Source organism: Microbacterium sp. CJ77, from assembly GCF_002911615.1.
Classification (GTDB): Bacteria; Actinomycetota; Actinomycetes; order Actinomycetales; family Microbacteriaceae; genus Microbacterium.
The window spans coordinates 1,030,386-1,087,694 of the sequence record NZ_PQBR01000006.1 but is presented as its reverse complement, the minus strand read 5'-3'; the positions used below and the strand labels follow the sequence as shown (position 1 = coordinate 1,087,694).

Annotated in this window: 51 protein-coding genes and 3 tRNA genes (2 of these 54 running past the window's edge); 15 read left to right on the top strand and 39 right to left on the bottom strand. The window is 68.5% G+C overall.

The window, feature by feature from the left end; genetic code table 11:
• Window positions 1–658: the 3' portion of a DUF805 domain-containing protein gene (locus C2868_RS17670; protein WP_100810948.1), read on the top strand. Its footprint begins 5 nt before the window's first position; 658 of the gene's 663 nt are visible here — the last part of the coding sequence; its start codon lies off the left edge, out of view; it ends in the stop codon at window positions 656–658.
• 27 nt (window positions 659–685) lie between these two features.
• Here the strand turns inward: C2868_RS17670 and C2868_RS05825 are convergent, their stop codons facing one another.
• Genes C2868_RS05825 through C2868_RS05815 form a run of 3 tightly spaced genes read right to left on the bottom strand, consistent with a single transcriptional unit; the run spans window position 686 to window position 3,859 of the window.
• Window positions 686–1,768, bottom strand: coding sequence for a putative zinc-binding metallopeptidase (locus tag C2868_RS05825; protein ID WP_100810949.1), 1,083 nt, complete (start codon window positions 1,766–1,768; stop codon window positions 686–688).
• A gap of 43 nt (window positions 1,769–1,811) precedes the next feature.
• Window positions 1,812–3,341 carry a polysaccharide deacetylase family protein gene (locus C2868_RS05820; protein ID WP_100810950.1) on the bottom strand — a complete coding sequence of 510 codons (1,530 nt, stop codon included), beginning with the start codon at window positions 3,339–3,341 and terminating at the stop codon, window positions 1,812–1,814.
• The gene (locus C2868_RS05815) at window positions 3,341–3,859 is read right to left on the bottom strand and encodes a hypothetical protein (protein ID WP_146048008.1); all 519 of its coding nucleotides are present in this window, start codon (window positions 3,857–3,859) and stop codon (window positions 3,341–3,343) included. Before C2868_RS05815 ends, C2868_RS05820 begins: the two co-directional genes overlap by 1 nt.
• A 180-nt stretch (window positions 3,860–4,039) precedes the next feature.
• Here C2868_RS05815 and C2868_RS05810 point away from each other — a divergent pair, with 180 nt between their 5' ends.
• Window positions 4,040–4,378, top strand: coding sequence for a hypothetical protein (locus C2868_RS05810; RefSeq protein ID WP_100810952.1), 339 nt, complete (start codon window positions 4,040–4,042; stop codon window positions 4,376–4,378).
• Window positions 4,375–5,319, top strand: a complete 945-nt coding sequence (locus C2868_RS05805) for a hypothetical protein (protein ID WP_103663036.1) — start codon at window positions 4,375–4,377, stop codon at window positions 5,317–5,319. The genes C2868_RS05810 and C2868_RS05805 overlap by 4 nt, the downstream gene beginning before the upstream one ends.
• Window positions 5,320–5,428: 109 nt before the next feature.
• On the opposite strand, the gene C2868_RS05800 is transcribed toward C2868_RS05805, so the two are convergent.
• The 4 genes from C2868_RS05800 to C2868_RS05785 form a co-directional block, all read right to left on the bottom strand.
• Entirely contained in the window at window positions 5,429–7,126 is a 1,698-nt protein-coding gene (locus tag C2868_RS05800; protein ID WP_100810954.1) for a glycoside hydrolase family 13 protein, read from the bottom strand.
• A gap of 64 nt (window positions 7,127–7,190) precedes the next feature.
• Window positions 7,191–8,108 carry a carbohydrate ABC transporter permease gene (locus tag C2868_RS05795; protein ID WP_181003353.1) on the bottom strand — a complete coding sequence of 306 codons (918 nt, stop codon included), beginning with the start codon at window positions 8,106–8,108 and terminating at the stop codon, window positions 7,191–7,193.
• Window positions 8,108–9,040: a carbohydrate ABC transporter permease gene (locus C2868_RS05790; protein WP_100810955.1), complete on the bottom strand. Its 933-nt coding sequence runs from the start codon at window positions 9,038–9,040 to the stop codon at window positions 8,108–8,110. The genes C2868_RS05795 and C2868_RS05790 overlap by 1 nt, the downstream gene beginning before the upstream one ends.
• A gap of 45 nt (window positions 9,041–9,085) precedes the next feature.
• Window positions 9,086–10,348 carry an ABC transporter substrate-binding protein gene (locus tag C2868_RS05785; protein WP_232711186.1) on the bottom strand — a complete coding sequence of 421 codons (1,263 nt, stop codon included), beginning with the start codon at window positions 10,346–10,348 and terminating at the stop codon, window positions 9,086–9,088.
• A gap of 133 nt (window positions 10,349–10,481) precedes the next feature.
• Between C2868_RS05785 and C2868_RS05780 the strand changes: the two genes are divergently transcribed.
• Window positions 10,482–11,696, top strand: a complete 1,215-nt coding sequence (locus tag C2868_RS05780) for an ROK family protein (protein WP_232711187.1) — start codon at window positions 10,482–10,484, stop codon at window positions 11,694–11,696.
• A 132-nt stretch (window positions 11,697–11,828) separates the two neighbouring features.
• Here the strand turns inward: C2868_RS05780 and budA are convergent, their stop codons facing one another.
• The 12 genes from budA to rplU form a co-directional block, all read right to left on the bottom strand.
• On the bottom strand, window positions 11,829–12,554 hold the full coding sequence (budA, locus tag C2868_RS05775; protein ID WP_100810956.1) for an acetolactate decarboxylase: 726 nt from the start codon (window positions 12,552–12,554) through the stop codon (window positions 11,829–11,831).
• Window positions 12,555–12,654: 100 nt separating this feature from the next.
• Window positions 12,655–14,607 carry an alkyl/aryl-sulfatase gene (locus C2868_RS05770; protein ID WP_100811360.1) on the bottom strand — a complete coding sequence of 651 codons (1,953 nt, stop codon included), beginning with the start codon at window positions 14,605–14,607 and terminating at the stop codon, window positions 12,655–12,657.
• A gap of 246 nt (window positions 14,608–14,853) precedes the next feature.
• Window positions 14,854–14,926, bottom strand: a tRNA-Ala gene (locus C2868_RS05765).
• A gap of 94 nt (window positions 14,927–15,020) precedes the next feature.
• A complete protein-coding gene (rsfS, locus tag C2868_RS05760) occupies window positions 15,021–15,413 on the bottom strand; it encodes a ribosome silencing factor (RefSeq protein ID WP_100810957.1) in 393 nt (130 codons plus the stop codon).
• Window positions 15,413–16,489 carry a hypothetical protein gene (locus tag C2868_RS05755; protein ID WP_100810958.1) on the bottom strand — a complete coding sequence of 359 codons (1,077 nt, stop codon included), beginning with the start codon at window positions 16,487–16,489 and terminating at the stop codon, window positions 15,413–15,415. The genes rsfS and C2868_RS05755 overlap by 1 nt, the downstream gene beginning before the upstream one ends.
• Complete coding sequence (gene nadD / locus C2868_RS05750; protein WP_100810959.1) at window positions 16,486–17,088, bottom strand: nicotinate-nucleotide adenylyltransferase; 603 nt, start codon at window positions 17,086–17,088, stop codon at window positions 16,486–16,488. The genes C2868_RS05755 and nadD overlap by 4 nt, the downstream gene beginning before the upstream one ends.
• A gap of 7 nt (window positions 17,089–17,095) precedes the next feature.
• Window positions 17,096–17,335, bottom strand: coding sequence for a hypothetical protein (locus C2868_RS05745; protein ID WP_100810960.1), 240 nt, complete (start codon window positions 17,333–17,335; stop codon window positions 17,096–17,098).
• Between the two features lie 46 nt (window positions 17,336–17,381).
• On the bottom strand, window positions 17,382–18,698 hold the full coding sequence (locus C2868_RS05740) for a glutamate-5-semialdehyde dehydrogenase (protein WP_100810961.1): 1,317 nt from the start codon (window positions 18,696–18,698) through the stop codon (window positions 17,382–17,384).
• A complete protein-coding gene (gene proB / locus C2868_RS05735) occupies window positions 18,698–19,594 on the bottom strand; it encodes a glutamate 5-kinase (protein ID WP_100810962.1) in 897 nt (298 codons plus the stop codon). Before proB ends, C2868_RS05740 begins: the two co-directional genes overlap by 1 nt.
• Window positions 19,591–21,105, bottom strand: coding sequence for a GTPase ObgE (gene obgE, locus C2868_RS05730; RefSeq protein ID WP_100810963.1), 1,515 nt, complete (start codon window positions 21,103–21,105; stop codon window positions 19,591–19,593). Before obgE ends, proB begins: the two co-directional genes overlap by 4 nt.
• 81 nt (window positions 21,106–21,186) lie before the next feature.
• A complete protein-coding gene (gene rpmA, locus C2868_RS05725; protein WP_100810964.1) occupies window positions 21,187–21,444 on the bottom strand; it encodes a 50S ribosomal protein L27 in 258 nt (85 codons plus the stop codon).
• Window positions 21,445–21,460: 16 nt separating this feature from the next.
• The gene (gene rplU, locus C2868_RS05720) at window positions 21,461–21,769 is read right to left on the bottom strand and encodes a 50S ribosomal protein L21 (RefSeq protein ID WP_181003352.1); all 309 of its coding nucleotides are present in this window, start codon (window positions 21,767–21,769) and stop codon (window positions 21,461–21,463) included.
• Window positions 21,770–22,151: 382 nt separating this feature from the next.
• On the opposite strand from rplU, the gene C2868_RS05715 reads away from it, so the two are divergent.
• Window positions 22,152–22,424, top strand: coding sequence for a DUF4031 domain-containing protein (locus C2868_RS05715; RefSeq protein ID WP_100810965.1), 273 nt, complete (start codon window positions 22,152–22,154; stop codon window positions 22,422–22,424).
• An 80-nt stretch (window positions 22,425–22,504) separates the two neighbouring features.
• Here C2868_RS05715 and C2868_RS05710 read toward each other — a convergent pair whose 3' ends face one another.
• Window positions 22,505–25,177: an Rne/Rng family ribonuclease gene (locus C2868_RS05710; protein ID WP_181003351.1), complete on the bottom strand. Its 2,673-nt coding sequence runs from the start codon at window positions 25,175–25,177 to the stop codon at window positions 22,505–22,507.
• Between the two features lie 317 nt (window positions 25,178–25,494).
• Between C2868_RS05710 and C2868_RS05705 the strand changes: the two genes are divergently transcribed.
• Entirely contained in the window at window positions 25,495–26,100 is a 606-nt protein-coding gene (locus tag C2868_RS05705; protein ID WP_100810966.1) for a vitamin K epoxide reductase family protein, read from the top strand.
• A 127-nt stretch (window positions 26,101–26,227) separates the two neighbouring features.
• Here C2868_RS05705 and ndk read toward each other — a convergent pair whose 3' ends face one another.
• The 5 genes from ndk to C2868_RS05680 all read right to left on the bottom strand — a co-directional run bounded on the left by ndk (window position 26,228) and on the right by C2868_RS05680 (window position 33,306).
• Window positions 26,228–26,644: a nucleoside-diphosphate kinase gene (ndk, locus tag C2868_RS05700; protein WP_100810967.1), complete on the bottom strand. Its 417-nt coding sequence runs from the start codon at window positions 26,642–26,644 to the stop codon at window positions 26,228–26,230.
• Entirely contained in the window at window positions 26,641–27,039 is a 399-nt protein-coding gene (locus C2868_RS05695) for a DUF4233 domain-containing protein (protein WP_100810968.1), read from the bottom strand. The genes ndk and C2868_RS05695 overlap by 4 nt, the downstream gene beginning before the upstream one ends.
• Complete coding sequence (locus tag C2868_RS05690) at window positions 27,036–28,433, bottom strand: folylpolyglutamate synthase/dihydrofolate synthase family protein (protein WP_100810969.1); 1,398 nt, start codon at window positions 28,431–28,433, stop codon at window positions 27,036–27,038. Before C2868_RS05690 ends, C2868_RS05695 begins: the two co-directional genes overlap by 4 nt.
• A complete protein-coding gene (gene ileS / locus C2868_RS05685; protein WP_100810970.1) occupies window positions 28,430–31,891 on the bottom strand; it encodes an isoleucine--tRNA ligase in 3,462 nt (1,153 codons plus the stop codon). The genes C2868_RS05690 and ileS overlap by 4 nt, the downstream gene beginning before the upstream one ends.
• 593 nt (window positions 31,892–32,484) lie before the next feature.
• The gene (locus C2868_RS05680; protein ID WP_232711188.1) at window positions 32,485–33,306 is read right to left on the bottom strand and encodes a DUF559 domain-containing protein; all 822 of its coding nucleotides are present in this window, start codon (window positions 33,304–33,306) and stop codon (window positions 32,485–32,487) included.
• A 320-nt stretch (window positions 33,307–33,626) separates the two neighbouring features.
• Between C2868_RS05680 and valS the strand changes: the two genes are divergently transcribed.
• Genes valS through C2868_RS05665 form a run of 3 tightly spaced genes read left to right on the top strand, consistent with a single transcriptional unit; the run spans window position 33,627 to window position 38,546 of the window.
• Entirely contained in the window at window positions 33,627–36,194 is a 2,568-nt protein-coding gene (valS, locus tag C2868_RS05675; RefSeq protein WP_100810971.1) for a valine--tRNA ligase, read from the top strand.
• A 1-nt stretch (window position 36,195) separates the two neighbouring features.
• Window positions 36,196–36,444, top strand: coding sequence for a hypothetical protein (locus C2868_RS05670; RefSeq protein ID WP_100810972.1), 249 nt, complete (start codon window positions 36,196–36,198; stop codon window positions 36,442–36,444).
• A 44-nt stretch (window positions 36,445–36,488) separates the two neighbouring features.
• Window positions 36,489–38,546: a M3 family metallopeptidase gene (locus tag C2868_RS05665; RefSeq protein ID WP_100810973.1), complete on the top strand. Its 2,058-nt coding sequence runs from the start codon at window positions 36,489–36,491 to the stop codon at window positions 38,544–38,546.
• Window positions 38,547–38,565: 19 nt separating this feature from the next.
• Here the strand turns inward: C2868_RS05665 and C2868_RS05660 are convergent, their stop codons facing one another.
• Both C2868_RS05660 and C2868_RS05655 read right to left on the bottom strand, forming a co-directional pair.
• Window positions 38,566–39,198, bottom strand: coding sequence for a response regulator transcription factor (locus C2868_RS05660; protein ID WP_198519534.1), 633 nt, complete (start codon window positions 39,196–39,198; stop codon window positions 38,566–38,568).
• Complete coding sequence (locus tag C2868_RS05655; protein WP_100810974.1) at window positions 39,195–40,379, bottom strand: sensor histidine kinase; 1,185 nt, start codon at window positions 40,377–40,379, stop codon at window positions 39,195–39,197. The genes C2868_RS05660 and C2868_RS05655 overlap by 4 nt, the downstream gene beginning before the upstream one ends.
• A gap of 154 nt (window positions 40,380–40,533) precedes the next feature.
• On the opposite strand from C2868_RS05655, the gene C2868_RS05650 reads away from it, so the two are divergent.
• Together C2868_RS05650 and C2868_RS05645 are read left to right on the top strand one after the other, a co-directional pair.
• A complete protein-coding gene (locus C2868_RS05650; protein WP_103663034.1) occupies window positions 40,534–41,598 on the top strand; it encodes an ABC transporter permease in 1,065 nt (354 codons plus the stop codon).
• Window positions 41,595–42,302 carry an ABC transporter ATP-binding protein gene (locus tag C2868_RS05645; RefSeq protein WP_100810976.1) on the top strand — a complete coding sequence of 236 codons (708 nt, stop codon included), beginning with the start codon at window positions 41,595–41,597 and terminating at the stop codon, window positions 42,300–42,302. The genes C2868_RS05650 and C2868_RS05645 overlap by 4 nt, the downstream gene beginning before the upstream one ends.
• Before the next feature lie 57 nt (window positions 42,303–42,359).
• Here the strand turns inward: C2868_RS05645 and clpX are convergent, their stop codons facing one another.
• The 5 genes from clpX to C2868_RS05620 form a co-directional block, all read right to left on the bottom strand.
• Window positions 42,360–43,628, bottom strand: a complete 1,269-nt coding sequence (gene clpX / locus C2868_RS05640) for an ATP-dependent Clp protease ATP-binding subunit ClpX (RefSeq protein WP_103663033.1) — start codon at window positions 43,626–43,628, stop codon at window positions 42,360–42,362.
• A 113-nt stretch (window positions 43,629–43,741) separates the two neighbouring features.
• Window positions 43,742–44,428 (bottom strand): ATP-dependent Clp protease proteolytic subunit, encoded by a 687-nt coding sequence (locus C2868_RS05635; protein ID WP_100810978.1) that lies wholly within the window; start codon window positions 44,426–44,428, stop codon window positions 43,742–43,744.
• Between the two features lie 32 nt (window positions 44,429–44,460).
• Window positions 44,461–45,045, bottom strand: coding sequence for an ATP-dependent Clp protease proteolytic subunit (locus tag C2868_RS05630; protein WP_100810979.1), 585 nt, complete (start codon window positions 45,043–45,045; stop codon window positions 44,461–44,463).
• 421 nt (window positions 45,046–45,466) lie between these two features.
• Window positions 45,467–46,927, bottom strand: coding sequence for a trigger factor (gene tig / locus C2868_RS05625; RefSeq protein WP_100810980.1), 1,461 nt, complete (start codon window positions 46,925–46,927; stop codon window positions 45,467–45,469).
• A gap of 71 nt (window positions 46,928–46,998) precedes the next feature.
• Window positions 46,999–47,072 (bottom strand) — tRNA-Pro (locus C2868_RS05620).
• A 318-nt stretch (window positions 47,073–47,390) separates the two neighbouring features.
• On the opposite strand from C2868_RS05620, the gene C2868_RS05615 reads away from it, so the two are divergent.
• A tRNA-Gly gene (locus C2868_RS05615) sits at window positions 47,391–47,464 on the top strand.
• A gap of 205 nt (window positions 47,465–47,669) precedes the next feature.
• Here C2868_RS05615 and C2868_RS05610 read toward each other — a convergent pair.
• Window positions 47,670–48,206, bottom strand: a complete 537-nt coding sequence (locus C2868_RS05610; RefSeq protein WP_100810981.1) for a gamma carbonic anhydrase family protein — start codon at window positions 48,204–48,206, stop codon at window positions 47,670–47,672.
• Window positions 48,207–48,253: 47 nt separating this feature from the next.
• On the bottom strand, window positions 48,254–50,404 hold the full coding sequence (locus C2868_RS05605) for an acyltransferase family protein (RefSeq protein WP_100810982.1): 2,151 nt from the start codon (window positions 50,402–50,404) through the stop codon (window positions 48,254–48,256).
• Window positions 50,405–50,565: 161 nt separating this feature from the next.
• Between C2868_RS05605 and C2868_RS05600 the strand changes: the two genes are divergently transcribed.
• Entirely contained in the window at window positions 50,566–51,051 is a 486-nt protein-coding gene (locus C2868_RS05600) for a Dps family protein (RefSeq protein WP_100810983.1), read from the top strand.
• 192 nt (window positions 51,052–51,243) lie between these two features.
• Here the strand turns inward: C2868_RS05600 and C2868_RS05595 are convergent, their stop codons facing one another.
• The 5 genes from C2868_RS05595 to C2868_RS05575 all read right to left on the bottom strand — a co-directional run bounded on the left by C2868_RS05595 (window position 51,244) and on the right by C2868_RS05575 (window position 56,327).
• On the bottom strand, window positions 51,244–52,695 hold the full coding sequence (locus C2868_RS05595; protein ID WP_100811364.1) for an amidohydrolase: 1,452 nt from the start codon (window positions 52,693–52,695) through the stop codon (window positions 51,244–51,246).
• A gap of 53 nt (window positions 52,696–52,748) precedes the next feature.
• On the bottom strand, window positions 52,749–53,438 hold the full coding sequence (locus C2868_RS05590; RefSeq protein ID WP_181003350.1) for an FMN-binding negative transcriptional regulator: 690 nt from the start codon (window positions 53,436–53,438) through the stop codon (window positions 52,749–52,751).
• A 34-nt stretch (window positions 53,439–53,472) separates the two neighbouring features.
• Window positions 53,473–54,486: an Fpg/Nei family DNA glycosylase gene (locus C2868_RS05585; RefSeq protein WP_100810985.1), complete on the bottom strand. Its 1,014-nt coding sequence runs from the start codon at window positions 54,484–54,486 to the stop codon at window positions 53,473–53,475.
• Complete coding sequence (locus C2868_RS05580; RefSeq protein WP_100810986.1) at window positions 54,486–55,043, bottom strand: ribose-5-phosphate isomerase; 558 nt, start codon at window positions 55,041–55,043, stop codon at window positions 54,486–54,488. Before C2868_RS05580 ends, C2868_RS05585 begins: the two co-directional genes overlap by 1 nt.
• An 81-nt stretch (window positions 55,044–55,124) precedes the next feature.
• Window positions 55,125–56,327 carry a ferrochelatase gene (locus C2868_RS05575; protein WP_100810987.1) on the bottom strand — a complete coding sequence of 401 codons (1,203 nt, stop codon included), beginning with the start codon at window positions 56,325–56,327 and terminating at the stop codon, window positions 55,125–55,127.
• A 98-nt stretch (window positions 56,328–56,425) separates the two neighbouring features.
• Here C2868_RS05575 and C2868_RS05570 point away from each other — a divergent pair, with 98 nt between their 5' ends.
• Together C2868_RS05570 and C2868_RS05565 are read left to right on the top strand one after the other, a co-directional pair.
• A complete protein-coding gene (locus C2868_RS05570; RefSeq protein ID WP_100810988.1) occupies window positions 56,426–57,277 on the top strand; it encodes a Sir2 family NAD-dependent protein deacetylase in 852 nt (283 codons plus the stop codon).
• A 23-nt stretch (window positions 57,278–57,300) separates the two neighbouring features.
• A protein-coding gene (locus C2868_RS05565; RefSeq protein WP_157813917.1) for a histidine phosphatase family protein crosses the window boundary here: on the top strand, window positions 57,301–57,309 show its 5' end (the start). 621 nt of this gene lie beyond the right edge of the window; 9 of the gene's 630 nt are visible here — the first part of the coding sequence; it begins with the start codon at window positions 57,301–57,303; the stop codon falls past the right edge of the window.

Below are 57,309 nucleotides of genomic sequence, written 5' to 3'. Positions count from 1 at the left end.
CGTTTCACCCCCGCCGCCCGCAGGCTGGTATCCCGACCCCTCCAACGCTCGCCAGCGACGCTGGTGGGATGGGGTCTCATGGTCGAACCAGACCTCACCCTCACCCGCCGCCCCCGGCGCGCAACCGCTCGCGCTGCTGCACGCGGAGTCCTCGCCGTCCTCCGCTCCGGTCGTCGCAGCGCCATACGCACTGGCTCGGACAGCACCCGCATCGCCCCCGCCCGCATACCGCCCACTCGTGCCCGGCACGGGCGGCCAGCTCGGCTCCGGCTACACGCCCCCGCCCGTCGGTGTGTGGCGATCGCCGGTCGACACCCGGCCGCTCGTGCGTGGCATGGGCGACGCCATCCGCGCCGTCTTCTCGCGCTACGCGATGTTCGAGGGACGCGCCACGCGCGCCGAGTTCTGGTACTTCACGCTGTTCTCTGCGCTCGTGACGATCGGGCTCGTGTTCCTGAGCATCGTCCCGATCCTGGGCTATCTCGCGGGGCTCGGGTTCTTCGTCTGGGGCCTCGGCATCCTGCTGCCGACCCTGGCGCTCTCGGTACGACGCCTGCGCGACGCGGGGTTGCACTGGGCCTGGATCTTCCTGGCGCTGCTGCCCTTCGGCGGGATCGCGCTGATCGTGCTGTGGTGTCAGCCGCCGAAATATCCCTGATCGACGACGAATCCGACCGGACCTGGATCAGGTGCGCTCGGTGCCGCGGGGCAGGGCCAGTGCGATCTGCTCGGGGAGCGTCAGCGGCGTCTTCGTGACGATGTCGTGCACGAACGCCAGCTTGTGGCGCACGGGACCGACCAGCTCGAACGGGTAGAGGTCGGCCGAACCCATCGACCGGTTGATCCGGTTGAACGCTTGACTCATCCAGTCCCAGTCGGTCAGCAGGCGCTGGATCGGCTCATCCCGATAGCTCTCGAGCGGCACGACATCGGTGTCGCGGTTGGTGACGTCCGCATCCAGATGGATGCCGATCGCCGCGGCCGTCTGCAGAGTTCCGGTGATGTGCAGGTAATGCGCGAAGGTCTCGGCGAAGTCCTCCCACGGATGCATCGTGGCGTACTCCGAGATGAACGACGCGCTCCACCCCTCGGGCGCCCCGCGCGAGTAGTGGCGTGCGATCGCGTCCTGATAGCTTGCGCGCTCATCGCCGAACAGGGCCCGGCAACGGTCCCAGGCTTCGTCGCTCTGCAGAAGCACGTTCTGGAAGTAGTGCCCGACCTCGTGCCGCAAGTGCCCGAGCATCGTGCGATACGGCTCGCCCAGCCGCACCCGCAGCGCCTCGCGGCGGTCGTCGAGACTCTCGGCCAGATCGATCGTGATGATGCCATTGGCATGGCCGATCACGACGCGCTCCCCCGTCGACAGGCTCGAGACGAGGTCGAAGCCGAGTCCGCCCGGACGCAGATCCCACGGCACGATCGGCAGACCGAGCTCGCCGAGTTGCAGGATCAGCCGCCGCTTCGCCTCCTCGGTCTTGCCGAGCTTCTCGAGGGCGATCGTGTCGTTGCTGTCGGGTTGGCGGCGGGTGAGTCGACACGAGAAGCACTTTCCCGCCGGCGCATCCTCGCGCACCAACCAGTTGCAACCCCACCCCCGGTTCGAGCAGGTGTACCAGGTCACGCCCTCGATCACGGTGCGACCCTGACGGATGCCGTAGAACGAGCGGTCGAGCAGGTTGAAACCCAGCTCGCCCTCGCAGTTGGGACACACGAGCGTGCCGAGAAAGACGAAGTGGCGACAGTGCGGACAACGCGGGGCAGAACTCACGTGTTCACCGTAGCGCCCGGAACCCGCCTCCTGAGCCACGGGATCAGGGGGCGTAGCGGACGATTCCGCCGGGAATCTGGCCGTCGAACAGCTTCGACAGGGTCACGAGGCTGAAACCGCGATCGAGCAGACCGTCCAGGAGCTGCGGCATGATGCGTGACGTGCCCTCCTGAATGTCGTGCATGAGCATGATCGTGCCGATCCGCGGCGCGCTCACCGAGTACGCGAGCAGGTCGGCATCGGACGGGCCCGCCCAGTCACGCGTGTCGACGCTCCACAGGATCGCGGGCATGCCTGCGACGCCGAGCACACGTTCGTTCAGCGCACCATACGGCGGACGGAAGGTCGAGACGGCCTGACCCGACAGCGAACGCAGCAGATCCGCCGTCGACCGCAGCTCGGATGCGATCCGCTCGTCCGAGAGCGTCGTCAGGTCGGGGTGGTTCCAGGTGTGGTTGCCGATCTGGTGGCCCTCGGCCGAAACCCGTCGCACGGTGTCGGGCCGATTCTGCGCGTTGCGACCGAGCATGAAGAAGGTGGCCGCCGAGTGCCGGTCCCGAAGCGCGTCGAGGATGCCATCGGTCAGTCCGCTCGGTCCGTCATCCATCGTCAGGGCCATGCACGGCACGAGATCGCACGATGTCCGGTCGAATGCTGCTCCGGCGGTCGTCGGGCCCGCGAAGGCACCCTGCGCATCGGCGATGACACGCCCGAACTCCGTGAGCGCGGGATCGTAGGACGTTCGGGGCAGCGAGACCCACACCGGATGCTCGGGGTCGGGCGTCTGCCAACCCGCGAGCCCCTCGAGCTCGGGCGCCGTGAACCCGACCGGCAGCGGAACGACCAGCTCGCCGTCGACGAACGACGCATCTTGGAGCGCCCTGCTCAGAGCCGCTCGCTGCTCGTCCGACGGCGGAGAAACCTGGCTCAGGCTGAGGCCGCCCGCGGCACGGCGCGCGACCGACACGACGTCCTCCCAGAGCAGGTCGTTCTGGCCGATCAACGAAGCACCGTCGCCGACCGCGCCGGTCGCGACATCCGCATAGAGGGTGACGATCTGGTCGGACTCGACCGCCGCGGCGGAACCGCGAACGACACGCAGGCGCTCTCCGAACGTCGATCCCGCGGCGTGCACGATCTCACAGACGACGACGGTGTGCGAGTCGGTCGCCGCCCCGAGCAGGTCTGCGGCGGGCAGTGCAGTAACCCCCGCTACACACCCACGCTCACGCAGCGCCGCCTCGACACCGAAGACCTGTGGTTCGTAGCCGACCCCGGACGCGGTGGATTGTTCGCCGATCGCGGCACGCACCGTCGCCTCGACCGCATCGTTCAGCGGCTGCGACCCGGGCAGGTACGCCCAGCGCGCTTCCACGCGGACGGAGTCGTTCCGGATTCGCTGCGGTGCCAGGGCGATACCGGCGGGGTCGACCGGCGGTGGTGGTGCCGTCAGCATCCGTCCCACGACCGGCCACTGCGCCGGCGTCCACGACGGATCGGTATCGGGCGCGCATGCCGACAATCCGACGACCCCCACGGCGACGAGCACCGCCGCCAGAACCCTGCGCGCCATCAGGACGTCACGTCGATCTGTGCGAGAAGTTCGGCGAGCTCGGCGTCGTAGCCCGCGCGCGGGCCCGACACGAAGGTCAGCAGCGCATTTCCGGAGACGACCACCCCCACAACGAGTTCACCGTCCTGTGTGTTCGCGTGCACCAGTTCCTGACCCGCGACCGTCGTTTCGCGGCTGAGCGCATCGAGCGGGCGCGGCGCGATGTCGCCCAGCGCGACCACCGGGTCGCCCCCGTCGCGCAGCGTCAGATCGACCTGCATCAGCCCGTCCGGACTCGTGAGCGTCACGCGTGACTCGTCGGCGAATGTGGGCCGCATCGCCCATCCCGCGGGCACGGGAACGGATGCTTCGGCCTGCTCGGCACGGATCGTCGTCGTCGTGTCGTCTTCCGCGACGAGCGTCGTCGCCGCTACCCAGATCGGGGGTAACAAAGCCACGACGGCGACACCCAGCATCGCGGTCACGACAGCCGTCAATACGACGACGCCGAGCGCACGTTGAACGGAACTTCTCGCCACCTCGAAATCCTCGCGGAACGCCCCGCGGTTGACGCGGAAGCGCGCCGAATATACGTCACGAGTGCACCGCCGCGCCTCCGCGATTCGCACGAGGGTCCGACCTAGACTCCCGACCGGGGAGCTTTGACCGGCGCAATCCGGTGAATCAGGGGCAGGCAGAGATCACGAAAAAGGGGAATCGTGTTCCAACAGACGAAGGACATGCGCGAAGCGCAGCCGTCCGTGTCGACACGCCCGCACGATCGCGAACGTCGGCGCGCACGGGGGCGTCGACTCGTCGCCCTCCTGACGGCCGTCGCCGTCGTCTGCACGCTTGCGGCGTTCGGGGTCGGTGTCACCGCGCAGACGCGCGCCGAGGCACGGGTCGTCGAACTCGATGGGCGGATCACCCTGCTCCAGTTGCGCCTGCAGAACCACCTCGACCAGGTCGACGAGCTCACCACACGCGCGGCAGAACGCCAGGCCAAGAACGACGACGCCCGCGCCGCACTGGACTCGACGGAAGGTTTTCTTCAGTGAGGGCCTCGTCATGGACCCTGATCGTCGTTTCGGGAATCGCGGTCTTCACCATCACGATGGGGACGATCAAGGTCGCGGAACTCAACACCGTGGCCGATGCCCGCGAGTCACGGGTGCTCGCGCTCGAGACGAAGATCGACGATGCCGAATCGTCCTTGACCGACCTGCGCACCACGATCGACGGCGAGAACGCCGAGGCATCCGTCCTCGCCGAAGCGGGCACGGCGCGAGTCGCCTTCGTCGAGGCGGTCGGCGCCCTGCGGACGGCGCTGGACAAGGCCGCGAACAAGGTCGACGTGGGCTCGCAGCGCCAGGCCGCGCTCGATGCGCAGGCCACGGTCGCCGCGGCCCCCGCTGAGCCCGAAACCTACGTCGAACCGACCGCGGCCGTGCAGCGCGCGACGAGCGAGGTGGACGCGAAGGTCAACGCGTACGAGGCCGAACAGCGTCGCAAGGCGGCCGCGGCCGCGGCGCGCTCATACTCCGCGCCCATCGCCCGAGGATCGGGCTCTGCCCCGTCGACCGGGGGCGGTGGCGGTGGCGGGGGCGGCGGCGGCTGGTTCGCCGAGATGCGCGCCATCCTGAACAACGTCGGCGGTGGCGGTTACGCCCTGGTCGAGTACGACGGCAACTGCGGCGGCGTGACGGCCCCGGCCTGCGCGAGCAGCGGCGGGACCATCATGGTGTCGTCGGCGGTGGCGAACTGGCCGTACGTGACCAAGGTCTGGGGCATGACGCACGAGCTGGCGCACCAGTACCAGTTCCGGGTGTGGAAGCAGATGACCGCATCGCCGTCGTACCAGACGCTGTTCAACAAGAACCCCGAACTGCTCGCGAATTGCATGGCCGCCACGCGCGGTGCGACGCAGGCGGCCGGCGGATGCGGCCCGGCTCAGCTCGGCTGGGCGGCGGGCATCTGGCAGGGCATCGTCGCCGGCTGACCCGCGCGCCCTCCCCTCCGGGCGCGAGACGTCGCGACACGCCGTTCCACATGTTGCTGGAACGGCGTGTCGCGACCGTTCGGCGCGCGACGCCGGGCCCAACGTGGTGCTACGGCGCCAACCACACGGTGGATGCGGGCGGGACCACACCCGGCGCCGCGCCCGGATCGCTCGAAAGGACGACCGACGACCCGGCCGCGTCCAGCGCGTGGGGTGCATCCCCGAAGTTCGTCACGACCTGCCACCCGTTCGGCCGCGCGAACCGGAGTACATCGGGCCGCCCGGTCTCGATCCACTCGAGGCCCTCGTCCGCCTGAACACGTGCGCGCACGGCGAGGGCCCGACGGTACAGAGCGAGTGTCGAGTCGGGATCATCGTCCTGGCGCTCGACCGCGTACTCCCCCATCCACGCCGGCTGCGGCAGGTGCGCTTCGCCCGCGCCGAAACCGAATGACGGACCGGATGCCTCCCAGGGCAGCGGCACCCGGCATCCGTCCCGTCCGAGGTCGGCACCGGGGCTCCGGAAGAATGTCGGGTCCTGGCGCTGCCCGTCCTCGATCTCGGCGACCTCGTGCAGGCCGAGCTCTTCGCCCTGGTACAGGTATGCGGATCCCGGAAGACCGAGGACGAACAGCGTCGCCGCCCGCGCGCGTCTCTCCCCGCGTTCACGGTCGAGCTTCGGGTCGGTGCCCCCGGAGAGAAGCCACTCCTGGCCGTGCTTGCGCGCGGGACGGCCATCGGCGCCTCGCTCGGCGTCGGGGAGACCGTATCGGGTTGCGTGGCGCACGACGTCGTGGTTCGACAGCACCCAGGTGCTGGACGACCCCGACGACTGCGCCAGCTCGAGGTTCGCGGTCACGATCTCGCGAAACTGCGACGCGTCGAAGTCGGCCTCGAGCAGGTCGAAGTTGAATGCCTGTCCCAGGCTCTCCGAGCTGGCGTAGAGCGGCACGCGCGATCGGTCGACCCACGCTTCCGCGACGGCCGTACGCGGAGGGTCGTACGAATCGAACACGGCCCGCCACTCGGCATACACCTCGTGCACGTCGTCGCGGTCGATCGTGGGGTGCTGTCCATCACGGGGCATGGCGTCGAGCTCGGCCTGCGTGGGCAGCACGTCCGCGAGGTCCTTCGTGAGCATGTGCGCAACGTCGATACGGAATCCGTCGACACCGCGGTCGGACCAGAATCGCAGGGTCCGCACGAAGTCGGCGCGCACCTCGGGGTTCGCCCAGTTCAGATCAGGCTGCTCGACCGCGAAATGGTGCAGGTACCACTGACCGTCGGGTACTCGTTCCCAGGCGGATCCGCCGAAGGCCGAGACCCAATCGCTTGGCGGGAGCGAGCCATCCGGTCCCGTCCCCTCACGGAAGATGTAGCGATCTCGGGCGGGCGACCCGGGCTCCGCGAGCAGCGCTTCCTGGAACCACTCGTGCAGATCGGACGTGTGGTTCGGCACGATGTCCACGACGACCCGGATGCCCCGCTCGTGCAACGCCGCCACCATGTGGTCGAAGTCCTCGAGAGTCCCGAGTTTGGGATCCACGTCCCGGTAGTCCGCGACGTCGTACCCGCCGTCCGCCAGCGCCGACGGATAGAACGGGCTCAACCACACGGCATCGATCCCGAGTTCGTCGAGGTAGTCGACGCGGGAGGTGATCCCCGCGATGTCACCGAGCCCATTCCCATCCAGATCCGCGAAGCTCCGTGGGTACACCTGGTACACGACCGCCTGGCGCCACCAGGGCGCGGCCTCGGCTGACGCCGTTCGACGGATTTCGGGGGCCGGGGAGACTGCGTGACTCATCAGAGAGCGAGTCCTTTCTTCGGGGGCGGTCATGCGGTTGTGCAGTATGCGCGCGACACGGGCCTCAGCCCTTGACGGCGCCCTGGGTCACACCCTCCATCACCCATCGCTGGGTGAAGAGGTATACGACGATCGCGGGTGCCATGGCCATCAGGTACGACGCGAACGACACGTTGTAGTTGTTGCTGAACTGGGTCTGGAAGATGCTCTGCACGACCGGGAGAGTCTGCAACCCGGGATCCGAGATGATCAGCGACGGCATCATGAAGTCGTTCCACGAGGCCAGGAACGCGAAGATGCCGACCGTAGCGCTCATCGGCGCGAGCAGCGGAAAGATCAGCCGCCAGAACGTCTGCCACGTCGAGGCGCCGTCGATCCGTGCACTCTCTTCCAGCTCGGCCGGAATCGAGCGCAGGAATGCCGTGAAGAGCAGGATGCTGAAGCTCAGCTGGAACATGATGTGCAGGATCGCAACGCCGGCCGGGTTGTCTAGGCCGAGCAGTCCCGTCAGCTGGATCTGCGGTAGCGCCACGACCGGGAACGGCAGGAACATCGCGGCGAGCAGGTAGTAGAACGAGTAGCGGAACAGCTTGCGATCCCAGTTCCGAGAGATGGCGAACGATGCCCATGCGGCCAACACGATGGTGCCGACGACGGTTCCCGCCGTGATGAGCACCGAGACGGTGAAGGCCAGCGGGAAGTTGGTCAGGTTCCAGGCCGTGACGAACCCTTCGATGCTGAAGGGACTCGGCAGCGAGAAGGCGTTGCCATCCACGGCCTGCGACTGCGTCTTGAACGCCATCGACAGGGTGACGTACAGCGGGATGAGCACCGTGACGGTGCACAGCAGAAGGATGATCGTGGTCGACCAGTTGACGCGCTCCATCGCGGATCGGCCCCGGCCGGTCTTGCGCGGAGCGTCGCCCGCGAGCGTCCGTTCGGCGTCGATGTCCTCGGCGATGAGGGCTGGTTGGACTGTCATCAGAACACGTTCCTTCCGCGCGTCAGCCGCAGCTGGATGAGCGAGATCACGACGACGATGACGAAGAAGATCGTCGCGTTCGCCATCTGGTAGGCATAGTCGCCGCCGGTGAAGCCCGTCACGATCGTCATGGCGATGCTGCGGGTGGAGGTGCCGGGACCGCCGTTGGTCAGGCCGACGATGATGTCGTAGGCGTTCAGGAAGTTCTTGAAGCCGAGGATCACATTGATCACGACGTAGCCCGCGACGAGCGGCAGCGTGATGCGCAGCAGTTGCTGACGTTTCCCCGCCCCGTCGAGCTCGGCGGCCTCGTATACGTCGCCGGGAATGGAGAGGAGTCCGGCGATGTAGATCAGCAGCGTTCCCGGGATCGCCTGCCACGCGGTCACGATCACGATCGCAACCCAGGCCAGGTCGGGGTTCGCGAGGATGCTCTCGCTGAGCCATCCGACTCCCACGGCCTGCCCGAGGGCCGGAACCGAGTTCGAGAACAGGAAGTTGAAGACGAACGCGATGACGATTCCCGAGATCACCATCGGGATGACGAAGACCGTTCGGAGCGCCGTCTTGAATCGGATGCGCGAGGTCAGCCCCACCGCCAGCAGGAACGCGAGCACGTTGACGGCGAGCACCGTCACCGCCGCGAAGCCGAAGGTGAACAGATAGCTCTGCAGGATCGCGGGGTCGGAGAAGAGCGCGATGTAGTTGATCAGGCCGATGAACTCCCAGTCGCCGAACCCGATCGAGTTGGTGAAGCTGAAGAAGATTCCGATGACTGCCGGCACCGTGATCGCGAGGGTGAACAGGATGAGGCTCGGCAGCAGGAAGACGTAGTAGATCCCCTCGACCTTGCGCCGCTTCCTGGTGAGCGCGGGCGCGGCGGTGCGCCCGCGAGTCTTCGGCGTGATCAATGTCGCCGTTGTCGTGGCCATGATGTGTGTCGCTTCCCTTCGTTGGGTCTCGCGTGAAGTGTCGGGCTACTGACGCAGAGCGAGACGCGCCCAGTCGGCATCCATGACCCGCAGGGTGCGTTCGGCGCTGCCGCCCGTCACGATGCCCTGCATGTAGTTCTCGGTCGGGATGGTCAGCGGGATCGCCTTGGAGGCGCCCTGGTAGAAGCGCGCCTCGTCGTAGAACTCCTTCATGCCCACGATTCGCGGGTCCGTCACGGGCGCAGCATCCGTCGTCGTCCCGTAGCCGAGCTGGGCGGCGTTGTACGCGTCCATCACGTCCTTCTGAAAGAGGTACGACAGGAATCCGCGGGCCTCTTCCTGGTGGCGAGACGCCTCGGGGATCCACGCGGCCAGATCGATGTTCACCCGAACCTCGAGGTCTTCCGGATCATCCGTCATGGGGAGCGGGAAGGTGCCGAGTTTGAGGTCCGGCGACGTCTTGGCGATCTCGCCGAACGCCCACGGGCCCTGTAGGTACATCGCGGCCTGACCCTGCGCGAAGGCGAGGTTGCCGTCGCCGTAGCCGCGGCTCGCGGCATCCGGGTTGGTATATGTCTCGGCCAGCATGGTCATGCGGTCTACGGGTTCGAGCAGCGTGCGCTCGAACGAGACGGGCGAATCCGGACCGACCTCGGTGCCGAGTTCGTTCATCTCGTCGTAGAACTCGGCGACATCGACCGTGCCGCCGACGGTGTAGTCGAACCATCCCTGCGCGACGGTCCACGGGTCCTTGAAGGTGCCGTAGAACGGGGTGATCCCCGCAGCCTGCAACTGGTCGCAGACCGCGATGAGTTCATCCCAGGTCTGCGGCACCTCGAGGCCCTGCTGCTCGAAGATGTCGACGTTGTAGATGACGGATGCCGCCATCACCGAGTACGGCAGCACGCTCGTGCGTCCGGGATAGGTCGCGTACTGATCGACGAGGTCCTGCACCTCGGGCAGGATCCGGTCCGCCTCCGGCATGTCGCTCAGATCGCTCAGCGCACCGCGCTCCATGAAGCGCGACATCTCCATGTTGTAGTTCAGCAGGCCGAGGTCGGGCGGATTGCCGCGGAGGAAGCCCGCCTGGAGGTTCGAGGATGTGTCGAACACGACACGCACGTCATCCTGCGACGAGTTGTACTCGGCGATCAACTCACGAAAGTACGGGATCGCCTCGGGCTTGCTCAGGTGGAAACGGATCTCGGTCGGCCCGCCCGACGAGCAGCCCGCGAGTGTCCCGCCCAATAACGCGGCTCCCAGCGCGGCGGCCGTCAGGCGCAGCACCCGTGATCGTAGTCTCGGCACGTCATCGTCCCTTCTCCCGCCCGTGGGCGGTCGTACGTCTCTGTACACATATTTTGTAGACCGATTAGATTTATCTATCGAATCAACTCGACGTGGACCATAATGCAGGGAAGCACCCGAAAGGTCAAGACCCTTGCCTCACCCGCCTGAGCGAATCTCCGCGCCTCGCCGCGCGAGCCTCGACGCGCTGCTCGACTACGCCTGGGACGCGGGGATCTTCACCGCGGGCGAGGCGATGCCGGCGGTCGGGCTCACCCGTTCGACGACCATCGACGCGCTCGATGAGCTCGTCGAACGCGGCCTCATTCGAGAGTTGCCGAACGCCCGCGAAGTCGGCGACTACAGCAAGGGTCGCCCCGCGCGCCGCTTCGAGTTCTGTGCCGACGCCGGGATCGTCGTCGGCCTCGACGCAGGACGCGCCCACGCGACGACCACCGTCTCCGACCTGAGCGGCGAGGTCCTGGCCCGTGAGCACCTCACCCTGGACGATGACTCGGTCGCCGGGCGCCGCGCCATCATGGCCAGGGCTGTCGACGCCGCGCTCGCGGTCGCCGGTCGCGATCGTTCCGATGTGATCGCGCTGTGCGCCGGAGTGCCGGCGCCCGTGGACGCCGAGGGCATCTCCCCCACACATCACGAGGGTTTCTGGCAACGCATGAACCCGGACCTGAAAGACATGTTCGGCGCCTGGGTACCGCTCGTTCGCGTCGAGAACGACGCCTCTCTCGCCGCGGTGGCCGAGGGCAGCATCGGAGTGGCCCGCGGGTGCCGCGACTACGTGACGCTTCTCGCCGGCGAGCGGCTCGGCGCCGGAGTCGTCGTGGACGGGCGGCTCTTACGGGGCGCGCACGGCGGCGTGGGCGAGATGATCGCGTTCGATCAGGTCTCGGGTGTGGGTGGCGCATGGGGCCTCGGCTATCGCGCCGCACAGTGGGCTCGCGAGGCCATCGCCGCGGGCGAACTGCCGCCGCAGCATCCGTTGGCGGCGGTACCCGTCGACGACATCTCCGGGCGTCTCGTGTTCGAACTCGCCGCGGAAGGCGACGCATTCGCCCTGGCGATCGTGGACCGCGTCGGCCAGATGCTCGCGCAGGTCACCGGCGTCTTCGCGAGCCTTCTCGACCCACGGATGATCGTGATCTCGGGCGCCGTTTCTGCCGGAGTCGCGGACGTGCTCGTCGCCGCACGTGCCCGCCTGTCCGACGCCCTGCACATTCCGCCGCCCGAGTTGGTCGCTTCGCAGCTGGGCGGTGACATCGTGTCGACCGGCGCGGTCTCGGCAGCCATCGAGTTGGCGCGTTCGGGCATCCTGGCACTCGCGCCGCTCGACCGCACCGTCGCCGTCTGACGCGAAACGCACCACACGGGCGTTGAGCGACCGCGGCGAGACGACGCGCCGAACGGGCGCGACTCGCCGTTCCACACGCCCAGGGAACGGCATGTCGCGTCCGTTCGCGGCGCGGCGCGGCGCGGCCCGGCCTCAGCCGCCGGCGCCACCCTCGATCGCCACGATCCGGTGGTCGGCGTCGTGGGTCAGCTCGGTGCGCAAGAACAGGTCGTCCACCGGCAGGTGCAGGTCGAGCCGCGCGAAGGCGCGCATCCGCAGGTCACCGGAGCCGATCGTGACATCCAGCACGTGCCCGCCCGCGAGTCGGTCGGCGGCCAAGAAGTGCAGGTGCAGTCCCGCGACGGCGATGCCCTGGTAGATCCGTGGTGCCCAGAATCCGATCAGCGTTCCGGCCCGATCGGTCAGCACCGTCTCGACCTGCTCGCGGGTGACCGCGGTCAGAGGCGGTAACGGATGGTGCTGCCGCGGTGTCACCCGCACGCGCACCGCGGCCATCACCCCGTCCACCCGCACGGCATGGAAAAGGTTCCGACTCAGCAGGAGCCCTTCTACGCACGAGCTCAACGCCGCCAGATCGAGGTTCTCGACCGCCGATGACGGCGCGTCCGAGAATGGCGCGACGTCGACGAACGGCAGGATGTCCGACTCGGCCATCTGCGTCGGCGGGCCGTCGACGGTGCACTCGTACGCCCGCCCGTCGACGATCACCACCTCGCCGCCGAGGCGGTCGCAGCATCCGATCCCGACGTCGCCGGCGCGGAGCGCATCGGCCACCGGCATCCCCGTCTCGTATGCCCCCGCCAACAGCGCGTCGAGCACGGCGAACTGGGTCACGGCGTCGTTCGAGAGGATCGTCACAGCCCGACGCTAGCGCGAACGGCCCCGCCCGAAGCGACGATCGCCACAGCCGGACGGATGAGCGACACGACATCGCTCGAGTCCGCGACGTCTTCCGTTCTCAGCGCCCCGGAACCGGCACGGCCCCGACTGTTCCCGGCAGAATCTCGAACCCCAGCGGGAACTCGACGAGAAGCTCACTCAGCCGCTTCAGGATGTCGATGTCACCGTCGACGCGCGCATGCCGACCTGCCAGCAGCGCTCCGAGGGTCGTCTCCCCCGTCATCGCGAGTTCGAGGTCGGCACGGTCGATCGTGATCGTGAGGTCTGGATTCTCCGCCCGTCCGCCCTCCAACGTCGTGAGAGCGCCGTTCGACAGTTCCACGACGAAGTGCTGATCGGTGTCGGGTGTGATCAGATTCGCAACGAATGAGAGCGTCTCGGCCTTCGTCGGGTCGAGACGGATCGCGAGGAAATCGAGGAACTGAACGGTGGTGAGCGCCCTGACCAGGTCCGGTCCCGTCGCCGTCGGCGTGACACCCGCCGGAAGCCCCGAGCGCAGTTCGAGCGCGCCCGCGAGGAAGCTGTTCCGGACGCTGGGGCTTTCCTGCTGGTACCCGATCTGCTCGAAGGCCTCGGCCAACAGCATGCGTGCATCGTCGTTGTCCGGGTGGGCATAGACGAGCTTGTTCAGGATCTCCGTAGCCAGCAGGTAGTCGCCAGAGGCGATCAGCTGCCGACCCTTCTCGAGGATCGGCGACGCGCCTCCCATGAGCTCGACGTAGAGCGGGGCGGAGTCCTTCGGCGAGAGGGGGATGAGCGTCGTCGGGTTCGCATCCCAATAGCCGAGGTAGCGGTTCACGACGGCACGGGCATTGTGCTGCACCGACCCGTGATAGCTGCGGGCGGCCCACTGCTGCTGGAGAGAATCGGGAACCCGGTAGACGTTGTGGATCTCGTTGACGGTGACGCCCTGGTTTGCGTAATGGAGCACAGCGTTGTTCAGGTGCGCGTACGTGTCTCGTTGCGCGCGCATGACTTCCTGGATCCGATCGTTGCCCCACCGTGGCCAGCTGTGGGAGGCGAACATCACCTCTGCCTCTGTTCCGAACCGGTAGAGCGCGGCGTTGATCTGCCGGGACCACTCGAGGGCATCGCGCACGAGCGCACCGCGCAGCGTGTAGATGTTGTGGATCGTCGCCGTGATGTTCTCGGCCGCCCAGAATGCCTTGAAGTCCGGGAACCAGGTGTTCATCTCGGCCGGAGCCTCCGTGCCGGGGGTGTTCTGGAAGACCATCCGCACGCCGTCGACGACGAGCTCCTCGAAGTCGTCGACGATCGAGACGGTCGGTGCGATGAGCCCGATCGACCCGGCGGCGATCCTCTTTCCGATGGCCTGGTCGACATGCCCGAATGGACTCGCGGCCAACAGCGCGCCGTACTGGTAGAACAGTCGCCGTGACATGGCGTTGCCGGCGTATACGTTCTCGGCGACGGCGTGTTCGAGGAAGCCCGCTGGTGCGATCACCTGAGCGGCGCCGCTCGCGACGTCTTCTTCGTCGACCACTCCCCGCACTCCCCCGAAGTGATCGCCGTGCGAGTGCGAGAAGATCACAGCGACGACGGGGCGTTCGCCCAAGTGCTCGGTGACGAGCGCCAAGGCGGCCGCGGCAGTCTCCTTCGTCGTCAAGGGGTCGATCACGATCCAGCCCGTGTCTCCGCGGACGAAGCTGATATTGGCGAGATCGAATCCGCGCACCTGCCAGATCCGATCGGGCACGACCTCGAACAGCCCGTAATTCGCGTTGAGCACGGCCTGTCGCTGCAGCGAAGGATGGATGCTGTCGAACTCTTCGGACTCGGTCAGAAAAGAATATGCGCCGAAATCCCACGCGACGTTGCCCGCCTCGGCCATGATGCGCGTGGCCTCGGGTTTCGCGATGAAGCCACGCGTCGCCTCCTCGAAATCGCGCTCATCGCTGAACGGCAGGGCCATGCGCGCCTGCCTCTGCGCCAGCACGGTCGCTGCGGACGGATGGGTTCCCTGCGGGTGGAAGTGGGTGAACGGTGCCATGAGCGCGTGCACAGCCCCTCTGTGAGACGGGAAGCCGCAACCGTCGGTGGGTTGCGACCGAGGCCTGGAAAACTACCGCACGCGGGCACGCGTGAGCCGCGATAGTAACCCCCGTCGGATGCGTGACGCAAGCAGGCGCATACTGGACGACCCGATCGTGGCGCCCGAGACGGCTCGCCCAGGCGGTCCGCCCCGCGCCGACGTGCTAACAAGCAAGAACCCCCGACGTATCGAGGGTTCTTTCGGTGGACCTGAGGGGACTCGAACCCCTGACCCCCTGCATGCCATGCAGGTGCGCTACCAGCTGCGCCACAGGCCCAAACATCGCCCCGAACGAGCGAGGGCAACCCCGCTAGATTACTACATCCGGAGCGCCCACTCGAATCGAGACGGATGTCACGGCGAAGCGCCGTTCAGACGCCCGTCTCGGCGCCCGCGGCGGCCGGGGCCGGAAGCTCGATCGGGATGACCGGGCAGTCCTTCCACAGGCGCTCGAGCCCGTAATACACGCGCTCCTGCTCGTGGAAGACATGGACGACGAGGTCACCGAAGTCCAGCAGCACCCAGCGCCCCTCCTGGCGACCCTCCCGACGCAGGCGCTTGACGCCGGCCTCGTGCATGCGGTCTTCGATCGCGTCGGCGATCGCACCCACGTTGCGCTCGTTGCGCCCGGTGACGATCAAAAAAGCGTCGACGAGCGGAAGCGGGCCCGAGACGTCCAGGGCTACCAGATCCTCGCCACCCTTGGCGTCGGCGACGGCCGACGCGATCTGCACGAGTTCACGTGCCCGGTCGGTTGCAGTCATCAGAGAGCACCATTCACAAAAGCGAGGATGAGGACGCCCACGAGTGCGAGCGCCAGAACGCCCGCCGTGATCGCCAGGGAGAAAAGGAGTCGACCGCCCTTTTCCGGCGCGGGGGGACGGATGATCTCGCCCGTGCCGCGCACGGTGCTGATCGCGGCACTGGCGGCGATCGGCGTCGGGGACGACGAAGCGGGAAGCTCCCCGTCGACCAGCACGGCGTCGACGTCCTTGCCGTCGGTGGAACGGGGGTCGCCCCCGGCGGATCCGAGGCCGTCGGGCAGGTGGAACGTGCCCGTGATGAGCACCTCACCCGTCGCGTTGACCGGGCCCGAAAGCGGCGGCATGTTCGGCGTCTGCGACAGGATCAGCGCGCTCGACGCACCGATCGCGCCCGTGGAGGACGCGTTGCGCACGATGAGCTCGTCGAACGATGCCGGCAGCTTCGTCGAAACCTCGTCGTCCTTCAACAGGTGGGCGCCGAACTGCGGGTCGACCGTCACGACGGGGGCCGCGTCGATGCCGCGCGCGTTCTCGCTCGACGCATCGTCGCGGACAGATCCGGATGCCTCGGCGAGCTCGTCTTTCTGAGCATCCGCTTTCGCGGCATCCGCCTTCTTGGCGTCAGCCTTCTTACGACCGGACTTCTTCCCCTCGACCTCGGACTCGGCAGCCTTGGTCGCAGAAGCCTCCGATTCGGCAACCGCGGGCGCCGCGGACGGCGCGTAACGCGGAGCGGTCGGCTCGCCCAGAGCCGAGACGGGCATCTGAGCGGCGACGACGTCGGGGGTGATGACCGGCACCGAAGCGGTGCGGATGCGTTCTTGCTCGCGCGCCTGACGGCGGGTCAGGGGCGAGACGCCCAGATCGACGTGCGCGTCCGGCATGGGCGCCGGAGGGGTGAAAGCGGGGGTGGCGGGACGCGCGAGCGGGGCCGAAGGCGCCGGGGTGGCCGCGACATACGTGTCTTCGTCGATCTCGTCGTCTGCGGAGGCCGTCTCGCCCTGAACGGGCACGGATCCGGTGGCGTGCAGTTCGCGGAGCTTCTTCCGCGTCAGCGGCTGCTCGGGTGTGCTCATGCGTTGCTCCGATAGAGATGATGCTTGCTGATGTACTGGACGACCCCGTCAGGAACGAGATACCACACCGGGTCGCCCCGATGCACCCGCTCGCGACAGTCCGTCGACGAAATCGCGAGCGCCGGAATCTCGAGTTGGCTCACCACCTCACTCGGAAGTCCCCCGGTGTCCAGGACGTGTCCGGGGCGACTCACGGCGACGAAGTGCGCGAGGTTCCACAGCTCATCATGGTCCCTCCAACTGAGAATCTGCGCTACCGCGTCCGCGCCGGTGATGAAAAAAAGATCGGCGTCGGGCCGCTGCGTCCGCAGATCACGCAGCGTGTCGATCGTGTACGTCGGACCGGCACGGTCGATATCCACGCGACTGACGGTGAATCCCGGGTTGGATGCGGTCGCGATGACGGTCATCAGGTAGCGATGCTCGCTATCGCTGACCCTCTGCTTCTGCCAGGGCGTACCCGTGGGGACGAAGACGACTTCGTCGAGACCCAGATGGCTGGCGACCTCGCTGGCGGCGACCAGGTGACCGTGATGGATGGGATCGAACGTGCCGCCCATCACCCCGATTCGGGGCCGCTCCCCTGCGTCTGTCGTCATGCCCGACCTAGTGGCCGCTCGCCGTCCCGTGCTCGACCGCCCCGTGCTCGACCGCCGCACCGTGGCTCTGGGCGTAGGCCTGCGCCTTGCCCGCGTGACGGTTGGCCACGTCGCGGTACGAGAAGACCACAAGAGCGAGAGCCGCGAAGACCGCCAGCGCGATGACGAAGAAGATCACCGTCTCCAGCGCGACGTTGCCGTGGTGACCCTCTTCGGCCGCGGCCAGGATCGTCGTGACAAGCGTCATTCTCGTGCTCCGTTCGGGTATGGGCGTGGAGACCCAGTCTAGAGAACTATCGGCGGGTCTGCCCGGCGCCGCGCGCGAGCCACTTCGTGCTCGTCAGCTCGGGCAGGCCCATGGGTCCACGTGCATGCAGCTTCTGGGTCGAGATGCCGACCTCGGCGCCGAACCCGAACTCGCCGCCGTCGGTGAATCGCGTGGATGCGTTGGCCATGACGACGGCCGCGTCGACTTCGGCGAGGAATCGTTCGGCGTTGGCGTCGTCGTCCGTGATGATCGATTCCGTGTGTCCCGTGGAGTACGCGCGAATGTGCGCGAGCGCTTCGTTCAGGTCGTCGACGACGCGGATCGAGACGTCGAGGGTGCCGTACTCGGTCGACCAGTCCTCGTCGGTCGCGGGAACGACATCCGACACGAGAGCGGCGGTCCGCTCGTCGCCGTGCAGCGTCACGCCCTGCTGCTGCAGCGCGGCGGCGACCGTCGGCAGCACGCGCTCGGCGGCGCTCCCGACGACCAGGACCGTCTCGACAGCGTTGCAGACGCTCGGGCGCTGCACCTTGGCGTTCACCACGATGTCGCGCGCCCACTCGAGCGGGGCCGATTCGTCGAGCACGATGTGCACGACGCCCGCGCCCGTCTCGATGACGGGGACGGATGACTCGGTCACCACGGTCTCGATCAGCTGCGCACTGCCCCGGGGTACGAGCACGTCCACGAGCCCACGTGCCTGCATCAGCTCACGCGCACCCTCGCGACCGAAATCGTCGACGGTCTGGATCGCCTCGGCGTCGATTCCTCGGTCGGCCAGGGCCGTCCGCATGATCTCGACGAGCGCGGCGTTGGACTTCTCGGCCGCCGACCCGCCGCGGAGCACGACGGCGTTTCCCGACCGCAGCGCCAGGGCCGCGATGTCGACGGTCACGTTGGGGCGCGCCTCGTAGATCGACCCGACCACGCCGAACGGCACACTGACCTTCTGCAGAACGACGCCGTTCGGCAGGACGCGCTCGTCGAGCAGGCGACCGACGGGGTCCGGCAGCTCGGCCACCGCGCGCACGGCATCGGCGAGGGCGGCGACGCGCGCAGCATCCAGTCGCAGGCGATCCTGCAGCGACTCCGACAGACCGGTCGCACGTCCGCGCGCCAGGTCTTCGTCGTTGGCCGCGATGATCCGATCGGATGCCGCGTCGATGGCGTGCGCGATGGCCCGCAGCATTCCGGCCTTGTCGCCGTCGCCGAGGAGCCCGACGCTGCGGGAGGCCGACTTCGCCAGACGCATCCGGTCGCGCGCGGTCGTGGCACCCCAGGCATCGGGAGACTCTCCCACCGCGGGGTTGCTCGGCGTTGCGCGGGAGGCGGTGCTGGTCATCAGCCCAGTGTATCGACGGGCTCGGCGCTACCGGCGGGAGCATCGGTGCTCGCGGGCAGCGTCGCGCTCGTGGGCGCGGTGCGCACGGGGCCGGTCGGCGTGACGGGGGTCGCGCGCGGGTCCGGCTCGAACCAGGTGCCGATCGGGGCACCGCTCAGCGCATCGGCGACACGCGCAGCACTCGTGACGAGCACCCCGACACCGGCAGCGGTCGCGAGGCGGGCCGCCGAGACCTTGGTCGCCGCTCCCCCGGTGCCGACGCTGTTGACGACCACGGAGCCGAACTCGTACCCGCTCAGGTCATCCCCGAAGGTCACGCGCTCGATAGCCCGTGCGCCGGGCTGGCCCGGGGGCCGGGTGTACAGGTTCTCGATGTCGCTCAGCAGAACGAGCGCATCGGCACCGATCAGCTCGGCGACGAGTGCCGCGAGACGGTCGTTGTCGCCGAAGCGGATCTCGTGGGTCGCGACGGTGTCGTTCTCGTTGACGATCGGCAGGATGCGCAGGCCCAGCAGCCGCTCCATCGCCCGGCGCGCGTTGGAGCGGGGCGTGGAGTTCTCGAGGTCGCCGGCGGTCAGCAGAACCTGTCCGGCGAGCACGCCGTAGCGGTCGAGGCTCGTCTGATACCGCCACATCAACACGTTCTGCCCCACCGCCGCCGCGGCCTGCTGCGTCGCGAGATCCGTGGGCCGGCCCTCGAGGCTCAGCAGGGGCAGCGCGGTCGCGATGGCACCGGACGAAACCAGCACGACCTCCGTGCCCCGGGTGTGTACCTCGGCGAGGGCGGCGACGATGGCGTCGATGGTTGCGGCCTGGTCACCGCTGATCGACGATGAGCCGACCTTGACGACGATGCGCTTCGCTGTCGCGATATCGGCGCGGTGCAGGGCGGTCACTCGTCCCCCTCGACCTCGCGACGTTCCGCCGCGGCCAGCCGCTGGACCTCGAACTCGGCGCGGGCTTCCGCCTTGGCATCCATCTGGTCGTGATAACGCTCGCGCCGCTGGGACGTGGTCCGGCGGGTGTTCATGTCGAGGCGCGGGTCCATGCCACGCGGCGCGGTCATGAGTTCGGCGGCGGAACTGAGCGTCGGCTGCCAGTCGAAGACGACGCCGTCGCCCTCGCCGATGACGACGGTCGAGCCCGGCTCGGCACCGGCACGGACCAGACCGTCCTCGACGCCCAGCTTGGCGAGGCGATCCGCCAGGTAACCCACGGCCTCTTCGTTCTGGAAGTCGGTCTGCTGCACCCAGCGGACCGGCTTGTCGCCCAGCACGCGGTAGATGTTGCCGTACGTACCGCCTTCGACACGGATCGTGTAGTCCTTCTCCTTGTCGCCGCGGGGACGCAGCACGATGCGCTCGGGGGCGGGCTTGGCGGCCAGTTCTGCACGGTGCTCGGCGACGACCTCGCCCAGCGCGAACGTCAGCTCGCGCAGGCCCTCGTGGGCGACCGTCGAGATCTCGAACACGCGATAGCCCCGCGACTCGAGCTCGGGCCGCACGAACGCGGCGAGCTCGCGACCCTCGGGCACGTCGATCTTGTTCAGGGCGATCAGCTGCGGACGCTCGAGAAGCGGCAGCTGGTCCTCGGGTACGGGATACGCGGCGAGCTCGGCGAGGATCACGTCGAGGTCGGACAGCGGGTCGCGTCCGGGCTCGAGCGTGGCGCAGTCGAGCACGTGCACGAGCGCGGTGCAGCGCTCGACGTGGCGGAGGAACTGAAGCCCCAGGCCGCGGCCCTCACTCGCGCCCTCGATCAGTCCGGGCACATCGGCGACGGTGAACCGCACGTCACCGGCCTGGACGACACCGAGGTTCGGGTGGAGCGTCGTGAAGGGGTAGTCGGCGATCTTCGGGCGCGCGGCCGAGATCGCGGCGATCAGGCTGGACTTGCCGGCGGACGGGAATCCGACCAGCGCGACGTCGGCGACGACCTTGAGTTCGAGGAGGACATCGCCCTCCCACCCGGGCGTGCCGAGCAGCGCGAAACCGGGCGCCTTGCGCTTCGGCGAGGCAAGGGCCGCGTTTCCGAGGCCCCCGATCCCCCCCGGTGCGACGACGAATCGCATACCCGGCTCGACCATGTCGATGAGCGTCTCGCCCGAGGCATCCTTCACCACGGTGCCGACGGGAACGGGCAGCTCGACGTCTTCGCCGGCCGCGCCCTGGCGCAGGTCACCGGCGCCGAAGGCACCGTTGTTCGACGTGCGGTGCGGTGAGTGGTGGTACGACAACAGGGTCGTGACCTGCGGATCGGCGACGAGAACGATGTCACCGCCGTTGCCGCCACTCGCGCCATCCGGTCCCGCAAGCGGCTTGAACTTCTCGCGACGGACCGAGACGCAGCCGTTGCCGCCCTTTCCGGCGCGCAGATGGAGCGTCACCCGGTCAACGAATGAGACCATCGTGAACTCCTTCCGGGAATGATCAAGGGGCGAGCCGAAGCCCGCCCCCTGACCGAAAACTAAACTGCGGTAGTCGTGCGACTACTCCGCGGCCATGACGATGTTGACGACCTTGCGGCCGCCCTTCTTGCCGAACTCGACCGAACCGGCCTGCAGCGCGAACAGCGTGTCGTCGCCACCGCGACCCACACCGGCACCCGGGTGGAAGTGCGTTCCGCGCTGGCGGACGATGATCTCGCCGGCGCTGACGACCTGGCCGCCGAAGCGCTTGACGCCCAGCCGCTGGGAGTTGGAGTCGCGACCGTTACGGGTGGAGCTTGCGCCCTTTTTGTGTGCCATCTCGAATCTCCCGCGGTTACTTGATGCCGGTTACCTTGACGCGCGTGAGGTCCTGGCGGTGCCCCTGGCGCTTCTTGTAACCAGTCTTGTTCTTGAACTTCTGGATGATGATCTTGGGGCCGCGCAGCTCGCCGAGAACCTCGGCGGTGACGGTCACCTTCGCCAGCTTGTCGGCGTCGGTGGTGACGTTGTCCCCGTCGACCAGGAGCACCGCGGGCAGCTCGATCTTGTCGCCGAGCTTGGCCTTCTGACGATCGAGGACGACGATCGTGCCGACCTCGACCTTCTCCTGGCGGCCACCGGCGCGCACTACTGCGTAAACCACTTCACACCTGTTTCTCTGGGGAACCTTGTGGTTCCGAATGTCACTAAAGACTCTGCTCCACGGGGCGCGGCATCCCGTGAGATTCCGTACTACCCGTGGTGCGGTGCGGAAGCTTCGCTCTCGTCGCACCGCACGCATAGCGGCAGCACGTGACGCACCAAGGGTCGAGTCTACCCGACGGAACGGGATGCGGCAAAAGCATCCGCCCCGCGCGTCGGGACGCGGTCCCGCCCCGCGAGCCCCGCGGCCTCGCACCTCGCCGACACCGCCCTGTGTCGCCGGGCCCGCCGCCTGTGTCCCGTACGCAACCGGCGGACTCGGGCCGACGGGCGGACTCTGCGCGGCCAGCCGCGACCTCGCGGCGCGGAGTTAGGATCTGCGGATGGCCATCCTGATCGACACGGCGCGGTGGCCGGCCCACGGCAGACTCTGGGGGCACCTCATCAGCGACGACAACCTGGACGAGCTGCACGCCTTCGCCGCAGCCCACGACATCCCGCGCCGCGGATTCGATCTCGACCACTACGACGTGCCCGCCGAGTCCATCGAGCGTCTGATCGCGGCGGGAGCGCGGCACGTCACCGCGCGCGAGCTCGTGTACGCGCTGCGCGACTCGGGGCTGCGCGTCACCGCGCGCGAACGCCGCGAGCGCTGAGCTGACGCACCCGGCGTTTGGACTCGCCGCGCTCGCTCGACGACCCAGTGGGAATCGAGCGAGCGCGAGCGTCGGAGGGCCTACTCGTCCGCGCTCGGCATGGTGACGGGCGTACCCGTCACGATCCCGGTCGAGACGCGACGACGCTGACGTCCCTGTCCCGGAGCCTTCGGCTCGGGCAGAGCCTGCAGTACCGAGTCGAGCAGCTGGTCCTTCTCGGACTTCGGTGCGGCCGAACGCTGTTCGGGACGCTGCTCGCCCCGGTCGTCCCGGCGCTCGCCCCGCTGGTCGGGACGCTTGCGACGCTTCTTCGTCCGCTCGCCCTCGGCGGCCGGGGCCACGGGGCCCTCCGGCAGAACGATCTCGAGGGATTCGATGGTCTGCACGGCGACCGCGGCCGGGGCATCCGTCGCTTCGGCATCGGATGCCGCGCCGAGCGTCGAGGCGGCGATCTGCGCGAGGGCCGACTTGACGCCCTCGGTGATCACGTGGGTGCCACCGTTGCCGCCGTTGCCCGTGCTGCCGCCGTTCGATCCGTTGTTGCCGCCGCGGGGGCGACGGTTGGAGCCGCCGCCGCTGCCCGACGGCGCCGACGATGACGAACGGTGCTTGACGACGGGGTCGTGATGCACGATCACTCCGCGCCCCGCGCAGACCTCGCAGTTCTCGCTGAACGTCTCGAGCAGCCCGAGGCCCAGCTTCTTGCGGGTCATCTGCACGAGGCCGAGCGACGTGACCTCGGCGACCTGGTGCTTCGTGCGGTCACGGCTGAGGCACTCGACCAGGCGACGCAGCACGAGGTCACGGTTCGACTCCAGCACCATGTCGATGAAGTCGACCACGATGATGCCGCCGATGTCGCGCAGGCGCAGCTGGCGGACGATCTCTTCGGCCGCCTCGAGGTTGTTCTTCGTGACGGTCTCTTCGAGGTTTCCGCCCGAGCCGACGAACTTGCCGGTGTTGACGTCGACGACCGTCATAGCCTCGGTGCGGTCGATCACGAGCGAACCACCCGAGGGCAGCCACACCTTGCGGTCGAGGGCCTTCTCGATCTGCTCCGTCACGCGGAACTCGTCGAACGGGTCGCGATCGCCCTCGTACGGCTCGACGCGCTCGAGCAGGTCGGGCGCGACGGACTCGAGGTACGCCTCGATCGTGCGCTGCGCCTCTTCGCCCTGGATGAGCATCTTGCGGAAGTCCTCGTTGAAGACATCCCGCACGATCTTCACCAGCAGGTCGGGTTCCGAGTGCAGCAGGGCCGGGGCCTGGACCGTCTCGAGCTGCGAAGAGATGTGCTCCCACTGGCTCGTGAGCCGCTGCACGTCGCGCGTCAGCTGGTCTTCCGTCGCGCCCTCGGCCGCCGTGCGGACGATGACACCGGATGACTCGGGCAGGACTTCCTTGAGGATGCGCTTCAGGCGCGCCCGCTCGGTGTCGGGGAGCTTCCGCGAGATACCGTTCATCGACCCCGCCGGAACGTACACGAGGTAGCGGCCGGGCAGCGAGATCTGGCTCGTCAGCCGGGCGCCCTTGTGTCCGACCGGGTCCTTCGTGACCTGGACGAGAACGCGGTCGCCGGACTTGAGCGCGAGCTCGATACGGCGCGGCTGGTTGCCCGTCTCGACGGCGTCCCAGTCGACCTCGCCCGAGTACAGCACGGCGTTGCGCCCGCGACCGATGTCGACGAACGCCGCCTCCATGCTGGGCAGAACGTTCTGCACGCGGCCGAGGTACACGTTGCCGATGAGCGATGCGTCCTGATTGCGGGCCACGTAGTGCTCGACGAGGACGTTGTCCTCGAGCACGGCGATCTGGATGCGCCCGTTCTTCGACCGCACGATCATGTCGCGGTCGACGGCCTCGCGGCGGGCGAGGAACTCTGCCTCGGTGACGACGGCTCGACGTCGACCGGCCTCACGACCGTCGCGACGACGCTGCTTCTTCGCCTCGAGACGCGTGGATCCCTTGATGCGCTGCGGTTCGGTGATGACCTCGACGGCGCGGGGCTGGCGCACCCGGACGACCGTGGAAGGATCCTGCGGTTCGCTCGACTCTTCGCCCGCGCGGCGACGGTTGCGCCGACGCGACGTGCCCTGAGACTCGCGTGCGTTGCGCTCTTCGGGCTCGTCCCGGTCGTCACGCGATGCGGGTGCCGCGGGAAGCGGCACGATCTCGGGCGCATAGAACATCAGCTGTGTCGAGACCTGCGACACGAACACCTCGGGCAGCAGACCCAGCGCTACGGCGGTCGGGATCTTCGGCTCGGCGTCCGGCTCGGGCGTGGCGTCCGGCTGCGGCTCGGGTTCAGGCGTGGCTGCGGACGCGGGAGCTTCGGATGCCTCAGGCACCGACGCGTCGGCAGCGGGGGCCTCGTTCGCCGAGACCTCGGGCTCGGGAGCGTCGGGCACTGATGCCTCTGCCGCCGAGACCTCGGGCTCAGGAGCCGCGGACTCCGGCGCTTCGGCCGCAGCCTCCTCGGCTGCAGCGTCTTGACCTACAGCGTCTTGAGCCACAGGCTCTTCGCTCACGGGGCTCTCCGGCTCGGCCGAAGGCGGCTCGAGGCCGGGCGCGCCTTCGTCGGCCGCGGAACTCACGTCCGCAGACGCGGCACCCTCGGTCTCGAAAGCGGCACCCTCGTCAACGGAGGGTGCACCCTCGCTCTGCGGGACGTTCCCCGTCGGCGTCAACGGCGGTTCGGCCGGTGACGCTTCCTGAAGGTCGTTGCGGTCATTGTCATTGTTGTCATCAGCCATCGCTGGCGCACTCCCTGGCGGGCGACATCCGCGCGTCACCCGGCGAACTCTCGTGCAGCACCGCACCTGCGGTGCCGCGAACTCACTCGGTCTGCAGCAGGCCCGTGGCTCGTGCTGCGAAGGGCGATCATCGCCCGAAGTCTTCGTCGATACCCGTCCGGCGCGGCCGGCGAGGCATCTAGATCTCATTATCGCATCATCCGGGACCGAATGTGGGCCCCTCGCCGCATGCGTTGCCCGCGAGTCGCCCCGCGAACCGCGTTATCCCCGGTCGCGCGCACGCCGATCGTGCAGTTTCCGGTGCCATAATCCGAGGCATGCCCACGCCCTCCCAGACGCACACCCGCCCCGTAGCCCTCGCCGTCTGGCTCATCATCGCGGGAGTGATCGGCTGGTGGGCGGCTTTCCAGCTCACCCTCGAGCGCATTCACCTCCTCGCCGACCCCAACGCATCGCTGTCCTGCGACTTCAGCATCCTGGTGCAGTGTCGCGCCAACCTCGAGTCTTGGCAGGGCATGGTGTTCGGGTTCCCCAACCCGCTGATCGGGCTCGGCGCGTGGGTCGCCCCGATCGTGGTCGGCGTGGCGATCCTCGCGCGCGCCCGGTTCGCACGCTGGTTCTGGTGGCTGTTCGAGGCCGGAATGATCTTCGCGATCGCATTCGTGATCTGGCTGATCAGCCAGAGCATCTTCGTCCTCGGCACCCTGTGCCCCTGGTGCATGGTCACCTGGTTGGTGACGATCCCGACGTTCTACGCCGTGACCCTCCACCTCTTCCGGTCGGGGCTCGTGCCCGCGCCATCCGGGGTCCGACGCGTCGCCGACACGCTGATGGGCTGGGTGCCGGTCATGGCCGTCGTCAGCTACGCGATCATCGCCGTGCTCGCGCAGGTGCGCCTGGACGCGCTGAACAACCTGTTCTGATCGCGACCGGTCGGGCGAGCGCCGCCGGTCGCCACGCACGCGAACGAACGGTCGCGACTCGCCGTGTGCGTCCGGTGACGCACGCGGCGAGTCACGACCGTTCGCGGTTCGAGTTCGGGGCTGTGGCTCAGCCGAACCAGATGTCGAGTTCGCGCGCGGCCGACTCGGGGCTGTCCGACCCGTGTACGAGGTTCTGCTGCACGGCCAGGCCCCAGTCGCGGCCGAAGTCGCCCCGGATCGTTCCCGGAGCGGCGCCTGTCGGGTCGGTCGTGCCCGCGAGCGAGCGGAAGCCCTCGATCACGCGGTTGCCCGCGAGACGGATCGCGACCGACGGCCCCGACATCATGAACTCCACGAGCGGCTCGTAGAAGTGCTTGCCGGCGTGCTCGGCGTAGTGGCGCTCGAGCAGGTCGCGATCCGGCTCGACGAGCTTGATGTCGACGAGGGCGTAGCCCTTCCGTTCGATGCGCGCCAGGATATCTCCGGTCAGGCCGCGTGCGACACCGTCCGGCTTGACGAGGACGAGCGTCTCTTCCGTGGTCATTGTGCTTCTCCTTCCGGCGCCGCAGCGCGCGTTCGTGCTTCGATTCTCGGTCCTTGAATGGTCGCGTACGCCCACATGCCGCCGAAGATCAGGGCGATCAGCAGCATGGCGGGCACCAGGAACGCCGACAGCGCGACGATGACCTGCAGCACCCACCCCGTGGCGATGCCCGCAGGTTTGTGGACGAATCCGGCGGTCGCGACCATCGCGACCGCGACGACGACCCCCGCGACGATGCCCACCCAGTCGGGTATTCCCGCCGGCAGCACCTTGAGGCCGAAGATCACGAGACCGCCGAGAAAGACGATGATGGCTTCGAACCCGAGCACGATCGACGCGAGCTGCGCGGTCAGGCTGCGCTTGCGGCGCGGGCGGCGTTCGCGAGCTGCATTCACGACGTGCCCCCGGACTTCCAGCCCTCGCTCGAGGACAGGGCTACGGCTTCACCCGCGAGCACGACGGACCCTGCGATCACGACGGCGCGACGAGCGGATTCTCCGGCCCAGGCGCGCGCGGACTCCGCCGCGTCGTCGAGGTTCGGGTGCACGCTCGCGTGCAGGCCCGCCGCCTCGACGATGTCGGCGAGTGCGTCGGGGCTGTCGGCCCGGTCGGAATCGGGTGCCGTCACGAAGACCTCGGTCGCGATGGGCGCGAGGGCCGCCACGATGCCCGCGGCATCCTTGTCGCCGAGGACACCGAGGACGACGCCCCACTCGTCGAAGTCGAACGAGGCGCGCAGGGCGTCGGCCAGGGCGCGCGCGCCGTGGGGGTTGTGGGCCGCATCGACCAGCACGGTCGGGTTCGTGCCGACCAGTTGCAGACGTCCGGGCGAGGTCACGGCGCCGAGGCCATCCGCCAGGATGTCCCCCGCAATCGCCTGCGTGGCGCCACCGATGAGCGACTCCACCGCCGCGATGGCCAGGGTGGCATTCGCGCCCTGGTGAACGCCGTACAGGGGCAGGTATTCGTCGTCGTACGTGCCGACGAGCCCACGCACCGAGATCAGCTGCCCGCCGACCGCCAGCCGGTCGGAGGTCAGCGCGAAGTCCTCTCCCTCGAAGGCGATCGTCGCGCCGCGCGCGGCGGCCGCGGCCCGCAGCACCGCAACGGCCTCGGCGGGCTGGCGGGCAGACACGACCGCAGCGCCATCCTTGATGATCCCGGACTTGACCTCAGCGATCTTCGCGATCGTGTCGCCGAGCCGATCGGCGTGGTCGAGCGCGATCGGCGCGAACACCGCGACGTCCCCGTCCGCCGTGTTCGTGGAGTCCCACGACCCGCCCATCCCGACCTCGAGCACCAGCACGTCGATCGGGGCGTCGGCGAACGCGACGAAGGCCAGTGCGGTCAGCAATTCGAAGAACGTCAGGGGCTCTTCGCCCGCCTCGATGAGCTCCGCGTCCACCAGCCCGACGAACGGGGTCATCTCGTCCCAGGCGTCCGCCACCGCGGCGTCGGGCACCGGGAACCCGTCGATCATGATGCGTTCCGTGAAGCGCTCGAGGTGCGGGCTCGTGAAAAGTCCCGTGCGCAGCCCGTGGGCGCGCAGCAGGCTCTCGATGATGCGGCTCGTGCTCGTCTTGCCGTTGGTGCCCGTGACGTGCACGACACGATAGGTGCGTTGCGGGTCGCCCAGGTAGTCGAGCAGGCGCGCTGTGCGCTCCTTGCGCGGCTGCACCCACCGCTCCCCCGCGCGCGCGAGCAGAGCCGAGTACACGGCATCCGCTCGTTCGACGTCCTCCGGCGTGCTCTCCACGGGTCCGTTGTCGTCGCTCTGGATCTCGCTCATGCGCGTCCCTCCGCTCGGGTCACGGCCACGGTGAATGCTCCGGCGTTCGCGAACGCGCCCGCCGCGAAGGATGCCTTGTGCTCCGCCTTCGCCTTGTCGGTTCGAGGATTGTCGCCCGCGAAGCTACGCGTCGAGCCGCGGAGGGTCTCGCCCTTCGTGCCGAGCAGGTACTCGACCGCGAGGGTCTCGCCCGCGACATCCGCGGTCTCGAAGCCCTCCGAGACGGCCTGCGCGTCCGCCTCGTCTTCGAAGGTGACGATGAGGTGGATGCGGTCGCTCACGTCGAACCCCGCAGCCTTTCGCGTGTCCTGCACCGCACGGATGACGTCGCGCGCCAGGCCCTCGGCCTCGAGGTCGGGCGTCGTCGTGGTGTCGAGCAGCACGAAACCACCGGCGGGGAGCAGCGCAAGCGCCTCCCCCTCGGGACGGCCCGTGGTCTCGAGCGCGAGGTCGTACTCCCCCGGTTCCAGGGCGATTCCGCCCGCGACGACGGCACCACCCGTCTCCGACCAATCGCCCGAACGCGCGGCCTGGATGGCACGCTGCACGTCCTTGCCGATGCGCGGGCCCGCCGCCCGGGCGTTGACGGTCAGGCGGTGCGTGATCCCGTAGCTCGCGGCCGTATCGGCCTCGAGCTCGATCAGCTCGACGGACTTGACGTTGAGCTCGTCGCGCAGGATCTCGTCGAACTGCGCGAGACCGACGGCATCCGTCACCACGACCGTCAGACGCGCGAGCGGCAGACGCACGCGCTTGCCCTCGCGTTTGCGTAGCGCGTTGGCGACACTCGAAACCTCGCGCACCGCATCCATCGCCGTCCGGATGTCGGGGGCTTGCGGGAACGCCTCGGCGTCGGGCCAGTCCTGCAGGTGGACGCTCCGCCCACCTGTCAGTCCCTGCCACACGCGCTCGCTGACGAGCGGGATGAGCGGTGCGGCGACCCGTGTGAGGGTCTCGAGCACGGTGTATAGCGTGTCGAACGCCTCGCGGCTGGCCGGGTCGTCGGTGACCCCCACCCAGAACCGATCGCGCGAGCGCCGGATGTACCAGTTGGTCAGCACCTCGGCGAAGTCGCGCAGGCGCGCGGCGGCCGTCGTCGAGTCGAGCCCCTCGAGGTCCGTCGCGACATCGCGGACGAGCTCGCCGAGCAGCGCCAGGATGTAACGGTCGAGCACGTCGGTCGAGTCGGTGCGCCACGAGGCCGTGTAGCCCGCGGCATCGGTTTCGCCGTCCGTTCCCGAACCACCGGCGAAAGCGGCATTCGCGCCACCAGCGAAAGCGGCATTGGCATACGTCGAGAAGAAGTACCACGAGCTCCACAGCGGCAGCAGGAACTCGCGCACACCCGAGCGGATGCCCTCTTCGGTGACGACCAGGTTGCCGCCCCGCAGCACCGAGCTCGACATCAGGAACCAGCGCATGGCGTCGGATCCGTCGCGGTCGAGCACCTCCGAGACATCCGGGTAGTTGCGCAGCGACTTCGACATCTTCTGCCCGTCGCTGCCCAACACGATGCCGTGGGCCGAGACCGCCTTGAACGCGGGGCGATCGAACAGCGCGCCGGACAGCACGTGCATGACATAGAACCAACCGCGGGTCTGCCCGATGTACTCGACGATGAAGTCGGCGGGCGAATGCGAGTCGAACCAGTCGCGGTTCTCGAACGGGTAGTGCACCTGCGCGAACGGCATCGAGCCCGAGTCGAACCAGACGTCGAGGACGTCCTCGATACGGCGCATGGTGCTCTGTCCGGTCGGGTCGTCGGGGTTCGGGCGGGTCAGCTCGTCGATGAAAGGACGGTGCAGATCGACTTCACCGGAATCGTTGCGTGGCAGGCGGCCGAAGTCACGCTCGATCTCTTCGAGCGAGCCGTACGCGTCGACGCGCGGGTGCTCGGGGTCGTCGCTCTTCCAGATCGGGATCGGCGAACCCCAATACCGGTTGCGGCTGATCGACCAGTCGCGCGCGCCCTCGACCCACTTGCCGAACTGGCCGTGCTTGACGTTCTCGGGCACCCAGGTGATGTCTTCGTTCAGCTCGACCAGGCGGTCGCGGAACTCGGTGACGCGCACGAACCAGCTCGACACGGCCTTGTAGATGAGGGGGTTCCGGCAGCGCCAGCAGTGCGGGTACGAGTGCTCGTAGCTCGCCTCGCGCACGAGCCGCCCGGCCTGGCGCAGCAGGCGGATGAGCGGGGTGTTGGCGTCCATCCACAGGTCGCCCGCGACATCCGTCACGGCGGGAAGGAACCGTCCGCCGTCGTCGAGGCTCAGGATCGTCGGGATGCCGGCGGCCTCGCTGACCCGCTGGTCGTCCTCACCGTAGGCCGGGGCCTGGTGGACGATGCCGGTTCCGTCGGTCGTCGTGACGTAGTCGTCGACGAGGATGCGCCACGCGTTCTGCGTGCCCCACACCTCGGCGTCGGCGTAGTAGTCGAAGAGGCGGTCGTATGAGACATCCGCCAGCTCGGCGCCCGCGACCTCGCGCTCGACGGCCTCCGAGGCAGCGGCGGCGTTCTCGTAGCCGAGGTCCTTCGCGTAGTTGCCGAGCAGGTCCGCCGCCAACAGGTAGCGGTGCGCGGACGCCTCGATCGGGTCATCCGACGCGCCATCCGGCGTCCGGTGTACGTCCGCGGCGCCCGACGGGCCGGCGGGCAGCACGACGTAGCGGATGTCGGGGCCCACGGCGAGCGCCATGTTGGTCGGCAGCGTCCAGGGCGTGGTGGTCCAGGCGAGCGCGCGCACGCCGGTCAGCCCGAGCGCCTCGGCCTTCAGCCCGACGAGCGGGAACGTGACGGTGACGGACGGGTCCTGACGCATCCGGTACACGTCGTCGTCCATGCGCAGCTCGTGCGTCGACAACGGCGTCTCGTCGCGCCAGCAGTACGGCAGCACGCGGTAGCCCTCGTAGGCGAGACCCTTGTCGTACAGCGTCTTGAAGGCCCAGAGCACGCTCTCCATGTAGGTCGTGTCGAGCGTCTTGTAGCCGTTGTCGAAGTCGACCCAGCGGGCCTGGCGGGTGACGTAGTCCTGCCACTCGCGGGTGTAGGCCAGCACCGACTCGCGCGCCTTGGCGTTGAAGGTGTCGATGCCCATGGCCTCGATCTGCGCCTTCTCGGTGATGCCGAGCTGCTTCATCGCCTCGAGCTCGGCGGGAAGGCCGTGCGTGTCCCAGCCGAAGACGCGGTCGACCTTCTTGCCCCGCATGGTCTGGAAGCGCGGGAAGAGGTCCTTCGCGTATCCCGTGAGCAGGTGGCCGTAGTGCGGCAGACCGTTGGCGAACGGCGGGCCGTCGTAGAACACCCACTCTTCGCTGCCGTCGCGCTGGGCGATGCTCGCGCGGAACGTGTCGTCGTCGCGCCAGAAGTCGAGCACCTCGCGCTCGATCTCGGGAAAGCGGGGGCTCGCGGGGACCGCATCGGCGGCGGGTCCGAACGCTGAGGGCTGGGGGTAGGTCATGGCTTCTCGCAGGTGCTGTCGTGTGCTTCCTGCCGGGACGACCCTCTGGGTTCACATCTGTGACGAGATCTGATCCGGACGAGCCGCGGTACCACCCTGCTTGCCGCTATGCGCAGCCACTTTCACAGCGGCTGTGACGGGCCTGCCCCGCTCGGTTCTAGTGAGGACCCGACTTGACGCCGGGGACCCGTTCTTCCGAGAGCTCCCCGGTGATGGCCGGATCGATGCTCGTGGGTTCAGTCTAACGGGCCTCGGCATCCTGGGTTCGGCCATGAGGTGAACATCCGGGAGGATCCGTGGGGCAGAGCCCGCCGCATCGCGCGTGGCATCGCGGCTATGCGGGGGAAGCCGCACGGTCGTGCGTCGACTGGGCTTTCGCGACACCCGGACCTCGCGTCGATGAACGTCGCGATCCGACTCGGGATAACCGTGCGCCGCCGCTTCGTCGTCCGCTCGCACGGAATCGACATGCCGCACCTGGCGTTCGCCGTGTCGCGTTCGTCGTGGTTCGCCGGAAGGCGGCGCCCGCGGGACGACACCGCGGGCCGCGTATGGGTCGGGTGCTCCGCGTCGTGCTCGACGCGTCCGGCCCCTCACGCCAGATGCAGCCGCTGGGCCACGGCGCGCATGATGAGGTCCTGCACCTCGTGCCACCGGTCGATGACCTGCCCGTACCCGACGCGGATCACGTGGTACCCGAGCAGGCGCAACGCGGCATCGTGGGCGATGTCCTCCTCCCGCTGAACCCCGACATGATGCCCGCCGTCGATCTGCAGCACGAGCCGGTCCCCGATCAGCAGGTCGACGCGGTGGCCCGCGATCCAGGTCTGCCGCCGCAAGGGAAGGCGCAGCCACCGCAGACGGGGCACGACGAAGGTCTCGAGCCCCGAATCCGACCATGGGCTCGCCAACTCCAGCATTTCGCGAGCGGCGGCGGGCAGAGCCATCCGTCTGAGCGCTTCGGGTTCGACGCGTTGCTGACGCAGCGCCGATTCCCAGACCGCAAGCGCCGCTTCGCGAGGTTGACAGGCCGCGACGATCGCGAGCACGTTTTCGATCGGGTCGACGAGCGCATCCGGATGCCTCGGCACCAGCGCCTTGTGCCAGTGCACGGTGGCGCCCGGGATGTCGATCCGTCCGGCATGCTGAGGCGCGGCGACATGGGGCTGCTTCTCATCCAGAACCCACAAGCCGAGTCTTCGAGCAGCGGTCACGCAGGTGAGAACGACTCCGCGTCGCGCCGCCGCAATCAGCATCGGATCCGCCCCAGGCGCCGCGACCCAGCCCCTGCGCACTCGCTCGATATGCCCCGCTCCGAGCGCGCAACGCAGGACGTGATCGCTGACGCCGAGCTCGCGCAGCGCGCGCACCCGCATCACGCCTCCACGCGCCCGAACCTGGTCCGCCACACCCACCCGTCGAGTTTGATGCGCCGCCGCAGAACCCCACATGGTGTTTGCGCGCTTTCGCGCGCGGCGCCACACCACGTCGCATTGTGGAGGAGGTGTTGCGGGGACCACCTTGGCCTCCGTTTCGGAGGAGATCTCGCGTTCGGAGGATGGAATCGGCGGGAAGCATCCTCCGCAACCGGGATCTCCTCCCATGTCGGGCGGGGCGGGGTCGAGGCTGATATGGGACCGACCGGATGCCTGAGCCGCGGGCCGCGCGATAAACTCGCCGGACATCCCACACTCAGGCACGCACACACCGTGCCGCACATATCGAGGAGACACCCATGGCCGAAGTACCCGACAAGCCGGCTCTCGAGGGCCTCGAAAACAAGTGGGATGCCGCGTGGAGCGAACGGGGCACGTACCTCTTCGATCGCGCAGCGGCCGAGGCATCCGGTCGCCAGGGCGTCTACAGCGTCGACACTCCCCCGCCGACAGCGAGCGGGAGCCTGCACATCGGGCACGTGTTCAGCTACACGCACACCGACGTCAAGGTCCGGTTCGAGCGGATGCGCGGCAAGACCGTGTTCTACCCCATGGGCTGGGACGACAACGGTCTGCCCACCGAGCGACGCGTGCAGAACTACTACGGCGTTCGCTGCGACCCCACCCTGCCGTACGACGCCGACTTCACGCCCCCGTTCGAGGGCGGCGACAACAAGTCGAGCAAGGCAGCGGACCAGATCCCGGTGAGCCGCCGCAACTTCATCGAGCTGTGCGAGCGCCTCACGGTCGAGGACGAGAAGGCGTTCGAGGACCTCTGGCGCAGCCTCGGCCTGAGCGTCGACTGGACCCAGACCTACCGCACGATCTCGGATGACACGATCCGCACCAGCCAGCTCGCGTTCCTGAAGAACCTCGAGCGCGGCGAGGCGTACCGTGCCCTCGCCCCGACGCTGTGGGATGTCGACTTCCGGTCGGCGATCGCACAGGCCGAGCTCGAAGACCGCGATCAGCCCGCCGCGTACCATCGCCTCGCGTTCCACAAGCCCGACGGCGACGACGTCTTCATCGAGACCACGCGCCCCGAACTGCTGGCCGCGTGCGTCGCGCTCGTGGCGCACCCGGATGACGAGCGCTACCAGCCCCTGTTCGGCACGACCGTCACGAGCCCGCTGTTCGGCGTCGAGGTTCCGGTGCTCGCGCATCCGCTCGCCCAGCAGGACAAGGGCTCGGGCATCGCCATGATCTGTACGTTCGGCGACGTGACCGACATCATCTGGTGGCGCGAACTCGACCTGCCCAACCGCACGATCATCGGGCGCGACGGACGCATCATCGCCGAGGCGCCCGACGCGCTGACGACGGATGCCGCGAAAGCCGCGTATGCGGAGCTCGCCGGCAAGACCGTGTTCAGCGCCAAGAAGCGCATCGTCGAGCTACTCGCCGAGTCTGGCGAGATGGAGGGCGACCCGAAGCCCTTCACGCACGCCGTGAAGTTCTTCGAGAAGGGCGACCGACCCCTGGAGATCGTCTCGACTCGTCAGTGGTACCTGCGCAACGGTGCCCGCGACGCCGAGCTGCGCGACCGCCTGCTCGCGCTCGGCAACGAGATCTCGTGGCACCCCGACTTCATGCGGGTGCGCTACGAAAACTGGGTGAACGGGCTCACGGGCGACTGGCTGGTCTCGCGCCAGCGCTTCTTCGGCGTGCCGATCCCCGTCTGGTACCCGCTCGACGAGAACGGTGAGCGCGACCACGACCGCGTGCTGACGCCGGATGCCTCGCAGCTTCCGGTCGATCCGTCCACCGATGTGCCGCCCGGGTACACGGCCGACCAGCGCGACGTGCCCGGCGGCTTCACCCCCGAGCTCGACATCTTCGACACCTGGGCGACCTCGTCGCTGACCCCGCAGCTCGCGGGCGGCTGGGAGCGCGACCCGGAGCTCTGGGACCTCGTCGCACCGTTCGACCTGCGACCCCAGGGGCAGGACATCATCCGCACCTGGCTCTTCTCCACCCTCCTCCGCAGCGCTCTGCAGGACGACCGTACCCCGTGGACGGATGCGGCGATCTCGGGATTCATCGTCGACCCCGACCGCAAGAAGATGTCGAAGTCGAAGGGCAACGTCGTCACGCCCGCCGACATCCTCGAGCAGCACGGTTCCGACGCCGTGCGGTACTGGGCGGCGTCGAGCCGCCTCGGCACGGACGCCGCGTTCGATCCGCAGAACCCGACGCAGATCAAGATCGGCCGACGCCTCGCGATCAAGGTGCTGAACGCCGCGAAGTTCGTGCTCTCGTTCCCGGTGCCCGAAGACGCCGAGGTCACTCACGCGGTGGACGCTTCGATGCTCGCGAGCCTCGACGGGGTCGTCCGCGACGCGACAAAGGCCCTCGAGGCGTACGACCACGCCCGCGCGCTCGAGCTCACGGAGGCGTTCTTCTGGACCTTCTGCGACGACTACCTCGAGCTCGTCAAGGAGCGCGCCTACGACCGCACGAACGAGGGCCAGGCATCCGCTGCGCTTGCCCTGCGCATCGCGCTCGAGACGATGCTCGCCCTTCTCGCGCCCGTGCTCGTGTTCGCGGCCGAAGAGGCATGGTCGTGGTTCCACGACGACTCGGTGCACACGAGCGCGTGGCCGACCGTGGTGGGCCGCCCCGGCGACCCCGCCGTGCTGATCGCCGCGAGCGAGGCGCTGATCGGCATCCGGCGCGCCAAGACCGAGGCGAAGGCCTCGCAGAAGACCCCCGTCGCCCACGCGACGATCGAGGGAACGGATGCGACCGTCGCCGCCCTGCGACTCGTCGAGGGCGACCTGCGCGCCGTCGGACGCATCGCAAACATCGAGTTCGTCGTGGGGGAATCCACGCGCGTCTCGTCCATCGAACTGGCACCGGAGGCCTGACATGCAACTCGGAACCCGCTGGACCGCCGGAGAGCAGCCGCCCGCGGCCGTTCCCGCCGCGCTTCGACCCGCGATCAGCGAGGTCGAAGAGGCGACCCCGGGCGACATGCCCGGTCAGCCGAAACCGCGCTGGACTCTCACCTGGCTCGAGGGCCGCCCGATCGCCGAGCTCGACACCGGCGTCATCGTCGAGCTGAACGCGGACGGCGAGGCCATCGTGCGGCACGACCCCGACGACGAGTTCGGCTGACCCTCGCCGACACCCGGGCGAGGCCTCCGGGATACGCTGGCTAGATGCTCTCCGACGTGTCGAATCCCCTGCTCTCCCCCAGCACTCTGCCGTACGAACTGCCCGACTACGCGGCCATCCGCCCCGAGCACTATCTGCCCGCGTTCGAGCGGGGTTTCGCCGCGCAGCGGGCCGAGATCGACGCCATCACGGCGGATGCCGAAGAGCCCACTTTCGAGAACACGCTGATCGCGCTGGAGCAGAGCGGAGAGCTGCTCGGCCGGGTCGCCCAGACCTTCTACACGGTGTCGTCCGCGGACGCCACACCCGAGATTCAAGAGATCGAAGACGCGCTCGCGCCTCTCATGGCGGCCCACCAGGACGCGATCCAGCTCGACGCGAAGCTCTTCTCCCGCATCTCGACGATCCTCGAGCAGATCGAGGACCTCGATCTGAATGCCGAGCAGAGATTTCTCGTCGAGCGCCACCACCGCGAGATGAACCACGCGGGAGCGGGCCTCGACGCGCAGGCGAAGGAGCGACTCACCGCGCTCAACCAGCGCCTGTCGATCCTGACCACCACGTTCGAGAAGAACCTGCTCGCCGACACCAACGACCTCGCGGTCGTGTTCGACGAACCCGCCGAACTCGACGGCCTCACCGAGGGGGAGATCTCGGCAGCGGCACAGGCGGCAGCCGACCGAGGGCGCGAGGGCGCGTACGCGATCACGCTCACGTTGTTCACGGGACATCCGTATCTCTCGCTCCTGACCAACCGCGAGAGCCGCCGCCGGATCATGGATGCCTCCCGCTCACGCGGCAACCGCGGCAACGCGAACGACAACGGCTCCGTGCTGACCGAGATCGTGCGTCTTCGCGCCGAGCGCGCCGCGCTGCTCGGGTACGAGTCCCACGCCGCGTACATCACCGCCGACGAGACCGCGGGATCGCCCGAGGCCGTGCACGAGTTGCTGCGTCGACTCGCGGTTCCGGCCGCGCGCAACGCGGAACGCGAGCGCGCCGAGCTGCAGGTGCTCGCGGATGCCGAAGCGGAACCCTTCGCGATCGAAGCCCACGACTGGGCGTACTACACCGAGAAGGTCCGGACGGCGAACTTCGACATCGACACCGCTGCGCTTCGCCCCTGGTTCGAGGCAGAGCGTGTCCTGCAGGACGGCGTCTTCTACGCCGCCGAGCAGCTGTACGGCGTGCGCTTCGTCGAGCGCCCCGATCTGCGCGCATACCACCCCGAGGCCCGGGTGTTCGAGGTTCTCAACGCCGATGACTCCCCCGTCGGGCTCTTCGTGCTCGACCTGTACACGCGCGACTCCAAGCGCGGCGGGGCGTGGATGAACTCGATCGTGTCGCAGTCCGCCCTGCGCGGAACGCGCGCGGTCGTCGTGAACAACCTCAACGTGTCCAAGCCCGGCGCGGGGCTCCCCACACTCCTGACCCTGGACGAGGTCACGACCCTCTTCCACGAGTTCGGGCACGCGCTGCACGGGCTGTTCGCGACCGTGACCTATCCGCACTTCGCGGGCACCAACGTGCACCGCGACTTCGTGGAGTTCCCCAGCCAGGTCAACGAGATGTGGATCCTGTGGCCGGAGGTTCTGCGCAACTATGCGCGGCACGTCGAGACGGGCGAACCGCTGCCGGAAGACATCGTCGATCGCCTCCGCTCGACCGAGACGTTCAACCAGGGGTTCGCGACGAGCGAGTACCTCGCGGCGTCCTGGCTCGACCAGGCCTGGCACTCGCTGTCCGAGAGCGCCGCGGAATCCGTGACCTCCGTGGCCGACTTCGAGCGCGAGGCGCTGGCGAACATCGGTCTCGACCTTGCTGCCGTACCGCCCCGCTACGCCTCGACGTACTTCGCCCACGTCTTCTCGGGCGGCTACAGCGCCGGCTATTACTCCTACATCTGGAGCGAGGTGCTCGACGCCGACACGGTGCAGTGGTTCCGCACGCACGGCGGACTGCGCCGCGACAACGGCGACCGGTTCCGCCAGCGCCTGCTCGGTGTGGGCGGGTCGAAGGATCCGCTCGAGGCGTATCGCGACTTCCGCGGTCGTGACGCGGACATCCAGCCGCTGCTGTCGCGCCGGGGCCTCGACGCCTAACGCTGAGCACCGTCCGACCTCAGCGCAGGATGCCGCTTTCGCGCCCGGCGGCGACGGCGGCGCTCCGAGACCGGACGCCCAGCTTGGTGTAGATGTGCGCCAGGTGTGACTTGACCGTCGCATCCGTCACGTGCAGCGATGCCGCGATCTCGAGGTTCGACAGGCCAGCGGCAACCGCTTGCAGCACGCTCAGCTCGCGCACGGTGAGCGAGGTGGCGGGCGTACGGATCCGATCGAGCAAACGTCCGGCCACCGTCGGCGCGAGCGCGCTCTCGCCTGCCGCGGCCGCGCGGATGGCGGCGAGAAGCTCGTTCGGCGGGGCGTCCTTCAGCAGATAGCCGTTGGCTCCTGCCTCGACCGCCCCGAGGATGTCGGAGTCGCTGTCGTAGTTGGTCAGAACGAGCACGGCGGGCGCGGGGCTCTGACGTTTGAGTGCCGCGGTCGCCTCCACGCCCGAGGGCGCACCACCGAACTGCAGATCCATCAATACGACGTGAGGCTGGAGCTCGACGGCGAGCCGCACGGCGTCGTCCGGCGTCGCCGCGTCCGCGATCACCGACAGCCCCGGGTCGGTGCCGATGAGCGCGCGGATCCCGGCCCGCACGACGGGGTGGTCGTCGGCGATGAGCACCGTGATCGCAGGCACGCTCACGGGGTCCCCACGGGCAGTTCGACGCTGAGTCGCGTGCCTGCGCCAGGCGTGCTCTGCAGGTCGAGCGTGCCATCGAGCTCTTCGACCCGTGCACGAATAGCCCGCAGGCCGAACGACTCACCACCACCCGTAGGAACGAGCTCGTCGATGGGGAACCCGACCCCATCGTCGACGACGACCAGCAGCACCGAGGTGCCGTCGCGCCAGAGCGATACGGTCGCCTTCGTCGCGTCCGCGTGCGAGATCACGTTCGCCATCGCACCCTGCGCGACCCGCAACAGTGCGGTCTGCACGGTCATGGGCAAGTCGAGCGCGTCTGCGGCACGCACCTCGACGGTCAGGCCCGGACGTCGCCATGTCTCGGCGAGGCGTCTCAGCGCTCCGCCGAGGCTGCGCTCATCCAGCAGCGGCGGTGTCAGCTCGCGGATGAACCTGCGCGTTTCGGAGAGGCTTTCCGTGGCGGCCTGGCGCGCGAGACGCACCTGGGTGATCGTCTGAGCGTCGGGGTCCATCCGTTCGACCGCGTTCAGCAGCAGCGTGATGCTCGATAGGCTCTGCGCCACCGTGTCGTGGATCTCACGGGCAAGCCGCTCGCGCTCCGACATCATGCCGGCCTCGCGCTCCACGGCCGCAAGCCGACTTTGCGCGGCAAGAAGTTCTTCGTAGAGCCTCTGATGCTCCGCGCTCTCGACCCGCAGCGCCCGGTAAGCGCGGCCGATCAATATCGCAACCCCCGCCCCCACGATCGGCCCGATCACGCCACCAACGGTCCACTCACCGTGCATTCCCAAAGCGACAACCGCACCGATCGTCGCGAGCCCGACGGACGCGGTCGCGATGGGCTCGGGCAGCAGATCGAGGTACAGGAAGAAGAGCGGAAAAGCGAGATACGCCGCGAACGGCGTGAGACTCATCAGCACGATCCACTCGACCGTGAGGATCGCGATCCAGGCCCACTGCAGCGCGCGGCGTCGGCGAGCGTCGGCGATCGCGTGGCCGAGGAGAGCGACGCCGTAGGTCAGCATCATCACGATGGCCAGGATCAGGATGGCGGGGGCGGGTGCGCCCGGGACGAGCAACCCCATGACGACCGAGAACGCCAGCAGGGCGACGAACAAGACCTGCAGCCCGACCTGAAGGCCCACGACGATGGGGTTGACGGGCGGGTGCTGAGCAGACATGACGCTCCTCACGCTACGCGCCCCCGGCGGCGCGCACGTCGTCCGAAAGGTGGAGAGGACGCTCCACCTTTCTCGCGCGCAGAACCATCCGCTGCGCGGATGCTCCCGTGCGGGGCTGCAACGAGGCTGGACTCATTCCACGAAAGGACCCCTCATGTTCGTCGCTTGGCGCGATCTTCGATTCGCTCGTGGCCGCTTCGCCCTCATCGGCACGGTCGTGGCACTCATCAGTGTGCTCGTGGGGTTTCTCAGCGGCCTGACCGGCGGGCTCGCGCAGCAGAACGTCTCTGGCGTCTTGAACCTCGGCGCGGATCGCATCGTGCTCGGACCGAGTGTCGCGGGTGCCACACCAACGTTCGCGGACTCCTCCGTTGCCCCCGCTCAGCAGAAGGAGTGGAAAGACTCCTCGGGCGTGACCTCCGCCATCCCGTTCGGCTTGTCGCAAACCCGCGCCCAGACCGACGCGGACCGCACGGCCGTGGCGATCTTTGCGACGACCCCCGGCGAACGGGGCGCTCCGACCGCGGCGGGCGCGATCACCCTGTCCGCGCCGGCCGCGACGGCACTCCAGGCGGCCGTGGGTGACACCGTGACCATCGCCGATACCCCGTATCACGTCGCTGGGATCCGTGGCGACGAGTGGTACAGCCACACTCCCGTCGTCTGGCTGACGCTCGCGGATTGGCAGGCGCAACAGTCGAAGGTCGGAGGCGGAGCGGATGCTGTAACGGCACTGCTCGTGTCCGGCGACGCCGATTGGTCGGCGCTCGACGCAGAGGCTGGCACCGTGTCCACGTCCACCCTCGGTTCTCTCACCCTGTTGCCGGCGTTCCGATCCGAGATCGGATCCCTGCTGCTCATCGTGGCGCTGCTCTTCGGTATCTCCGCGCTCGTCATCGGGGCCTTCTTCACCGTATGGACCATGCAGCGCCGTGGCGACGTCGCCATCCTCAAGGCGCTCGGAGCGACGACGGGCGCCCTGGTTCGCGACGCGCTCGGCCAGGCCCTCGTGGTGCTCATCGCCGGAACGGCGCTCGGCACGGGGATCGTCGTGGCTGCAGGTATCGCCGTCTCGGGATCGTTACCGTTCCTCCTCAGCCCGTGGACCACCGTCGCCCCTGCGATCCTCATGGTCGTCGTGGGCGTGATCGGCGCCGCGTTCGCCCTCCGCACCGTCACCACCTCCGACCCCCTCACCGCACTCGGGAGCAACCGATGATCAGCATGCAGAACGTCACCCTCACCTTCCCCGACGGAACCTCGCGCGTCCGTGCCGTCGACGATGTGTCGCTCGTCGTTCAGCCAGGCACCATCACCGGGATCACCGGCCCCTCGGGGTCTGGCAAGTCGAGCCTGCTGGCGATCGCGTCGACGCTGATCCGCCCGGACAGCGGGCGCGTGATGATCGGCGATGTCGAGGCATCCGCTCTCTCGCACGACGAGGCGACCGAGCTGCGTCGCACCTCGATCGGGATCGTCTTCCAACAGTCGAACCTGCTGCCCTCGCTCACCGCCGAGGAGCAGCTGCTCGTCATGGGTGAGCTGGGCGGCCGTCGTGCCGAGCATGGTCGCAGCGCCGAGCGTGGACGACACGCTCGCACGGAACGGCGCGAGCGCGCGGCGTCGCTCCTGGACGCCGTCGGGATGTCCGAGCACCGCGGCAAGCGGCCGCACCAGCTGTCGGGCGGACAACGCCAACGCGTGAACATCGCGCGGGCGCTGATGAACGATCCGTCGGTCTTGATCGTCGACGAGCCGACGAGCGCGCTCGATTCGGAACGCGGTGCGCAGATCATGGCGCTCATCGCGGACCTCACCGCCGAGCGCTCGACGGCGACACTGCTCGTCACGCACGACCTGTCGTTGACACCCACGATGCACGATGTCGTGCACCTGCGCGACGGAGCGCTCGCTCGTATCTAGGCGGCCGGGGTCTTGATCACGGTGAACTGAGTGCCGTCGCGCTCTGCCGGGAAGGGGTCAGGCGCTCTTCTTCGCCCGGTTCATGACGAGCGTGGGGGCCGCTCCGTCGTCCACCGCGGCGCGGGTGACGATGACCTTCGCGACGTTCTCGGTCGAGGGGATGTCGAACATGATCGGACCGAGCACGTCCTCGAGGATCGCGCGCAGCCCGCGGGCACCCGTCTTGCGGCCGACCGCGAGTTCGGCGATCGCTTCGAGCGCGTCCAGTTCGAAGTCCAGTTCGACACCGTCGAGTTCGAACATCCGCTGGTACTGCTTCACGAGCGCGTTGCGCGGTCCCGTGAGGATCTCGATGAGCGCCTCGCGATCGAGTTGCGAAACGGATGCCACGACGGGCAGACGTCCGATGAACTCGGGGATCAGACCGAACTTGTGCAGGTCTTCGGGCAGGACCTCGCTGAAGAGGTTCTGGTCGTCGTCCTTCTCGTGCAGGCGGGCGCCGAAGCCGACGCCGTGACGGCCGACGCGCGACGAGATGATGTCTTCCAGACCCGCGAAAGCGCCCGCGACGATGAACAACACGTTCGTCGTGTCGATCTGGATGAACTCCTGGTGCGGGTGCTTGCGTCCACCCTGCGGCGGGACCGAGGCGACCGTGCCCTCGAGGATCTTCAGCAGCGCCTGCTGCACACCCTCACCCGATACATCCCGTGTGATCGACGGATTCTCGGCCTTGCGGGCGATCTTGTCGACCTCGTCGATGTAGATGATGCCCGTCTCGGCGCGCTTCGTGTCGAAGTCCGCGGCCTGCAGGAGCTTGAGGAGGATGTTCTCGACGTCTTCTCCGACGTACCCGGCCTCGGTCAGGGCGGTCGCATCGGCGACGGCGAACGGCACGTTCAGTCTCTTGGCGAGGGTCTGGGCCAGGTACGTCTTGCCGCAACCGGTCGGGCCGAGGAGCAGGATGTTGCTCTTCGCGATCTCGACCTCTTCGGCGCGCTGCTCGGCCGACTGGATCGTGCCGTGCGCGCGGACCCGCTTGTAGTGGTTGTAGACGGCGACGGACAGGGCGCGCTTGGCATCCTGCTGCCCGACGACGTACTCCTCGAGGAACGAGAAGATCTCACGCGGCTTGGGAAGGTCGAAGTCCGAGACGACGCCGGTGCCGGCCTCGGCCATCCGTTCTTCGATGATCTCGTTGCAGAGCTCGACGCACTCGTCGCAGATGTAGACGCCGGGACCGGCGATCAACTGCACGACCTGCTTCTGGCTCTTGCCACAGAAGGAGCACTTGAACAGGTCTGCGCTTTCGCCGATGCGGGCCATCGGGCTCCTCCTCATGCGTGCCCGGACGACCGGGCGGGACAATAGTGCGAGCCTAACAACTCGCCCCGACATCCGGTCGTATTGACAGGGTGCCGGGGCGAGCCGGTTACGGACTACTTGGTCAGTGCCGCGGGAACGCGCTTGCGGCTCGTCAGCACCTGGTCGACGAGACCGTATGCGACGGCCTCTTGCCCGCTCAGGATCTTGTCGCGATCGATGTCGCGGTTCACCTCTTCGCGGGTCTTGTGGCTGTGCTTGGCCAGCGTGTCCTCGAGCCAGGTGCGCATGCGCAGGATCTCGGCCGCCTGGATCTCGATGTCGGACGCCTGCCCGTGACCGGCCTCGCCCATGGCGGGCTGGTGGATCAGGATGCGGGCGTTCGGCAGGGCGAGACGCTTGCCGGGCGCGCCGGCCGCGAGCAGCACGGCCGCGGCCGAGGCCGCCTGACCGAGCACGACGGTCTGGATCTGGGGCGACACGTACTGCATCGTGTCGTAGATCGCCGTCATCGCGGTGAACGATCCACCGGGCGAGTTGATGTACATGATGATGTCGCGGTCGGGGTCCTGGCTCTCGAGAACGAGGAGCTGGGCCATGACGTCATCCGCCGAGGCGTCGTCGACCTGGACGCCCAGGAAGATGACGCGGTCCTCGAACAGCTTGTTGTACGGGTCCTGGCGCTTGTAGCCGTAGGCCGTGCGCTCCTCGAACTGGGGCAGGATGTAGCGCGATCCGGGGGCCTGGAGTCCGCGGTGCGCGAGACCCTCTGCCGCGGCTGAACCGAAGGTGGGGATGTCCATAGTCATGCTTCCTTGTCTTTCGCCTTCGAGCCTCAGTTGGCCGTTCCGCCGCCGCCGGTGACGTCGGAGAGGTGCGCACGGATGTGGTCGACGAAGCCGTACTCGAGGGCTTCCTCGGCGGTGAACCAGCGGTCGCGGTCACCGTCTTCGTTGATCTGCTCCACGGACTTGCCCGTCTGGGCCGCCGTGATCTCGGCCAGGCGGTTCTTCATCGAGACGATGAGCTGGGCCTGCGTCTGGATGTCGCTCGACGTTCCGCCGAAGCCGCCGTGCGGCTGGTGCAGCAGCACGCGGGCGTTGGGCGTGATGTAGCGCTTGCCCTTGGTGCCGCTTGTGAGCAGCAGCTGACCCATCGAGGCCGCCATGCCGATGCCCACCGTGACGATGTCGTTGGGGACGAACTGCATCGTGTCGTAGATCGCCATGCCTGCCGTGATCGATCCGCCGGGCGAGTTCACGTAGAGGAAGATGTCCTTGTCCGGGTCTTCCGCGGCGAGCAGCAGGATCTTGGCGCAGATCTCGTTGGCGTTCTCGTCGCGCACCTCGGATCCCAGCCAGATGATGCGGTCCTTCAGCAGCCTGTCGAAGACACTCGTTGCCATCAATGGTTCGGCCATCGTTGCTCCCATTCGTTGTACGTCTGCGACGAATCTACCGGCGCGGATCGGCGCCTTCGCCCGTGTTCGCCCTCGGCAGAGCGGGTGTCGCTGAGCGCTCCCCCGCATCCGCCCGAACGGGTCGATTCGGGGTCCATGCAGACACCCCTGCCGCCGGCCTCACCGCACCAGATCGGTTGGGGCGTCGCGATCCCGTTGGGGCGTGGGACTCCGCGCCCCAACGGTTCCCCGGCGCCCCGGGTCGCGGGGAGGGTGTGGGACTCCGTGCCCGAACGGTTCTCCGGCGCCCCGGATCGCGGGTGGGGCGTGAGACTCCGCGCCCCACAGGGACCCCGACACCCCGGGTAGCGCGGAAAGGGCGCAGAAAGCAGAAGAGGACGGATGCTGCGGGGCATCCGTCCTCTTCGTAACGCTTCGGCGACTACGCCTTGTCGGCCGCGGCCTTCTTCGCGGGCGCCTTCTTGGCCGGCGCCTTCTTGGCGGGCTTCGTGGCTGCCTCGGCCTCTTCTGCCTCGATCAGGACGTCCGCCTCGGCGGCGGCATCCGCGATCTCTTCGGCCTCTTCGACGACCTCTTCCTCGGCCTCGAGCTCGTCGTCCTCATCGTCGACGGCGATGAAGCCGGACAGGTCGACGGACTTGCCGTTGGTGTCGACGACGGTGACCTTGCCGAGCGCGACCGCGAGGGCCTTGTTGCGCGCGACCTCACCGACGAGCGCGGGCAGCTGGTTGCCCTGCTGCAGCGCCTGCATGAAGTCCTGAGGGGCCATGCCGTACTGCGCGGCCGACTGGATGATGTACTGGCTCAGCTCGTCCTGCGAGACCTGCACATCGGCGTCCTCGGCGAGCTTGTCGAGCACGACCTGGGTGCGGAACTGCTTCTCGCTGGCCTCGGTCACCTCGGCGCGGTGCGCGTCGTCCTCGAGGCGGCCTTCGCCCTCGAGGTGCGCGTGCACCTCGTCTTCGACGAGCTGAGCGGGGACCGGGATGTCGAGCTGGTCGAGAAGCGTTTCGAGCAGCTTGTCGCGCGCGGCAGAGCCCTGCGTGAAGGCCGACTGCTGACCGACGCGCTCGCTCAGGCTCTCGCGCAGCTCGGCGATGGTGTCGAACTCGCTCGCGATCTGCGCGAAGTCGTCGTCCGCCTCGGGCAGCTCGCGCTCCTTGACGGCGGTGACGGACACGACGACCTCGGCCTCTTCGCCGGCGTGGTCGCCGCCGACGAGCTTCGAGCGGAAGGTGGTCTCTTCACCCGCGGTCAGCGAATCGATGGCCTCGTCGATCCCCTCGAGCAGTTCGCCCGAGCCGACCTCGTACGACACGCCACCGGCGCGGTCGATCTCGACGCCGTCGATCGTGGCGACCATGTCGAGTTCGACGAAGTCACCCGTCTTGGCAGGACGGTCGACCGTGATCAGCGTGCCGAAGCGGCCGCGCAGGCGGTCGAGCTCCTCGTCGATGGCGGACTCGTCGACCTCGACGGCGTCGACCGTCAGCGTGATGCCCTCGAGCGGGGGCAGGGTGACCTCGGGGCGGACGTCGACCTCGACCTCGACCTTGAGGTCTCCCGAGAAGTCCTTGTCGCTCGGCCACTCGATGATGTCGGCGGAGGGACGACCCACGACGCGCACGTTGTTCTCGGTCACGGCCTCGCGGAAGAAGCGGTCGAGCGCCTCGTTCACGGCGTGCTCGATGACCGCGCCGCGACCGACGCGCTGGTCGATGATCGGAGCAGGCACCTTGCCCTTGCGGAAGCCGGGCACCTGGATGTCCTCGGCGATGTGCTCGTAGGCGTGCGAGATGCTGGGCTTCAGCTCCTCGGGCGTGACCGTGATGTGCAGCTTCACGCGCGTGGGGCTGAGCTGCTCGACGGTGCTATTCACCATGCTGGTTGTTCTCCTCGTGATTGATCGCACGCGCGATTGCGCTGCGGGTCAGGGTCTGTGTGGATCGTCCGTCGGGGCGACAGGATTTGAACCTGCGGCCTCCCGCTCCCAAAGCGGGCGCTCTACCAAGCTGAGCTACGCCCCGGGTGGCCCCACGCGTCAGCGCGGGTACGAAACGACCCCCAAGAGTCTAGCCGAGTCGCTCGCCGCGCCGTCGCGACCCGGATTGCGGCGCCGTAGCCCGTCGCGCCGTGCACAACGACGCACATCCTTGCTCCGCCGGCCCGCTGCGCGGCGTGGCATCACCGAGCCGCGCCACGCTTGCGACGATGTGCACGACCGCCGCGCACGCCCGTTTCGGGGGCGGCCGCAGATTCGGTTAGACTTTCGGATGCCGCGGCTCGCCGCGTGTGCTCGACCGACAACTGAATCCACCGTTTTCGGCGTCATTCCGCTGAAATTCGGGGCTGTAGCTTAGTGGTAAAGCCTCTGTCTTCCAAACAGATGATGCGAGTTCGATTCTCGTCAGCCCCTCCATATGCGTCTGCTCGGCCCACTGCTCCGGGCCGCTGCCTCCGTGCCCGTCTGTCGAACCTGTCCACGGGACGCGTCGGCCACCCTCCCCGACATCCGCTACGTCGATCGGTGGCGCGGATGCGGAGAACTGGCGCCATCGCGTGACGGCGCGTCGCTTCGACAGGCTCAGCGACCGTGACTGCCGGCTCAACGACCGGGGCCCTGCTCAGGCCGGAGCGGCCTCCGCGTGCTCCGCGGCGAGCTCGAGGTACACCTCGGCGTTCCGCCGGAGTCCAGCGCGTTCCTCGTCGGTCAGCGCGCGTCGAACCTTGGCCGGCACACCCGCGACGAGCGAGCCATCCGGGACCTCCATGCCCTCGAGCACGACAGCGCCGCCCGCGACGAGGCATCCGGCGCCGATCACCGCGCCCGACAGCACGACGCTGCCCATGCCGATGAGCGAGCCATCCCCGATCGTGCAGCCGTGCACGACGGCGTTGTGACCGACCGAGACGTCACGTCCGATCGTCACCGGATGCCCGCGGTCGACGTGTACCGAGACGTTGTCCTGGATGTTGCTTCCCACGCCGATCGTGATGCTGTCGCGGTCGCCGCGCAGGATCGCGTTGTACCAGACGCTCGCGCCGGCTTCGAGGCGCACGGCGCCGACGATGCGCGCACCAGCCGCGACGAATGCGGACTCATCGAGTGCGGGGGTGGTCCCCGCGACGGACAGGACGGATGCTTCGGGTGAAACGGTCATGAATCCGACCCTATGACCCCCGAGCCCAGCTCGCGGGCCCGCGGGTCCTACCGCCCCGGCACACCTGCCGCGATCGCATCCCGCAGCGCCACGGTGTACTGCGGTACGAGCGAGTCCAGGAACGACACGGTCAGGTGATCTTCGTCGCGGTACACGTTGGCCCCGCCGACGACCGGGAAGCACGTCGTGTCGTCGCAGAACACGTCGGTGAAGTCGAGCAGCGTGACCCCAGCCATGCCCTCTGCGGCATCCTTCAACGGATCCTGGTCGGTCAGCAGTTCGTCGCGGGCACCGTCGCAGTTGCCGACGCCCTTCGTGCGCAGGCACTTGTTCGGGTCGTTCTCCCACACCGGGTTGTCGACGACGGTGACGACCGGGATGCCGCGGTCGAGCATCCCGCTCCAGGCCTCGCGATATCCGGCCACCGCGGCGTCGTGGCGGCTATCGAAGCCCGCGGACGAGTACGGCGTCGTCGAGAGCCCCGATGTGAAGACGACATCGAAGTCGCCGTCGGCCAGCACCGCGACCGCATTCTCGCGCCACTGCGCACACGCTTCACCGAACGCGCCCGGCGTCGACAGCGGGGTCGTACTCCACGGGCACGCGCCCTTGAAGAGCGTCGTGAGGTGCCATCCGTTCTGGTCCGCGATGCGCTGGAACGTCGACAGCAGCTGGAACGCGTGACTGTCGCCGATGAGGGCGACGCGGGGAGCATCCGCGGCATCCGATCCGAACTCGCACGTGACGGCGCGCGAGTCGTTGAGCTGCACGAAGCACTGCTCATCGGACGGCATGTCTGCGGCGGCGAAACCGGGCGCGGGCAGCACCTGGTCGCCGAAGTCGACATCGGCGCAGGCCGGATCGAGCACACTCGCCGCGCCGAAGCACTCGGGCGGGTCGGACCGGAGCTGCTCGATCGCCGCGACGCCCTCGCGGTACGCGGGCGCGTTGATCGCCCAGGCGCCGGCCGCGGTCGCTCCGACCAGGATCATGGCGACGAGCGAGGCCCACAGGGTCACGCGCGGCGGACGGGTCGTCAGGACCTTCCAGGCACGGGCCGGGTCCTCGACGAACTTCTTGGTCAGCCACGCCAGCACGAAGCAGAGCGCGAGCAACGCGACACGGTGGTAGATCGTCAGTCCCCAGAACGGCACGGACGGCGCGATCACGATCAGCGGCCAGTGCCACAGATAGAGGCTGTACGAGATGTCGCCGACAAACTGCGCGGGACGGATCGAGAGGATGCGCGTCGGGTACCACCAGCGCGCGGTGTTGGACGCGGCGATGACGGCGGCGGCACCGAGCGTCGGCACGAGCGCCATGTAGCCGGGGTACGGCGTGAGCCCGTCGAAGCGGAACGCGGCGTACAGCAGCGCGGCGATACCGGCCCACCCGAGGACGAAGCTGCCGATCGCGTTGCGGATCCGCAGCATCGGCAGGAGGGCGATGATCGCGCCGACGCCGAACTGCCACATGCGCGTGAACGTGACGAAGTAGGCCGGCGCGGGGTTCGTCATCGTGAAGATCACGCAGAAGACGAAGGACGCGAGGGTCACGACACCGAGCGTCGTGATGATCGCGCGGCGACGTCCACCCCGGAAGAACCTCACGCCGATCCATGCCGCGAGCAGCATGATGAGAGGCCACAGCACGTAGAACTGCTCTTCGAGCGACAGCGACCAGTAGTGCTGAACCGTGGTCGGCTCACCCGAGAGAGCCAGGTAGTCCGTGGCGGAGAACGCGAGGTACCAGTTCTCGACGTAGAACGTCGACGCGATGATCTCGCGCACCTCGTTCGGGAGCGCCGACAGCGGGAACAGGTAGGGCGATGCCACCACGACGGCGCTGAACAACAGCACGAGCAGCGCGGCAGGGAGCAGACGTCGGGCACGGCGAGCCCAGAACTGCGCCAGACGCACCCCGCCCGTCGCCTCGAGCTCGCGCATGAGGTGCCCCGTGATCAGGAACCCGGAGATGACGAAGAACACGTCGACGCCGACGTACCCGCCCGACAGGCGACCGGGCCAGAAGTGATAGAGCACCACGAACAGCACCGCGATCGCGCGCAGCCCCTGCACGTGCGGGATGAAGCGCGAGGGCTCCGCGTGTTCGGGTGAACGATCACGCCGTTCGCGTCGGAGCATCTGCGAGGGGGCGCCCAGATTCTGCGGGCCGAGTTCATGGTCTGCGGAGGGCACCAGACGACGCTACCCGCTCGCGCGCGGGATGCCCGCATCGTCGTGTGATTTTGCCGCGTGATTCCGCCACTAAGCCGAGCCTCAGCTTGCTTGCGGAATGTCTGAGTCTGAGTAGCGTTTACCCCAGAGTCGCCGCGAACATCGCGGCCGGAGGGACCATTATGACGAAGACACAGACCGTTTCCACCACCGTCAGCGACCCCGATGTGTCGGCTGCCGCCGCCCAGTTCCTCTCTCCCGTCGTCCTCGGCCTGCAGGCCCTGACGATCAACGGCAAGCAGGCGCACTGGCACGTGCGGGGCAGCAACTTCATCGGTGTCCACGAACTCCTCGACACCGTCGTGTCGAACGCGGGCGGCTGGGCCGACCTCGCCGCCGAGCGGATCGTCGCCCTGGGTCTGCCGATCGATGCGCGCGTAGCATCCGTCGCCACCAAGGCCGGAGCGACCGGCGTTCCCGCCGGGTTCGCCAACTCGGATGTCGTGATCCCCGCGATCATCGCCGACATGGACGCCATCCTGCTCGACGTGCAGGCCGCGATCGAGGGCCTCGACGAGGTCGACCTGACGAGCCAGGACGTCGCGATCGAGATCAAGCGCGGCCTCGAGAAGGACCGCTGGTTCCTGTTCGCCCACGTCAGCGAGTAGAACCCGCGCTCTGGCGCAGATGCAAGGGCCTCCGGGAAACCGGGGGCCCTTCTTCGTGCCTGGGCTACCTACCCCGACGAACGTCGTCAGCTACCCCACCGAACGGTCGCGACTCGCCGTGCACGCGCGAGGTGGCACGGCGAGTCGCGACCGTTCGATGAGGTTGCGAACGCGAGACGGCGAGCGGATGCCTCAGGCCCGGTGCGTGAGCCGGCCCTCGATCAGCGTCGCGGCGACGCGCATCCCGCGCAGCCCGACGGCGTCCGCGGCGCGCGGGTCGGACTCGCACAAGGCGAGGTCGGCGACGACCCCGGGTTCGATGCCCACGGCATCCGCGCCGGACCCGCGCTCGGTCGACGCGGCGCGCGCGAGATCGAAGGCGACCGCCTGCTCGGGGTGCCATGCGGGCCGGTCATCGTTCGTGCGGTAGACGGCGGCCGCGATCGCGGTCCAGGGGTCGAGCGGCGAGACCGGAGCATCCGATCCGAATCGCAGTTCGGCGCCCGCATCGGCCAGCGCGCGCAGCGGGTACGCCAGCGCCGTCTGTGCGGACCACTCGTGGTCGGCGATATCGCGGTCATCCACGGCGTGCGCGGGCTGCACGCTCGCGGCGACGCCGAGTCGCGCGAAACGGTGCAGGTCGGCGTGCGCCACCAGCTGGGCGTGCTCGATCGTGCCGACCGCACCCGTCCGGGCGAAGGAGTCCAGCGCGTGCGAGTTGGCGACGTCGCCGATCGCGTGCACCGCAGACTCCAGGCCCCCGGCCGTTGCGCTCGTCATCAACGCGAGCAACTCCTCGGGCGGGACGGTCATCACGCCGTGGTCGCCGTGCGTCCCCGGGTACGGATGCGAGCAAGCCGCCGTGCGCGTACCCAGCGATCCGTCCGTGATGACCTTGAACGGACCGACACGCACCAGATCGGATGCAGCGCCCCGGACGACATCGCCGGTGCGGAGCCCCTCGGCCAGGGCGCGTGGCAGATCGGCCGGGTAGATGCCGAAGCGCACCCTCAGCGTGTCGAACCCGGCCGCGAGACGGCGCGCCCAGGCATCCTCGTTCCACGCCATGTCGAGGTCGACGAGCCCGACGATGCCGCGCTCTGCGGCACCCCGCGCGGCCGCGGCGACGAGAACATCGCCGCGATCCGCGTCGATCGCGTTGAGACGCCGCGAGATCTCGAAAGCCGGCAACTCGCGCAGCACGCCCGAGCCGAACGGGTCGTGACCCTCGCGGCGCAGTGCCGCGGTGTTGAGCCACACCGAATGCACGTCGGCGTTGATCAGATAGGTCGGCACGTCGCCGGTAACGGAGTCGAGCAACAGGCGTGCGGGTTCGTCGGCCCAGAGCGCGTCGCGATACCCCGTGCCCACCCGGCGCCCATCGGGATGCACCGGTGCCGACGACATGATCCGCGCCGCCTCGGTCGCCGACCGCGCGTGGTCGAGCGGCTCTCGCGCGGCCCGGAGCGCCCACTGGGTGAGATGCACGTGGTGATCCCAGAGCCCGGGCATGAGCCATCCGCCGTCCGCGTCGAGCACGGCCGCAGACGCCGGATGCCGGAGCGCTCCGGCCGGGGCGATGTCGACGATGCGTCCACCCTCGAGGACGACGTCGTGGGGCTCGTCACCCACCGGGAGCGGCATCGCGGCGCCGACGATGCGCACGTTGGCGATGATCCCGACCGTCTCGCCGACGTTCACGGCTGGGATCCGCCGTTCGCGCCGTTCACAGCGGCGGCCGCCGCGATCTGGGCGTCCCGCGCGCGCCGCATCTCGGCCGCGAGCGGGGGGTTCGGGTGTGCGCCGTCCGCCGACAGCTCGGCGATGATCGTGTCGACGACGTCGCCCGGGCGGTTCTGGCTGAGCTTGCGCTTCGCCACGACGCGCGTCGGCGTCAGACGGAACCCGACCGTGCCGCGCTCGAGTCGTTCGATGAAGACCGCGTCGTTCGGAGCCTGCCACATGCCGCGAGGCTCGGGCATCCGCGATTCGAAGCGTTCCACGAGCGCGTCGAGCACCCGCAGGTTCTCGTCGGTGTCGAGCAGCTCGGGAACACCGCTCAGGTGCGCCGAGACGAAGTTCCAGGTCGGGACGCTCGCGACAGGTCCCGAGGAAACGCTGCCATACCAGGAGGGCGAGATATACCCGTGCGGTCCCTGCACCACGACGAGCAGCTCGCGCTCCCCCAGGCCGTGGATCAGGTCATCGGGCTTGCCGACGTGGCCCACGATCGTCAGGTCGTCACGTGCCGGATCGGGCATCACGGCGTAGTGCGACGCGACCAGCCCGTCCGGCGTATCGCTGACGAGCGTCACCCAGGGATTACGGTCGATCAGTCGGCGCAGCTCGCCGATATCCGTCATCGCGAAGGAAGGATTCTGGCGCACCCGCCCAGCCTACGATCAAGCGGTACGGATGGCTTCAGCGCTGGTCTTTCGGGCACCAGTAGAGCTTGCGGCCCCCGACCTCTTCGACCACGATCTCGGTGCCGCAGATCCGACACGGCAGACCCGCGCGGTGGTATACCCAGTGCCTGTCGTCGCGATGGGCCATCGCGCGGCGGTAGCTCTCGGGGTCGAGGTCGTCCATCGTCATCATCTGGCCGGTCTCGACGCCGATCGCGAGCAGGTGCGCCCAGTCACGCCAGAGCCCCCGCACGATCTCTTCGGGCACGTCGCGGCCGGGGGTGTGCGGGTTCAGACGAGCGCGAAAGAGCAACTCGGCTCGGTACACGTTGCCGATTCCGCTGACGATCGACTGGTCCATCAGCAGCAGTCCGATCGGCGTGGGCTTCCGGCGGACCGCGGTGACGAAACGTTCCTCGCCCTCCGCCAGATCGTCCACGAGAGGATCGGGGCCGAGCTTCGCGATCGTCGCCGCAACCTCGTCGGGCGTCTGCAACGCACATGCCGTCGGGCCACGCAGATCCGCGCAGGTGGTCTCGGTGAGAAGGCGCAGGCGCACCTGCCCGACGACCGGCGGTGGCCATTCCGATCCGTCATCCGCGAGGCCGGTGGTCTGCTCCGACATGCGAACGTGCACGCGGGCACGACGCGGCGCTCCGATCGAGGTCAGCGAGTTCTCACCGGCGGCATCGTAAACGGGGACGTCCAGCAGCGGCGCGTCGAGGTCGGTTCCCCGCTGATTCGTCTGTCCCATGCGACCGTTCGCCGCGGCGATCGTCGGGTCGACGACGATCTCTCCCGCGAAGTCCCACGCTCCGTACATGCCGAGGTGCACCCGCAACCACACATCGTCCTCGAAGTCGAGGAACATCTGCTTGCCGACCGCCCGCACATCCGTCGCGGTCCGCCCATCCAGCACCGCGGCTCCCTCGACGAAACGGCCCTGCGGACTCGACGCCGAAACGCGCTGACCGACGAAGTTCCGCTCGAATTGGCGTGCGATGCGATGGACCGAATGCCCCTCGGGCATCAGCCCGCCTCGGGATCGAACGCGTCGACGTCCTCGCCTCCGTGGCCCACCGCGCGCCCGTCCTCGGGCGGGGTCGCGCGCGGGTCGGGCAGCAGCGATCCATCCGCCTCGTAGGCCGCGATCTGGCCGATGCGTCGCACGTGCCGCTCTTCGAACGTGAAGGGGGTGGCGATGAAGATGTCGATGAACTTCGCGGCCTCGTCGAAGGTGTGCTGACGCGCACCGATCGCGATGACGTTGGCGTCGTTGTGCTCGCGGGCCAATTCCGCGGTCGCGACGTTCCAGACCAGCGCGGCCCGGATGCCCTGCACCTTGTTCGCCGCGATCTGCTCACCGTTTCCGGAGCCACCGAACACGATGCCGAGCGTCTCCACGCCGGACGCCTGGTCACGCACGACGGCCTGCGCCGCACGGATGCAGAACGCCGGGTAGTCGTCGAGCGCGTCGTATTCGAGCGGCCCGTGGTCCACGACCTCGTGGCCCTGGTCGCTCAGGTGGTGCTGCAGGCGGGTGGAGAACTCCAGGCCGGCGTGATCTGTGGCGATATGGATGCGCATGGACTCAATCCTAGGGACGGGTCAGGACACGCTCGCGATGGTCGGGGCACGCGTCGGGTATGCGGGACGAGCGAGGCTGAGTCACGGCGCGATTCCGGATGCCGCGGGCTTGAAACCCGCACGCACGTTCTCGCAGCAGCCCGGGCGACACACGTCGAACCACGGTCCGAGTTTCGTGACGTGCGGGCGATCCGCGGCGGGGGTGCCCTTCAGGCGTTCCTCGATCAGATCGACGAGCCCTGCGACGTATGCGGGATCGATTCCGGGGGTCGGGGTCCGTACGGCGACGAGTCCCGCCTCCGCGGCCGCATCCATGGCCTCCGTGTCGAGGTCCCAGAGCACCTCCATGTGGTCGCTCACGAAGCCGAGGGGAACGATCGCGACGGCTCGAGCGCCCTCGGCGGGCAGGCCCTCGATCACGTCGCACACATCGGGTTCGAGCCACGGCTGCGACGGCGGTCCGGAGCGGGACTGATAGACCAGCTGCCACGGAACATCGGCGGCGTCCGGGACGTCCTCGGCGATCTGCGACATGACGTACGCGGCGACGGCGAGATGCTGCGCCTCGTAGGCACCACCATCGCCCCACTCGCGATCACGCGGACCGGACCGGCGGGCGTCGTCCATCGGGACGCTGTGCGTGGAGAACAGGACACGGATGTCTGCTGGCGCGATGCCGTCGGCGACGAAGCCCGCAACCGCGTCGCGCACGCCGGCGACGAACGGGGCGACGAAGCCGGGGTGGTCGAAGAACTGGCGGATCTTGTCGATCGTGACCGTTCCGCCGAGACCGGTCTCGTCGAGCACGCGGGCGAAGTCCTCGCGGTACTGCCTACAGCTCGAGAACGAGCTGTAGGCGCTCGTGGCGAGGGCGAGCAGAGTGCGGTTGCCCGCGGCCTCCGCGGCGAGGACGGCCTCGTCGAGGTAGGGCGCCCAGTTGCGGTTGCCCCAGTAGACGGGCAGGTCGATGCCGCGCCGGGCGAGCTCGGCCTCGATCTGCACCTTGAGCTCGCGGTTCTGGGCGTTGATCGGGCTGATCCCGCCGAAGTGGCGGTAGTGGTGCGCGACCTCTTCCAGACGCTCGTCGGGGATGCCCCGCCCGCGCGTCACATTGCGCAGGAACGGGATCACATCATCCTGACCTTCGGGACCGCCGAAGCTCGCGAGCAGGAGGGCGTCATAGGCGACGGGCACCTCGACGTGTTCCGGACCATCGGCCGCGGCCGGCGATGCGTAGGGGACGACGGGGTTCACATCCGAGGTGCTTGTGCTCACGACATCCATCCTCGCACCGCGCCGGATGACGGGCGGTCGTTCGTCCGAGGCCGCCCGCGTAACATCCCGGAAAACCGCGGCGCCTACACTTGCGGCGAGGAGGCACGATGACGTCTGTCTCGGAGTTGGATTCCGCGACGACCGCGCTGGTGGACCGCGCGGTCGCGACGCTGAGCGGCCGCCGCATCGCCGTGCTCACGGGCGCCGGCGTCTCGACGGACTCCGGGATTCCGGACTATCGCGGCAATGGCGCCCCCGTGCGCTCGCCCATGACGGCGCAGCAATTCCTGGCCGACGAGTCCGCCCGCCGCCGCTACTGGCTCGGCGGACACCTCGGCTGGCAGGCGTTTTCGAGCGCCCAGCCGAACGCGGGACACGAGGCGATCGCGCGGCTCGAATCCGAAGACTTCGCCGCGGGGGTCATCACCCAGAACGTCGACGGGCTGCACGTGCGCGCGGGCAGCGGGCGCGTGGTCGAACTGCACGGCACGATGCGTCGCGTCTTCTGCACCCACTGCGGCCAGGTCTTCGACCGACGCGACATCTCGGAGCGCATCGAGATCGACAACCCGTGGGTCGCGGTGCCCGAGGACATTCCGCTCGGGCCCGACGGCGACGTGCTGCCGTCGTCGACCGACGGATTCATCGTGCCGAACTGCTCGGTATGCGGCGGGCTCCTCAAGCCCGATGTGGTGTTCTTCGGCGAGTTCATCCCCACCGAGAAGTTCCGCGAGGCCGAGCAGCTGCTGAAGACGAGCCAGGCGCTGCTCATCGCGGGTTCCTCCCTCGTCGTCAACTCCGGCATCCGCCTGGTGGAGCGAGCGCGACGGCGCCGCCTCCCGGTCATCATCGTGAACCGCGGCGTCACACGCGCCGACAACCGTGCGACGATCAAGATCGACGCCGGCACCAGCGAAGTGCTCGGAGCCCTCGCGTCCGGGCTCGCGTCTGCCCGCTGACGACTGCCCGTAGGCTCGGAGGCGTGACCGAA

Excerpts from the sequence above, each read along its gene's own strand:
- C2868_RS05820 (WP_100810950.1), bottom strand. The coding sequence starts at position 3,341 with ATGGCGCGCAGGGTTCTGGCGGCGGTGCTCGTCGCCGTGGGGGTCGTC.
- C2868_RS05800 (WP_100810954.1), bottom strand. The coding sequence starts at position 7,126 with ATGAGTCACGCAGTCTCCCCGGCCCCCGAAATCCGTCGAACGGCGTCA.
- C2868_RS05795 (WP_181003353.1), bottom strand. The coding sequence starts at position 8,108 with ATGACAGTCCAACCAGCCCTCATCGCCGAGGACATCGACGCCGAACGG.
- C2868_RS05790 (WP_100810955.1), bottom strand. The coding sequence starts at position 9,040 with ATGGCCACGACAACGGCGACATTGATCACGCCGAAGACTCGCGGGCGC.
- C2868_RS05770 (WP_100811360.1), bottom strand. The coding sequence starts at position 14,607 with ATGGCACCGTTCACCCACTTCCACCCGCAGGGAACCCATCCGTCCGCA.
- rsfS (WP_100810957.1), bottom strand. The coding sequence starts at position 15,413 with ATGACTGCAACCGACCGGGCACGTGAACTCGTGCAGATCGCGTCGGCC.
- C2868_RS05755 (WP_100810958.1), bottom strand. The coding sequence starts at position 16,489 with ATGAGCACACCCGAGCAGCCGCTGACGCGGAAGAAGCTCCGCGAACTG.
- nadD (WP_100810959.1), bottom strand. The coding sequence starts at position 17,088 with ATGACGACAGACGCAGGGGAGCGGCCCCGAATCGGGGTGATGGGCGGC.
- C2868_RS05745 (WP_100810960.1), bottom strand. The coding sequence starts at position 17,335 with ATGACGCTTGTCACGACGATCCTGGCCGCGGCCGAAGAGGGTCACCAC.
- C2868_RS05740 (WP_100810961.1), bottom strand. The coding sequence starts at position 18,698 with ATGACCAGCACCGCCTCCCGCGCAACGCCGAGCAACCCCGCGGTGGGA.
- obgE (WP_100810963.1), bottom strand. The coding sequence starts at position 21,105 with ATGGTCTCATTCGTTGACCGGGTGACGCTCCATCTGCGCGCCGGAAAG.
- rpmA (WP_100810964.1), bottom strand. The coding sequence starts at position 21,444 with ATGGCACACAAAAAGGGCGCAAGCTCCACCCGTAACGGTCGCGACTCC.
- C2868_RS05715 (WP_100810965.1), top strand. The coding sequence starts at position 22,152 with ATGGCCATCCTGATCGACACGGCGCGGTGGCCGGCCCACGGCAGACTC.
- C2868_RS05710 (WP_181003351.1), bottom strand. The coding sequence starts at position 25,177 with ATGGCTGATGACAACAATGACAATGACCGCAACGACCTTCAGGAAGCG.
- C2868_RS05705 (WP_100810966.1), top strand. The coding sequence starts at position 25,495 with ATGCCCACGCCCTCCCAGACGCACACCCGCCCCGTAGCCCTCGCCGTC.
- ndk (WP_100810967.1), bottom strand. The coding sequence starts at position 26,644 with ATGACCACGGAAGAGACGCTCGTCCTCGTCAAGCCGGACGGTGTCGCA.
- C2868_RS05690 (WP_100810969.1), bottom strand. The coding sequence starts at position 28,433 with ATGAGCGAGATCCAGAGCGACGACAACGGACCCGTGGAGAGCACGCCG.
- ileS (WP_100810970.1), bottom strand. The coding sequence starts at position 31,891 with ATGACCTACCCCCAGCCCTCAGCGTTCGGACCCGCCGCCGATGCGGTC.
- valS (WP_100810971.1), top strand. The coding sequence starts at position 33,627 with ATGGCCGAAGTACCCGACAAGCCGGCTCTCGAGGGCCTCGAAAACAAG.
- C2868_RS05670 (WP_100810972.1), top strand. The coding sequence starts at position 36,196 with ATGCAACTCGGAACCCGCTGGACCGCCGGAGAGCAGCCGCCCGCGGCC.
- C2868_RS05665 (WP_100810973.1), top strand. The coding sequence starts at position 36,489 with ATGCTCTCCGACGTGTCGAATCCCCTGCTCTCCCCCAGCACTCTGCCG.
- C2868_RS05655 (WP_100810974.1), bottom strand. The coding sequence starts at position 40,379 with ATGTCTGCTCAGCACCCGCCCGTCAACCCCATCGTCGTGGGCCTTCAG.
- C2868_RS05650 (WP_103663034.1), top strand. The coding sequence starts at position 40,534 with ATGTTCGTCGCTTGGCGCGATCTTCGATTCGCTCGTGGCCGCTTCGCC.
- C2868_RS05645 (WP_100810976.1), top strand. The coding sequence starts at position 41,595 with ATGATCAGCATGCAGAACGTCACCCTCACCTTCCCCGACGGAACCTCG.
- clpX (WP_103663033.1), bottom strand. The coding sequence starts at position 43,628 with ATGGCCCGCATCGGCGAAAGCGCAGACCTGTTCAAGTGCTCCTTCTGT.
- C2868_RS05635 (WP_100810978.1), bottom strand. The coding sequence starts at position 44,428 with ATGGACATCCCCACCTTCGGTTCAGCCGCGGCAGAGGGTCTCGCGCAC.
- C2868_RS05630 (WP_100810979.1), bottom strand. The coding sequence starts at position 45,045 with ATGGCCGAACCATTGATGGCAACGAGTGTCTTCGACAGGCTGCTGAAG.
- tig (WP_100810980.1), bottom strand. The coding sequence starts at position 46,927 with ATGGTGAATAGCACCGTCGAGCAGCTCAGCCCCACGCGCGTGAAGCTG.
- C2868_RS05610 (WP_100810981.1), bottom strand. The coding sequence starts at position 48,206 with ATGACCGTTTCACCCGAAGCATCCGTCCTGTCCGTCGCGGGGACCACC.
- C2868_RS05600 (WP_100810983.1), top strand. The coding sequence starts at position 50,566 with ATGACGAAGACACAGACCGTTTCCACCACCGTCAGCGACCCCGATGTG.
- C2868_RS05595 (WP_100811364.1), bottom strand. The coding sequence starts at position 52,695 with ATGCCGCTCCCGGTGGGTGACGAGCCCCACGACGTCGTCCTCGAGGGT.
- C2868_RS05585 (WP_100810985.1), bottom strand. The coding sequence starts at position 54,486 with ATGCCCGAGGGGCATTCGGTCCATCGCATCGCACGCCAATTCGAGCGG.
- C2868_RS05580 (WP_100810986.1), bottom strand. The coding sequence starts at position 55,043 with ATGCGCATCCATATCGCCACAGATCACGCCGGCCTGGAGTTCTCCACC.
- C2868_RS05575 (WP_100810987.1), bottom strand. The coding sequence starts at position 56,327 with ATGGATGTCGTGAGCACAAGCACCTCGGATGTGAACCCCGTCGTCCCC.
- C2868_RS05570 (WP_100810988.1), top strand. The coding sequence starts at position 56,426 with ATGACGTCTGTCTCGGAGTTGGATTCCGCGACGACCGCGCTGGTGGAC.